The organism is Roseobacter sp. HKCCA0434, from assembly GCF_032464675.1.
Taxonomy (GTDB): Bacteria; Pseudomonadota; Alphaproteobacteria; order Rhodobacterales; family Rhodobacteraceae; genus Pontivivens.
Genome location: NZ_JAWDKL010000012.1, coordinates 1 through 56,651, shown reverse-complemented (window position 1 = coordinate 56,651; position 56,651 = coordinate 1). Strand labels below are relative to the sequence as shown.

The window sequence follows — 56,651 nt, the reverse complement described above, 5'->3', positions numbered from 1 at the left end:
GAAGGATCAGCCAGAGTGCAAGGCGCGCAGTGTTCATCGGCCGATCCCCAGAATCTCGTTGATGGTCCGGCGGCCGCCATGCACGTCCTCGACCGTATCCATGTCGCGGCGAACCTGCTGTCGGAAGTTCTCTTCGGCGGCGGCAGTCGCGTCCATCTCCGCGATCATGCGCCCCCAGCCGATCGAGGTCTGTTCCGCTTGTGCTGCGGAGATCGAGCGCAGGTCGAGCATCTGGCGGCTCAGCGAAGACGACAGCTCGGCCGAGACCTGCAACAGCTCGTTGCGCCCCTCCGCCGAGCGCATCCGGTCCTGTATCGTGTCGAGCAGATCGGCCTCGGTCGCGACATCCTCGCGCGTGAGCGCCGCGGTGCTCAGCGCCACGTCCATCGCGCCCGACCAGGCATTCTGCCATTCGCCGAGCCGCGCCCCGTATTCCTCGGGCGTGTAGAGCTCGGCCTGGAAGCCCATGTCGCGCACCGCATCGCTCGACAGGAAGCTGTCGAGGGAGGAGAGGTCGAAACTCACGCTTTCGGCCCGCGCGTAAAGCTCGCCCAGCTCGCCGATCCGGTCCGCGACCATGTTGATCGTCATGTCGGGCAGGATCTCGGTATTGGCGATGAGGTTGCGATAGGCTTTGAGCGCCGTGTCGAGTTCGCGGATCTGCGTCATCAGGATCTCGGCCTGTGTCGCCAGCTCCTCGGCATTTATGCCGGTCAGCGCGACCAGCTCGGCATTGTTCATCAGCTGCGTCCACTCGGTCGCACCGCCGGTCAGACCGCCGCCGCCGGCGGCGGCCGGACCTGACAGGATGGCGAGGCAGAGCAGAAGGGCCCTAGATCGCGAGTACATTGCGCACGTCCTCCTCCCAGAAGTTCGGGTTGTCGCCATAGGCTTCGTCCGCGGCGCGGCTGTCCTCGGTCGAGGTCCGCCCGATCAGCGAGAGCGTCGCGCGCCCCAGCACTAGATCGACCACGCGGCTGCCTTCGGGCTTGGTGATGTAGTAATCGCGGTGGCGCTGCATCCCGGTGATGATGTCGATCTGCGCGTCCGTGAGCCCCAGCGCGAGATACTGCGCCGTCCCTTGCGGGGTCTTCGCCGCCGGGTTTGGCAGGAAGATCTTGGTGAAGCAGCTTTCCAGCAGCGCCGAGGTGATGCCGGTGTCGAGCGTGTCGGAGACGGCCTGCGTCGCCATGACCACGCTCGCATTGGCCTTCCGCAGTTCCTTCAGCCACATCTTGATGCGGTCGGCGAAGAGTGGATGCGAGATGAAGGCCCAGGCTTCGTCGATGACGATGAGCGTGGGTTGCCCGTCGAGCTGCGCCTCGATCTTGCGGAACAGGTAGTCGATGACGAGGATCGCGGTGGTGCGGTCGAACTCGAAGAGGTCGTTCAGCTCGAACACCGTCCAGCGGCCGAGCGAATATTGATCGGTCGGGGAGGAGAAGATGTGCTTCTTCTCCGGCGTGAGATAGGCCGCGAAGGCCGCGCGTGCGGCGTCGTGCTGGATCAGGTTCGCGATCTCTTCGAGCGTGGTCTTCTCGTTGGCGAGGTTGAGGGCCTGACGGATCTCCTGCCGGATCGCGCGCCGGTCGGTGATCTCGGGATCGGTCAGCACGATCATCTGTTCGAGCCATTCGGCCGCGGCGTCCTTCGAGATCGCCATGAGACCGCCGACCGGGTTCAGCCCGCGCGCTTCCGCGCCGAGATCGACGAAGGTGCCATCGACCGCGCGGGTCAGTCGCATCATCGAGCGGCGCTTGTCGAAGACGATGACCCGCCCATTGGGGTAGCGCATCCAGTTGGCCGCGAGGAAGCCGAGCAGCACGGATTTACCGGCATCCGTCGGGCCGAAGATCAGGCTGTGGCCGACATTGCCGGAATGGAGGTTGAAGTAGTAGGGCTCGCCCGAGCGGGCGCGGGCGGTGAAGAGCGCCGAGGAGTTGGACGGGAAGAGCGAACAGGGGTTGGTCTCCTCGCCGCGCCAGGTCGTCGAGAGCGGTACCATGTCCCCGAAATTGGCCGTGGAGAGCATCGGGCGACGCAGGTTCTTGTGCGCGTGGCCGGGCAGCGAGCCGAGCCAGGCATCGAGCGCGTTGAAGGTCTCGATCCGCGCCTCGAACCCGCAGGAGAGCAGCGTCTCGCGGACCGTCTCGATGGCCTGGTTCAGCGTTTCGGCGTCATCGCTGTCCTGACGCGAGCCGAAAATGGTGAGGGTGCCCGAGTAGATACCGTATTGCAGATCGCCTTGCGCGATCGCGGCCAGCACCTCGTCGGTCTCGTCCTCCATGCGGATCGCGAAGCGATCAGCGTTGCTGTCCTGCGCGCCGGTCGCCTGAGAGGCGAGCGAAGTCTTCTCCTGCGCCCAGAAGCGGCGGCGTTTGGTGATCTCCTTGCGGCCCGCATTGGCCCCGAGGCAGATGAAGCGCGAGCACCACCGGTAGTCGAAGGGCAGATGCGCCAGCCGTTCCATCACGCCCGCGGAGGTGTAGGGCGGGTATCCGTCGATCGCGATGACGGCCATCGGCGCGCCATCAACATGGACGTGGGAGGAGAGATGTTCGCGGCGGACCTCGGGCGACATGAGAGCGTTGAGCTTGAAGGGCACGGTTCCGGGCGGCAGGCGCAGGCGGCGACGCTCGCCCTTGAGCGCGGTCCCGAGGCCCGAGATCAGCTCGTCCGTGCCGTACCCCTCCCCGGCCGTGTCGGTCAGCGTCTCCGCGCGCAGGCGCATCAAGCGGAACACGTTGGAGAAGCGGCTCTCGACCTGAAGGCAGAATTGCTCGAACTGCGCGATCCGCGCCTTCAGCTCCTTCGTCTCGTTGAAGGCGGAGAACTGGACGTAGAGGCGGGTCTCCACGGCGAAGAGATCGCCCCCGTCCTCGAACTGGACGCTGCGCTCCATCTGCATGAGCTTGAGCGCGGGCATGTCGAACTCTTCGGCGGAGCCGACATAGGTGCGCTCGCGGCGGCGGGTGAACTCGACCCAGAAGCTTGCGCCCTGCTTGAAGCCCGAGAGAGCGGCGGCCATGCGCCAGCTATTGTCGGCGCGGTCGTGGATCGAGGCGCTTTCATGATCGTAGCCTTGGATCGTCCAGCCCGCGACCATGCTGCCATCCTTGCACAGGACGACGCCCGGCGCGGGAGCGATGGACCAGGCAAGCTGATCGGAGAAATCCACCGTCTTCATCGCCGTTTCCCTTCGGAGATGTCGGGGTCGTAGGGCGCGAAGGCATCGGCCCCCTTCAGCCGCTCGACGAGGAGTTGGAAGAACATCGGATCGTGGTCGGCAAGGCGGCGCAGCGCGCCCATGCCGGTCACGAGCAGGGCGGCGAAGCCGAGGATCGGCAGGTAGCCGAACCAGGCCCGCACGAAGGTCAGGTAGATCCCGAGCCCGCAGACCATGAGCAGGATGATGAAGGGCAGCGGCTCCATGCCTTGCATGGTCCGCGCCTTGGTCAGCGAATGGGCGAGGTGGTTGCGGGGGATCTCTGCCATCAGTCGAACTGCCCCGGCAGGCTGCGCCAGACCGCCTCGTCGCCGAGATGGACGACGGTGATGGGCGAGAGGGCGACGACGCCCGGTCCCTGCGGCTGGTACATGCGCGCGATCTGGAGCGTGTCGCCGATCGTCGCCGTCGCCATGAACTGGAACTCCGCGATCCGGTCGAGGGTCACGGTGAAGGAGGGTGCGCGCCCGGTGCGATCGACGGCGAAGCCCGCGCGCTGGAGATAGGCGAGCGCGTATTCCTCGCAGCGATTGGGGCGGCCGGGGGCGACGAGCACGGTGCGGCGCAGCTCGACATTCTCGCCGACGGCGCGGCTCAGATCGTACCCGACCGCGCAATTCTGCGGGTCGGTCAGCGGCACGTCGGACGTGCCGCCCGACGTGATGTCGGCGCAGCCCGCGAGTGTGAGGGCCAGAGCGACGATGAGACAGCGGAGCATCATGACGGTTTACCTCCTGCGAATGCGGATCTGTTCGCGCCCGTTGACCAGCAGCCCTTGCTCGAAGATGCCCTCGATCACGAAGAGCGTGCCATCTATGCGGTAGTTCACGGCTTCGTCCGTTCCCTGCGAGGAGGCCATGAAGATCGGCATGTCGCGGCGGTAATTCTCGGGCAACTGAATGAAGGTCTGGACGCCGTTGTCGTAGATGCGCGTCGGGGTGAAGGGCGCGCGGCCTGCGATCTGGTAGTCGAAATTGAGCTGACCGGCGGGCACGATCGCGGCCCCGGCCTGGATGCCGGTGCTTTCGATCAGGGCGCGTTCGGCGGCTGCGGCCTCGGCCTGGCGCAGCTCCTCGGCGGCGCGCGCCTCGGCGATGCGGCGGTCGGTCTCCGCCCGCTCCTCGTCGGGATACCGGAACGCGAGACGCGGCGTGTAGCGCGTCGGGTCCGCCACCAGACGGATCGAGTAGGACCGCTTGTTGGTGAAGAGCGCGAGCACGGTGGTCTCGGCGAGATCGCTCGGCTTCACGATGATGATGTGCCGCTCGCGCCCGTTGAAGATCGCCTCGCGCAGCTCGATGTTCCAGCGTACCGGGTCGGCGATGGCGGGCGTGTCGTGGACCAGCTCGCCATCGCCGAGCTCGATCTGGCAGATGGCGTTCGGCGCGCAGATGAGCGAGGCCGGACCCGCGCCATAGGTCAGGATCACCCGACCGTCCTCGCCCAAAGGGGCGGGACCGGTCATGCTGTTCCACTGGTCGATCGCCTCGACCTGCTCGAAGGCGCTGGGGGGAAGCGGCGGGCCGTCGGCCATGGCTGCGGATGCACTCAGCATCGCGGCCACGACCCCGGCCTTACTCCACGGGAACGACGATCTCATAGGACGCTCCATCGGCACCGGGCAGCAGGATGTTGAGAAGTCCGACGCCGCCTCCCATGAGGCCCACGGCGATGACGACGTTGACGAAGAGACGGCCGGCCTGGCTGAACTGGTCGCCATAGAGGAGCTTGAAGCCGATCCCGAAGAGCCCGAGCACGCCCGCCGCGATCGCGACGGGACCGGTGAGGTTGCTGACAATGGCGTCGAGGCCGTCATCCCAGGGCATCGCCTGTCCGGAGGCTTGTGCCGCGGTGCCCGCGAGGAGCAAAAGCCCCGCAAGCCCGAGAGAAGATGAGAAGCGTGTCATATGCTGTCCCTTTCGAGTGGTGCGTGAAGTTCGACGATCGCCGGTGCCGAGCTGTGCCGCTCGATCTGGACGATGAGACCGACGGTCTGACGGATCATCGGTGTCTGATCCGTGAGCGAGACCTCCGAGCAGAGCGCGGCAAGGCGGGAGACGGCCTCGCGCGCGCTGTTGGCATGGACGGTCGTGATCCCGCCGGGATGCCCGGTGTTCCAGGTCTTGAGGAGCGTCAGGGCCGCGGCACCGTCCCGGCACTCGCCGAGCATGATGCGATCGGGCGCGAGGCGCAGGGTGGAGACGAGAAGGCGGCGCTGGTCCACCTGGTCGGAAGTCAGCAGCGCCGTCGTGTTCTCGTGCGGTGCCCGCAGCTCGGCCGTGTCCTCGATGAGGATGATGCGACTGTCGGGTTCGATCTCGCCCAACTCCTTGAGGAGCGCATTCGCGAAGCTGGTCTTGCCCGAGCCGGTGCCACCCGAGATCACGATGTTCTCCCGGTCGCGCAGGGCGGCGCGCAGCCGCGCGCGCTGGTCTTCGGTTCCGGTGAAGTCCTCGATCGACTTCACGCTTTCGGTCGCACGGCGGATCGACATCGAGGGGGCGGCGACGACCGGGCGCAGCAGACCCTCGATCCGGCAGCGGGTGCCGGGGATTGTGCCCGAGAAGATCGGGGAGCCTTGCGTGACGGTGGTGCCCGCGGCGGTTGCGCAGAACTGGATGATGGCCTGCACGACATTGCCCGCGAGCGCGAACTCGCGCGCCTTGCCCGAGCCGAACCGTTCCACGAAGCCCGCCCCGTCGGGATTGACCGAGATCTCGATCACATCCTTTTGCGACAGCAGCGGCAGGACCGGGCCGAGCAGTCCGTCGAGTTGCTGGAAGCCGGTGGACATCAGGCGACACCCCCGGAGACGAGCAGCGTCAGGGCCGCACCGGAGGCCGGGATCGCGGCAGGATAGGCCGAGCGCCACCAGCGGCGCTTGCCGCGCAGATAGCCATAGGCGAAGCCGGTCAGGACGCCGAAGAAGGTGAAGAGCAGCGCCGCCTCGAAGAGGTGGTAGCAGCCCGTCACCCAGCCCACGAGCGCGAAGAGGGTGACATCCCCCTGCCCCATATAGCGCCGCCAGTAGAAGATCCCGGCGACGACGAGGCCGACCAGTGCGCCGAGCGCGGCTTCGGTGACGGACCCGTCCGTCGCGAGCAGGGTCACGAGCCAGGTCAGCGCGATCGCGCCGGCGATCGCCGGTTCGATCTCGAAGCGCAGTGCGTCGCGGATCGCGAGCGCGATCCAGAGCTGCACGGTCAGGCCGACGAGGAAGAGGTCGAGACCCATCAGCGTTCGCTCCCCTGACCGAAGGTCCACGGGAAGAGCAGGCAGAGACGGCCATCGGGGCAGAGATCGGTGGGCGGCGCGCGGTCCTCGATGAAGCCCGGATCGGTCTCCAGCGTTTCCAGCAGCTCCTCCTGGTAGGCTATGACGGCCTCGATGCGGCGATTGCCTTCCTCGACGGCCTCAACGCCGCGCAGGAGCGCCTGCCGCCGTTCGTCATAGGCGGGGCGTTCGCCGAAGCCCTGGGCGACGGCCGGAGCCGCGACGTGGACCGCGAGGGAGGCGAGAAGGACGGTGCGCGTCAGCATCCGGTGCAGACCCCCGTGATGATGTTGCGGAATGTCCCGAAGGTGGAATAGAGGCTGTTCGTGAAGACGCCTTCATCGGCCGAAACCGACCGGAGAACCCCCCGACGGCTTTCGAGATCCTGCGCGACCACCGTATCCGCGATCACATCGTCGAATGTGCCGGTGCCGCCGGTCAGGGCGTCGGTGACATCGAGTGTGGTGGCCGTCACCTCCCCGGAGATCGTGGCCGAGCCTGCCTCGATCGCGCTCGCGACCATCTCGCCGTCGATGTCCAGCTCCTCGAAGGTGGCGCTGGTCGCGGTGATGTCTCCGCCCACGTCGAGATCGCCGGTGACGGCCATCAGGTCCGAGGTCAGCGTGCCTGCGACGCTCATCGAGTCGGCAAAGAGCGTGGTCACTTCCAGCCGGTCGGTGCGGAAGGTGGAGACACCGGTGATCTCGTAGCCGTTCATGTCGAGCGTCGTCTCCATCCGGTTCAGCTCCTCGAAGCCGGGACCGAGCGAGCGGCGGTAGACGTAAGGGCGCAGATCGGCGCGCAGGTTGAGATAGCGGATCGCGACGGTATCGCCGGCGACCGGCAGACCTTCGGCCCCTTGCAGATAGGCGATGTCCATCTCGACGCCGGGGCCGCTCAACGCGTCATCGTCGAGCGGGGAGACCCAGCCGATCGCGCCGAGCCCGTCCGCGCCCGCGGGGATGTTCTCGACATCGAGATTCCCGGTGGCGCGCGCGAGCAGGATCACCTCGTCGGCGCTCGGGGAATAGGCCCAGAGGTCGATGGGGCGGCCAGTCGGCGAGAACATGGTGACGCCGGGATCGAGGACCCCTGCCCCCTCCAGCTCGACTTCAGTGATCTGGCGCACCGAGGTCGCGGTGGCGCGGACCTCGGCGATGCGGTCCACGAGGTCCGCCTCGAAGTAGGATTGTGCCGCATCCGCGAGGCGCGAGAGCGTCCACAGCTCCGAGCGGTTCTGCTGGCGCGCGATCTCGGCCTGCCAGAGATTGATGCCCTGCTGCACGGCGAGCAGGATGATCCCCATGACGAGGGTGGCCTCGACCATCGAGAGACCCCGGCGCGCGCGGCGCGCGATCCGACCCTTCAGCATCCCTGGCATAGACCCGGTCCTACCTTCATGATTCCGTTGCTGTTGAACACGCCGTCCGAAAACAGCTGATCGGTGCTGAGCATCAGGGCCTCGACACTGACGAAAGAGCTTTCGGGGGCGATCGCCCAGGCGCTTTCGACGGTCGTGATGTCCGCGCGATCGCTCAGGAGGAGCGTCACGCTGTCGACGGCCCCCGAGATCGTCACGTCGCCTGCGCGCAGACCGCTCGCGAGCGGATTGACGGGGCTCGCCGGTCCGCCGCCCGCCGTCGTGACGCTGGCCCCGGTGACATCGAGACTGTCGGCGTTCAGCACCCCCGCCCCGAACCAGTCGAGGACCATCGGCCCGTCGAGGCGCGTGACCGATCCGGGCGCGGTCGCCTCGATGGTCTCGGCCGTCACGGCATTGGTGGTCGCGGTGCCCGCGACGGAGGTGAGCGTCAGCTCGGCCGTCTCGATGGCGGTGCCGCCCGATCCGGCCTGTTCGACCATGCTGGCCGAGAGACCGCCGACATCGGTGAGCACGTTGCCGTGGAGATCGAGATCGGCTTCCAGTCCGCGTTGCGGCACGCCGATCCAGGTGTCGCGCAGCACGAACTCCTCGCCGAGATCGAGATAGCGGAAGGCGTAGACCGCGATCTCGCGGTCTGTGAGCGTCCGGCCGAGCACCAGCTCGGCCACGGCTTCGGCAGGTTCGGTGATGCCGCTGCTGTCGGTGTCGCCGGTGGCGAGCCGTTCGGCCATACGGCGCAGGGTGACGGTCGGCATGTCGTCCGGTGCCCGGACGATCATGATGCCGGTGGCGCGCTCCCAGCCGGTCGCGCGGCCGATCAGGAACTCCAGCTCGACATCCTCGCCCAGATGGGCGGGGTTGCCGTCGAACCAGGCGGCGGGTTCGATGCCGCTCGCGAGCTCGATCGGCGGGCCGCCGAGGAGGATGCCGGTCTCGGGTGCGACCGCACTCCAGAGATCGGCGGGATTGTCGGCGCGGGCCGCGACGAGATATTCGAATTGGCGCCCGAGCCGCCCGATGGTCTCGACACGGGCATCGAGCCGCGCGCGGGCGTCGAGCTCGGCACGGTTTTGCAGGAAGGCGGCATAGGACAGGGCGACGAGGGCGGCTGCCAGCGTCGGCCAGATGAGAAGCGCGCCCCTGCGGGACCGGGCGGCGGGGATCCGCCGCCCGGAGAGCTTCGGCTGCCGCATGTGATATGTCGGCAGGATCCGCATCAGAAGGTGAACACCACGTCGTTCTGCGCCTGATCGCAGGCGCCGTTGATGTTCGCCACCGACAGAGCCGTCGCAGCCCCGTTGATGGTCACGGCGTCGGGCTCGCGCACGCCCTCGATGAAGGCACCCGCGACCGCCTGGCAGGCGCTCGGCTCGACATCGTTGACGGTGACGGTGAAGTCGCGGCCCCCGGCCCCGGCGACATCCATCTCGGTGTCCCAGCTGTTGACCATCACGGCGTCGCCGTTGTCGAGGAAGATCTCGCGCTCGGAGAACTGGCCGGTCGTCATCAGCACTGGCAGGAGGTCGCCATTGTCCACCGCGGCGGAGGAGGCGTAGAGCGTTTCCACCTGGTTGACGATGCGCATGACCTGCGAGGAGAGCGCCGCGTTGCGCTGGCTCTCGCGCAAGGCCTGATAGCCGAAGTAGAGCACGATCAGCAGGGCGAGCACGATGCCCATGACGAGGCTGGTCTCGACGACGGTGAGGCCGCGCCGCTTGCGCCGGCCCTTGAGCTTGAGCCCGCCGGTCATCGGCAGGGTGTACTTCATCAGGTCGGGGGTCGTATCGGTCATGTCTGTCTCCTTCATGGTTTACTGGACCGCTTGAACCGAGGTGAGCATGGCGATCATCGCGGCCGCGAGAGAGACCGCGAAGAACGCCAGGAACATGAGATTGAGGATCGCGACATTGCGCTTCATCGTGCGCTCGACCTTGCCGATCCAGCGGTCGAGATAGGTGCCGAAGCTGACGATCCCGCCGACGCGCGGGGCGAGGGCTTCGAGGACCGGCGAGAGGTCGCGATCGGGAAAGTCGGGGCCCGCCTTCATGCAGGCCGTGCCGATGTCCACGGTCTCCAGCTCGACCGCGACCCGCTCCATGCGGTCGCGGGCATAGGGAGAGGCATGTTCGGCCATGCGCCGGATGGCGCGGGAGTTCACGTCGCCGCCCGCGCGCGCCAGTTCCACCACGGCCATCGCGAAGCCGACGCCGTAGCGGAAGCGATAGACGTTCCAGGGCGGCACCCGGTCGGCGAAGCGGCGCAGGCGGCCGGTCCAGATCGGGCGGGACAGGAACGCGGCGACGGCCATCAGCACCACGATGCTCGCGATGAGCTGCCCGTTCGCGGCACCGCCTTCGGCGATGGTCGCCACCAGCGAGGTGATCGGGTTCCACAGAAGCGGGTTGGAGATCTCGCGCAGAACCGGGAAGAGCTGGGTGCCGAGCACGTAGTAGAGGATGCCGATCGCCACGAAGAGCAGGGCCGGCATGGCAAGTGCGGCGGAGGTCGCGCGCTTGATCTCGGTATCGGTGCGCGCGATGCGGCCCGCGCCAGTCAGCAGCACGCCGAGATCGGCATGGGCGGCATTGGCGAAGAGCGGAGCCTCGCCGCCCGAGCCGTAGAATTGCAGGGCTTGGGTCAGACGGCCGGTCGCGAGGCTTTCGCGGATGTCCCACAGGATGTCGGCGGCGGTGCCGCTGCCGCGCCCCTTCATGGTCTTCGCGGCCAGCTCAAGGGCTTGGCCAGTGTCCATATCGCTGTCGATCAGCTGCGCGATCAGCTCCCAGCTGTCGGCGCGCAGCGACGAGGTGAAGAGCGCGCGGCGGATGCGACGCGGCCAGGTCGGCTCGAAGCTCATGCCGCCACCCTCGGACCCTTGCGGGTCTCCATGCCTTCATGTGCGCGCTTGGTCTCCGCATCGAACGGATCGGCGCTGCCATCGAGGACGCGGGCGAGGACCTTGGTGCCGAGGGGCACGCCGCCCAAACCACCCTTGTCTTGCGGGGTGAGCCAATGCGCCTTCGCGCCGAGCGCGTCGTTCTCGGCCACGGCGGCGAGATAGGAGCTGTCGGGCTCGATGAACTCGCAGACCGCGCTCATCCGCGCGTAACCCGCCCAGGCATCGGCGCCGCTGCCCGAGCCTCTGCGGCAGGATTTGCAGCCCGCCGGATTGCGCAGGCGCAGCTTCGCGCGCTCGGGTGCTGCGAGGCCGTCGAGATAAGCGGGCAGCGCGTCTTCCTTGCCGACCGGCTGCGCACAGTCGGGGCAGAGAGTCGGCAGCAGCTTTTGCATCATCAGGAGACGCAGCACACCGGGGCGGGCCAGCTCCTGCGGAGCCACGCCCATCGAGATGAGGCGGAACGGGATGTTGTTGACCTCGCCGACATGGAGCGTGGTCAGGCACAGATGGCCGGACGAGACGAACTGGAGGACTTGTGCCGCGCCATAGACATCGCGGATTTCCGAGATCACCCCGACATCGGGGTTGATTCGGGAGAAGTGCATCAGCGCCTTGCGGTAGACTTCGGTGCGGGCTTCGCCGTCCCCGGCGGAGGCCACGGGGATCTGGATGATACCCTCTTCGCGCAGGCGGACCTCGACCGGATCCTCGACGGTGACGATCGAGACGCGGCCATCGGTCTCCTGATGGAGGCGCTGGACCATGCGGATAAGTGTGGTGGACTTCCCGTCGCCGGTGGAGCCGCCCATGACCATGGCGCCGTCGCCAGCGCGGCGGATACGCGCGAGCGCCGCCATGGCCTCCGCGTCGAGGCCCAGGTCTTCGAGGGTCTTCGTGGCCGCGTCGGCCTCGGAATAGAAGAGACGCAGGACGGTATGTTCCTGCTGGCCGTTATCGCCTTCATGCGAGCCTGCCTGACCGCGCAGCTTCACGAGGCCCTGCGGGAGCGGGAAGAGGGGCGCAGAGCTGACCGAGAAGGACTGGAACGTGCCTTCGGTGCGCGAGGTCTGGCCGCTGCCACCATCGCGGGCGTCGAAGATCGCGGCGGAGGCGGCGATGCCTTCCTCGCGGGTCCATTGCGGACCGAAGGCGATCTCGGCCCCGGCGATCTTGGCGCGGATCTCGGTCGCCCCGTCTCGCACGAGAATCTTGAGATCGCTCGCGCGGGCGCGGGTGGCATCGGCGAGAAGCTGATGGATGCGCTGGTTCAACTCGGACGAGCTGCGGCGCAGGGTTTGGCGGCGATCTATGTCGCCGCTCTCGTAGAGCGCCTTGATGTCGGCCAGCTTGACGACGTTGCGGGTGGTCAACTGGGGGAACGTGCCCCAATCGACGATCTGTTGCAGCTCTTCGAGCACGCTTTCATCGGTGGTGTAGCCATCGGCGATGAACCATTCGCCGGTATCCCGCACGGCGCAGACTTCCTGCCAGCTCGGGCTTCCGGCCAGGATGATGCCGTTCTCCAGCACCGTCGGACGACGGCGCTTGGGCAAGGACCAGCCGGAGAAGAGCGTGCCGAACTTCATGGCCGCACCGCCTCGCTGCGCGTGCCTTCGAGCAGCGGCTGATCCGAGCCGGACATGCGCGGCAGCACCAGTTCGCCCAGCTCGTCGCGCACGAGGACGCGCGCGCGGTCGATCGAGACGACCTCGACGCCGCCGGGCAGGACGGAGCCTTGCCGGACGCGCAGTTCCTGGCCCACGGCGGCTCCGGCGATCTCCTCGACCACTTGCAGCAGGGCGATGAAGCGGTCCCCGCTTCCGCCGATCACATAGGTCCGGAAATGCTCGGCCGAGCGGGTCTGGACCACGGGGACGATGACGGGTTCGGGGCGCGGCTCGGAGCGCGCTGCAGCAGGCTCCACGGGAACGACGGTCTCGGGCGCAGTGACGGTGCCCGCCCCGCGCCATTCTTCCCAGGCTTCCCGCACGGCGAGGTCGTTCTCGATGGCCTGTTCCACGAGATCGGTGCGCCACTGGCAGGCTTCGAGCACTTCGCGCTCGATCATCATCAGGTCCGCCGCCTCGAACCCGTCGGTGGCTTCGTCATAGGCTTCGCGGATCGCATCGGCCGGACAGGGCGGCCAGTCCCAGACATCACCGATCAGCAGCCCGATCCCGTCGGGATCGGGCGCGGCCGCGGGCGTATCAGTCTCGGGTGGTGAGACGGTCGCGGTGTCCATATCTTCCGAGCCGACCGAGATCTGCGCGGAAAGCGGCGTGGCGACGAGCGCGAGGATGGAGACGAGGCGGATCATTGCAGGACCTCGCGCACCATGTCGGCATCGAAGGTCTGGGCGACGCCATCGACTTCGATCTCCACCCTGTCGCCATAGACGAACCAGCGGCCGGTCCCGGCCTCCGATCCTTCGGGGAAGGCCAGCGAGAAGAAGCCCGCGAAGGCGGTCCCGGTCGGGGCCGGGCCGACGGGGGCGGCGAGGACGGCGCCATCGAGGGCGCGAACGGGATCGACCAAGGCTGCCGGGACGTCCCGTCCCGTCGCGGTCAACGGCGGGGGAGCGTCGAAGGCGAAGGCGCGCGGGTCGCCGTTCAGCCATTCGATCACCCAATTACCGTCGCGGCGATCGCGGATCACACCGTAGTCGATGGCTTCATTGCCATCGAGCTTCCAGACCAGATCGAGCGGAGGGTAGAAGGCCAGCTCGTCGCCGAACCGCGTCTCGAAGGTCTGATCGGCATGGGCCTGCACGTATCGCAGCGCCTCCGAGAAGGTCGCGAAGGTCTCGGCCCCGGCCGGGATCGGCGCGACGGCGAGAGCGGTCAGGAGGGCGAGCGGCTTCATCATCGGTCCAACCCTCAGCGATCCGCGTCCCAGGGCCGGAACGTCACCGGCGTCACCAGATCGGGACGCAGGATGCGCTGGCCGGGATCCTGGGCGATCAGGGCGTCGTAATTGGTCGCGGTCTGCGCGGTGTTGACCTCGAAGCCGAGCGACTGCGCGGACGGGAAGTCGGGGCACTCGGTATAGACCATCGCCGGGATGCGGGTCTGGAGATGGCCGACATTGTGCTCCCAGAAATATGGACGCTGATAGTAGAAGCCGACGAGTTGACCAGTGCGGCCGTTGTACTGATAGGTTCGACCGCCACGAACTTCACCATTCTCGATGTACTGCACACCCGGCCAGCTCGCGCGCTGCCGCTCACTTTCGACCCAATAATGCCTGACCGCGTCCGTACTGATAGAACGAGTATCTTGCTCGATGTCGCACGATACGCTTTGCCCATTGCGAGTGAAGACCTGAACCATGACCGCTGCTTCATCCGGATCACGCTGACCGGCCTCGAACCGATTGACGAATACGGACCCGGCGAACAGCTCCTGCGCATCCTCCGGAAGGAGGTTCTGTCGGTAGACCCGCGAGCGGGACCGCTGGGGGTTGTCCCACTGGTCGAAGGTCTCGTAGGGGCGGCTCGTCTGCGCCGAGCCGCACCCGCTCATCGTGGACGCCACCAGGGCGCAAGCCATCAGTTTGAAGATCGTCTTCATCTCACACCTCGTATTCGTCTTTGGGAAGCACCAGGCCGATCGCGATGAGCTGCACGGTGCGGAAGAGGAAGGTCCGGGCGGTGCCCCAGGTGCGCTTGCGCCCGGTCGCGAAGCCCACGAAGTCGCGGAACTCGCCGTAATACTGATCGGCCTGCCCGGCGGCGATCTTGCGGTTGCCGACCCAGCGATAGCCACGCCGCAGGGCTTCGCCCCACCATTTGCCGTGGAGATTGGCGACGCACCAATCGACGGCCTCGGCCTTCATCTCGCTGGTGAAGGCTCCGGTGGCGACGGCGTGAGTGGCGATCACGCAGCCACCGCCTCCACCGCCGCCATTGCTGTCGCTTCCGCCGCCGTTACCTCCACCGCCCGGACCATTGCAGCCGCCGCAGCCACCGGACACCTGACCACCACCGGGATTGTGACTGCCAGTACCCGCAACCGCGCTGCCGAGATCGTTGTAATCGCCTTTGCCATCGCCATCGACGTCCCAGCTGGTTTCGTCATCGTCGTTGCCGCCGAACCCGCCGCCATTGCAGATGTTGGCGATCGCCGTCCAGCTACCATAGGTCCGCTCGGTCTCGTCCGCCTGGACCGCGTAATCCGTCACCGTCTCGGTATAGCTGCGCCGCTGACGCGCGCAGCCGCTGTCGCGGGTCTCGACCCCGTCGCGCGTGCTGGTCGTGTGGCAGGTATTCGTCGTCTCGACCCAATCGCCGATGCTCTGCATCTCGCGGCTCTCGTTGCCGATCGTGTGCTCGAACTCGACCGTCACCGTCATGATCTCACGTTCCCGCTCCAGCTCCCCGTCGGGGAAACCGGGATAGGCTTCGGAACAGACCTGCTGCTCCGTCTCGATCGTCGTCTCTTCGGTCCAGTCGTAGTCGGGCCGGTCCCCGGCATCATCGCAGGGGTCCATCGTCAGCACCCAACTGTCGGGGTCCTCCCGATAGGCCAGCTCCTCGCCTTCGATGTAGTAGCCCCGCGCGGGTACGATCTCTTCGAGCCGCACGTTCCATTGGCGCAGCGACGTGATCGTCAGGCCCGCGACCTCCATCTCGCATTCTTCGAGCACGACCGTCTCGCGCTCGAAGGGCACACGGCAGCCATGCACGTATTCCCAATCGCCGGGGAAATCCGGGATCAGGTCGCCATCGGCATCGCGCGGTTCGTCACCCATGGTCCGCGACACCTCGACGATGCTGCGGCGGCGCACCTGAAGGCCGACCGTCAGCGTCGGATCGGACGCGGGCGGACAGGCCATCGTCTGATCGCGCTCGCGCCGGTTGAAGTGGACGAAGGCCGGGCCCATCCGCCGTCGACCATAGATCGCGAGGACATCGTGATCGGGCAGCGCCCCCCAGGTCGCCACATCCGTCAGGCAGGTGGGTAGCACCACTTCCTCGCCGTCGATCGCGCGCATCACATGCCCGCCATTCTCGGGCGAAATGATCGCGAGCGGCTGGATGCCGTGATTGGTCCAGCGCGAGCCGCGAACCGCGTGCCACGCCTTGTTCGCCCAGGCCGTGTCGCGCGGAGTGCCTACGCCAATGAACTCGTCCCAATCGAGGAAGGTCAGCACCTCCATCTGGGTATTGGGGCCGTAGAGACCCGTGACCGGGTGAGGAGTGCGCTCGGTACAGATCCGGTGCCGGACCTGGAACTCGCGGCCGAACGCCTCGTCGTAGATCGGACGCCCATCGGTCTGGACGAAACCCTCGACATCCTGGTTGGCCTCGACGAAGCCCACGAGCGCGGGATCGGTATAGGCCCCTGCCCCGTCCTTGACCGGCAAATGCTCGCCGCGGATCGAGTCCATCAGCGCCTCGTGCATCCGGCGCAGTTCGACGACCACGCGCGCGCCCGCGCGGCGTCGATCCATCGAGTCCGCATCGGCGCGGGTCTCGTAGAAGTCCTGTGCCAGGACCGGCATCGCCATAGGCGAGGTCAACAAGGCGATGATCGAGACGGTCCCGATCAGATTGTTGGCGGCGCGATCAGTCATTGGCGGCAACCTCCATGGGCTCGACGAAACTCCGGGTGACGGTGCGGGGAACGATGGTCAGCGTGACGACCTCGCCCGCGACCTCGAACTCGGTCAGATCGGCATCGGGCACGACGAGGAAGCGGCGCAGCGCATCGCTCATCGAGGTGCGCGCGCGCACCGTGACGCGCGGCCGTCCGCGGTGCACATCCGTCTCGATGCGCTGGCGCACCCCGGCAAAGGCGTTCTCGACGGAGGTGCCGAGGGTGCCGAGACCCAGATCGGGCGCGGTTGCAGCGTCCCCGCTCACCTCGACCGGATCGGCCTCGAAGGGCAGCGCGGTGATGAGGCGATCGTTCTCGAAACGCAGCTCGTGCGGCCAGTCGCGGAAGGCGCGTTCGGCCATGCGCTGCGCGATGATCGTGTCGAAGCGACTGACGAGCTTCAGCTCGCGCCAGGCGACGCCGCCCGCGTCGCTGTTGACGGGCGCGTCGAAGCCGGGACCGGCGCAGCCTTCGGCGGCGACTTCCCAGCCCAGCACGCGGGGCCATTCGGCTTCGGCGGCGAAGCGGCATTCATTGGAGAAGGCGACCCAATCGGTCTCGTGGAATTGCTCGATCCGCTCGACCGTGACGGGTGCTTCGGGTTCGAAATTGATCGCGACCCCCGCAAACGTGCCCCCCAGCACGAGTGCGAGGGCCGCTCCCGCCGCGAGGACCCCCTTGCGGCCCCCATTACGCCGAAACGTCACAAGGGGATCCTCCCCCTCCAGTCGGCGGCGGTAGTCGATGGCGACCAGCTCGGCATCGGCCTGCCGGTCTGCAATGAAATTCTCCACATCGGCCCGGATCTCGGGCGAGCAGGCGATCTGGTCGATGCTCTCCGATTGCAGGCGGCGCTCGACGGCGGCGAGCGCCTTGCCGATCTCCTCGAAGACCTGTTCGGACAGCATCTCGATCCGGCCACGCACATAGCCCGCGACCCAATAGGCGTTCCCGGCCTCCACGATGGCGATGACGTGACCGGCGGCGGCGTCGATCCGACGCCCGACCAGCTCGGCCATTGTCGGCAGACCGATCGCGCTCGCGTTGGACATGCCGGCAATGCGCTCGTCGAGCTTGGCGACGGCGGTGGCCCGTCGACCGGCGACGGTGGGCACGCCCTTGCGCGCGAGCCGCCAGGACAGGCCGCCCACGGCGTCCCGGCCGGGGGCGAAGCTGAGGATCTGGGCTCCCCCGCTCATCGGCCCGAGTCCCCGATGATGGCGAGCCGGACCAGCACGACCATGCGGACCCGCTCGGTCGCGGAGTTGTTGCGACCGCCGAGCCCGACGAAGTTCGGCGCGCCGGTGCCGAGCTGGTCGCGGCGGGCGAAGTCCTGTTCGTAGCCCGAGAGGATCAGCGTCTCGCCCGGCGACAGAATCGCGTCGGATTGCAGCGCGCGCTCATCGACATTCGGCAGCTGCACCTGGAGATCGTTGGACGAGAAGGTGTCGAGCGCATTGAGCGCCCGCTGGACCAGCGTGAGGTTGAGCTGGATGTCGCCATTGCTGACGATGCGCGGCAGCGCGTGGATCGAGATGCCGGTGTCGATGGTCGAGGTCTCGATCTCCTGCGAGACGGTCTCGCCGGTCGAGACCACCGATTGCGAGGAGACGAAGTTCTGCTGGTTGCGCAGGACGATGGGGGACCAGACGCCCGATTGGGCGATGCTCGACCCTTGCCGGAAGTCCACCACGGCCCGGTTGCGCGACAGACCGCGCAGGCTGATGCCGATCCCGTCGAGGGTGACGGTGCCGACCCCTGCCCCGAGCAACGTACCGGTGACACCGGTGGCGGTGAAGTCGCCGCGGGCGACGTTGAGCGCAGCCTCGAACTCGTCGGCCCGGTCCACATCGACGAGGTAGACCCCGACTTCGAGCCCGATCCGGGTCGAGTAGATCGCATCGAAATCCTCCACGACGCGCTCCGCCTCGCGCTGGACCGACGGCGGGCCGAAGACGCTCACCGTCCCGGCATTGCGGGCATAGACCACGTTGGAGGGTGCTGCGGCGACCTGCGCGAGGCGGGCTTCCAACTCGCCCCACGGATCCTGATCGCTGGAGCGGGTCAGCTCCACCGAGGTTCCGCTATCCGACAATCCGTTCACCGAGGACGAGAAGGCCATCGAGCCGGTCGGGAGCGGCACCTGGAAGGTGCGTGTCACCATCCGGTCGAAGATGATCGCGGCCCCGTCATAGAACCATTCGGTGTCGGTCCGCGCGGCAACGCGATCGAGATAGCGGCTGAGCGTCCCTTCATGCGACAGCGTGATCGGCGTGCCGATCGGGATCTCGATGAGCGAGCCGCCGGGGACGGCGTAGACGGTGCGCACATTGACCGGGATGCCGGTCTGCGCGGTCACGACCGCTGCGACCTCGGCGATGTCGGCGCGCTGATGATCGACGATGAAGCCGCGGGCCGTCTCGTACTCGTTCGGCAGCGGTTCTCCGCTCTGCACACCGCGCAGCGTCGGGGCCTGACCGCCATAGTAGGGCTCGGCCACCTGGACCAGCTCGCCACGCTGCGCCTGTTCCATCTGGCGCAGGAACTCCTCGGTGAGGCGCGACTGGTCCTCGACCTGCGTGGTCGCGTCCTGTTCGATCTCACAGCCCGCGAGGGCCAGCACCGTTGCGCAGAGGATTGCAAACCGCTTCATCTGTCTCAGTCCACCTTGATGACGTTGTTCTCGAAGATCCGCACGAGCGGGCGGCGGCCGGTGCCGCTGCCGCCGAGACCGCGCACGATGCGGCCCACCGCTTCCTGGAAGGTGCCGACCTCCGAGACCGGGACCTGGATGATCCAATCCTCGGTCGTGTCCACGAGGACGACCCATCCGGCCTCCTCGCCCCAGCGGCGCAGGACATCGGTGAAGAACTCGCCCGCCTCCGCGCGCCAGGTCGGCATGGGGATCGGGGTCGGCGCAGGCTCGATGATCGGGGCGGGGTCGGCGACGACCTCGACCGGCTCGGCGACGGGGGCGGCAACGATGACCGGCGCGGCGGCGGGGACCGCTGCTGGAGCTGGCTCGCCAGGCGGGCCCGATACGGACCGCACCGCGTCATAGCAGGGAAGAAGAAGCACCTCGCCCGCGGGCGGCACCTGGCCGGGCGTCAACTCGTTGAGGATGGCGATGGTCCCGACCTGCGAGGCATCGCCGTACCAGGCCGTCGATATGCCCGGGATGGTGTCGCCTGCCCGTGCGATATGCGTGGGGCAGTTGGGTTGTGAATTGAACGCGGGGTTCCGGGTGATGGAAACCGCAGGCACACCCGGTGCGGGCCCAGTTGTCGTCGGTTGTCCGCCGCGCGCGAAAACTGCGCGGAGGACGTCTGCGGAAATCGCAGCTCCCGATCCCTGCGCTGTTGTTACACGATCGCCAATTGCCAAGGCCGATTGCGCACTCTGCACATTGGCTGAACTTGAGACCTCATCATGGTGATCAGCGATCGGCATCAGGATTGTCGGGTCCGGGCAAACGATCAGGTTGCCGTTGTCTTGAGCCGACAGTTCACCGGTTACGACGAGACAAAGCATACCCGTCGCGCCGGCCAACAGGCCTTGCACGTTGTGATTGTACACAACTGTATTTCCTTGGAATTACGCGGTTCAGCGCATCTTGGATGCGCTCTCGATGGGAAGCGCTTCTATGAAGTGACGCAACGTCATTCAACAGAAAAGTTTGGTAGAGCTTGAAATTCTAGAACGGCGTAAACTCAAGCTTGAGTGCGCAGCCTGTAGTCGCTAGTCGGAAGTGCTGATTGAACTGAGAGCGCCAAGATCCAGCTTGCTGGCAGCGAGCTTAAAGCGCAGAGATCACGCAATGGGGCATCCTCGATGCCGTCGCCGATGTCCAAGTTGGGCGGAGAGCAGACTTTCGCCGCAGGTGCGAGGGGATCCCAAGTCTACTGCGGAAGCGGACATTTAGTTGCAAGCCCAGCCCGCATCTGGCCGATCGAAATGAAGGGCGGGAAGCGTATCTCCCCCGCTGGTCTGCTGCTACGGTCATGTGGCGCGAAAATGTAGCATTATCCAAACGATTCTTATTGCGGCGTTGAAAACGCCGGAAATCTCAAACAAGCGCTTCATTGGAGAAATCTCAATTTGACTACTATCCTTAACAAAGTCAGATCGCTTGGAGATGGATCGGCATTTGATGCATTCGCGCAAGCATTGTGGACGAATGAGGCAGCCGTCATGGTCGGTGCCGGTTTCAGCCGCACCTGTCGTCGTGAACATGATGCGCCTGTTCCACCGCTCTGGGGAAATTTCGCCGCCCGAATGGAAGGCTCGCTTGGCTATGTCGCGGGGAAGGGTCCTGACGCATTGCGCCTTGCGCAGGAGTATCAGGCGCAACACGGCGAAGATGGGTTGGACCGATTGATCCGGGAGTTGGTGACGGATGACCGGTGGGAACCATCGAATCTTCATCTTCAGCTGATGGAGTTTCCTTGGGTCGATGTGTTGACGACGAACTGGGACACCCTGTTGGAGCGCACGTCCCCGAAGACACCAGATCGCGTCTATAGCTGCGTCCGGACGATCAGTGACCTCGCGCGTGCGCGCGCACCGCGCATCGTCAAGCTGCATGGCTCTTTGCCGTCTTCCAAGCCATTCATTTTTACCGAAGATGAATTTCGGACCTATCCCGCAAGATTTGCCCCCTTCGTTAACCTGGCCCAACAGGTGATGTTGGAGAACGAGCTTTGTCTTATCGGCTTCTCGGGGATCGACCCGAACTTTCTGGCTTGGAGCGGCTGGGTGCGTGACACATTGCACGTGTCTGCCCGTCGAATCCGGCTAGTCGGTGTACTGAACCTGACCCCGGCAGCGCGATCCCTGCTTGAGCATCGCAATGTCACTCCAATTGACCTGGCGCCTCTCGTTGAGAACGAGCTGCCCAGTGAACGACACGAGAAGGCGCTTGAGCTGTTTTTTGCCGCCTTGCTTGAGGCAAAGCCGCCGTCCCCCTTCGAGTGGGCGTTGTCACCAGATCGCTTCAATGCTTCCCCAAGTGGGCCAGATGAGGACAAGGCAAGCCGCAAGGACGTGGCAACTACGTGGACTGCAGATCGGCGTATTTATCCCGGCTGGATTGTCGCGCCAGAAAGGGTGTCTCATTCCTTGCGGTACTCCTCTCCGATGGTGCGACGGGTAGAAGAAACGCCAGAAGACCACTTGAGGTTTGCGGCTGAACGGATCTGGAGGCGGACCATTGCGGGTGTTACATTGTTCCCCAGTGACATTGATGAGGCGGATCGACATTTCAACGCGGTCTCATGCCTTTCGCTACAACAGCGCACGGACCTCTGCGTTAGTGCTATAAAACACTGGCGAAAGTTTCGTGACTGGGACCGCTGGTCTACATGGATGAGGCGACTGGCGGCAACCTCAGGTGAAGACGCCAACCTGTGGCACGCCTACGAGACGGGCTGGAAGGCTGTACTCGATTGGGACGATGACGGCGTACAAAAAGCAACCGACACGATGTCTTCGGACGCACCTATCTGGGTGATGCGGCGTGCAGCGCTTCGTTCGACCCTCTTTGCATATCGGGATGCAGCCTTGGATTACGAGGCTGCGCTCTTGTCAGTCCGGCAGAAATTACGATCAGCTCCGCGGTCGGCATGGCTGATCTCAATAGAGGGGTGGGCGGCGTTGTTTCACAAGGTGACGTTCAATGCACTGACGGATGACCTGACCTCCTTTGCCGAACATGACACGGATGAGACGCAACTGCGCTATGCCGGTGCAAAAGCCGATCCATGGGACGAAATCTCACGCCGAGACAGGCTTGCAACGGAGCGGACCGAACGGAACAGAACCGACGGTGAAGAGTGGGCCCTGTCGTTCAAGCCCGGGCGCTATAGGCCGGGCGGTGTCAGACGGCTTGGCGGTGATGATGAATGCCCGTTCTACGGTCTGCTGGATCTTATGGAACGGACCGGCGCGCCAGAGAGGAGCATACATGCCAACCTTTTCTCCGACAGGCTTGTCGCAGGGTATCTCGCGCTCAAAAGCCCCGATGACGATGATCTGATGACTTTTCTCGCGCGCTATCGCGGGACCGATGTCAAGGTCCTCGATCGCATCCTTACGCGAATGCGTCTTGCACGGTTGAGTGACGTCGCAGTCAAAGTGTTGCTGGATAATATTGGCAAACGAATAGATCGAATACTGAAGAACCATGGCGGTCGTCGCCATGATGACCATGTGCGCTTCTTGTTGGCCTTGCTGGCACGCGTGGTAGTCCGCGCTGATAACGCAAAGGCACTCGAGATGTATCAATGGTGTCTTGGCCTGTTGAACGCCCCTGAGCTTTGGTGGAACTGTCTCAGCGAGTGCGGTGGCGTGCTCGCGGCGGCCATTGAAGTGATGGGTGATGACAATCGTCAGACTGCATTGCACCTCGCGCTTGAACTCAAACTTCCATCGGAAGGTACGGCCATGGGAATCGAGCGAGACTGGCCGGAGCTTATCGACGATTTCACATCGGATGATCTTCGCAAATTGACGGTCTCCCCCTCGCTTTCAAATCGCATTGACGCCCTGATTGCCTTGGCGCGGACAGGTCAGAGCCTTGATCGGACGCGCGCGCTAACGAGACTCAGGAGGCTGCATCGCGCCGGAAAGCTGACGGATGTCCAGAATTCGGCACTGGAGGATGCGATCTGGAGCCGGTGTGCCGATGCGGGGTGGCCTAAAGATCATGATCTGTACCCATGGGTGTTTTTGGACCTTCCGGGACGGGAAAGGGCTGGTGCGTTGTTCGTATCCTCGTTCGTAGAACCGGTGGCGGCGGGACAGGTCAGCGAAGACCTGTTGCTAAATTTGCGCATGGGGCTGTCGAAGCTGGAAAACCGGCCGAAAGCTGATACGTTGACGTCTTGTGTTGCGACCTGCGTGAATTGGCGCCCTCAACCTTGCGAAGCCTCAGACAGGCCTCTTGGGCTGTTCGAAGAGGTTGATCCTGACCGAGGCACCGCAAGAGAGGTCGGATATGTGCTGGCAAGCGCGTTGTTGCCTGCTTGCGCGGTTCCGGCACAGGATGCCGACTTGTCCAGTTTGATTTCCAACATACCCAGTCTCGATCATATTCCCACTTTGTCTGCGACGGCCTGTCAGATTTCCCGTCTTTGTCCGCAAAAAGGAGATGAGGCCATTGCGCTTGTCAGATCGGCGATTGCCAGCCGTGATCCGGGTCGGGTATATCCCTCATTCGCAGCCATCAGGCAGTTCCTTGGTAAGGCGGACAACGACAAGTCGATCCCGGATGAAATCGTCGAGATTCTACTGCAGATAGCTGAGCAGAGGTTGCAGCCAGGTTTGGCAAATGCGTTGGAATTTCTCGGGACCGCGATGGAACACATGGCCGAGCCGGCAAAAATAGCACTACGGCTCTCCAAAGCCTTGCCGCCGATTGTCGAAGAGTATCGGTATGATCAAGATCGGTTAGATGTGCCGTCAATGGCCGAGCTCCCGCTCGTACGGCGTCAAGCGCGACGTCTAACGCTGCTATTGGCGAACGATTATGAAGAGTTGCACACTGTTTTGACTCAGCTGAATGCGGACCCTATGCCGGAAGTTCACAAAGCTTAATGGAATATTTTCTCTTTTCTTGGCTTTGTTGCGAGAACGGATAGAGGAAAGGGTTACGTCCCGTGCGACAAGGCGTGTCCTTGGTCGGTTCCGGTGAACCTGCTGTAGCATCGCCGTCTCGCGTTCGCAGCGAAGGTCCGGTCTGACGGGCTGCGTTGCAGCATCTTGAATGCCGGTTGTAGGGCCGAAAAGGGCCGCCGCTACATCTCAACACTCTCTGAAATCGCTAGCGCATCCTCGAGTTCAACGCCGAGATAACGCACGGTACTGTCCATCTTGGTGTGTCCTAGCAGGAGCTGCACAGCTCGTAGATTGCCTGTCTTCCGGTAAATCTCTGCGACCTTGGTCCTGCGCATGGAGTGAGTACCATAGGCACTTGGTTCTAGCCCGATAGAGCTTATCCAGTTGCGCACGAGCCGCGCGTATTGCCGTGTCGAGATGTGGAGCCGGTCGTGGAAGCGGCCCGGCCACAGGTACTCCGATCCGATCATCAGCGGATCGTCGAGCCAGTCGGCAAGCGTCCCTCGAGTCCCTTCCGTGATCTCGAAGCGAACTGGCTTCTGCGTCTTGCTCTGCAAGATCGACGTGCGCTCCTTCACATGACCCGCGGCGTAGACATCGGTCACTTTGAGGCGGACGAGATCGCAGCCGCGAAGCTTGCTGTCGATAGCGAGATTGAAGAGCGCGAGGTCGCGCACTGCCTTCGCGATTTCGAGCCGCACCCGAATGGCCCAGACATGCTTGGGATGAAGCGGGCGCTTCTGGCCAATCAAGCGCCCCTTGTTCCAAGCAGGGCGGTTCTGGCGGACGGCTGGCAGGTTCGGAACAGACATGGCGGATCCTTCGCGATCCACCCTCCTGCCCTCCCGGCGACCCAGTGTCGGGGCAAGATGATACCACAGAATACGCACTCGAGCTTCACCAAGAAGCTGTCGCCCTAGACTCTATGTGCACCCTCATCTCTTTGCGGCACGAGAGCTCCGAAGCCATAGTAGGTTGGGCGGCGACCAATGGTAGTTCAACTTGGCCGTCCGAATGCCATCCAGCGGTGAACGGCTGAATGGAGCCCGCTTTACCGGATGCTGCACACTGCGCCAGTGTCTGCTCTTTCTGGCCCCGGTCAAAAACGTGACAAAATCAAAGGCAGTTTTGCCAAGGGTTTGTGGCATAAGAATTTCCAAGGATTTCGGTCTCAGCAGCGCCTGCGACAAAAACGGCCGTTTTTGACTTTTAGCACACGTCAAGGTGATCTGCTGAAGCCCGCGCTCAGCTTGGCGAGTTCAGCCTCGACGTGGCGTCGCCTTGCAGGCGTGCTATCGGGATGGTTTTTGGCTATCTGAAGCCAGTCTCGGGCCTTAGCCACTTCGTCGTGCTCGATGTACAGAATGCCAAGAGCGCGAGACGCAAGATGAGCCTCGCTGCCTGCCTCATATCGAATACGAAGAAATTTCTCTGCCTCGATTGGGTGATCCTGCAGCACCCGCCGTGAGGCTTCAAAGTGCGGCCAGCCTAGGACCAAGCGCAGCGCATCTTCTAGCTGTCCATCCCGTCGATACCCGGCGATTGGAGTCTCTATCGCATCGAACGGAAACCCCTTTCCCCCGGAGAATGCCCAATCAAGCAGGGCTTGTGCGGACAGACTGCGGCGCAGCGCCGAAAGAATGGCTCTATGAAATTCGGTGCCCGCAAGCTGCAGCTCCCGCATCCGGTCGCGTATCTCCGTCGCTTGATCGGGTGTTTCTACTTTAGAGGCGAGCGTGCCGGCCGTGAAGGCGTTCGGCTCGACGCCGTGCTGGCGCATCTCGTCGAGGATGGCGCGGGCCTCCGACCATGTCGGCGCACGGGCGGCAAGGGTACTCCAAGTGACGACGTCTGGCTCGACGCCGTGCTGGCGCATCTCGTCGAGGATGGCGCGGGCCTCCGACCATGTCGGCGCACGGGCGGCAAGGGTACTCCAGGTGACGACGTCCGGCGTATGCCTCCGGCAAGGGCCGCCTGAGCACGGGTTTGGATTTCAGCTAAGGGTCTGAACCTATGACAGACCATAGCTTCATGCCCCAAGTGGAAGTTCTTTCGGTCACGGATACTGGTCGGCGCCGTCGATGGACGGATGCGGAGAAGCTCCGGATCGTAGAGGAGAGTTATTCGGCACCGCGGATGGCCGCGGCGACGGCGCGGCGACACGCCATCTCTCGTTCGCTGCTGACGCGATGGCGGCGGGAAGCACGCCAGGGGCGGCTGTCGGCGCCGGAATCCGGGATGCATTTCGCGCCAGTGACGATCACAGCGAACGCGGGTCAGCGAGCTGAGACCGAGCGCGGCGATGCGCGCTCTGGCCGCTTCGAGATCATCTTGCAGAACGGACGACGACTGCTTGCTGACGCCTCGCTCGACGCGTCGGCTCTTACACGACTTGTGCAGATCCTGGAGCGGGCATGATCGCGTTTCCGGCCGGGGTGCGGGTCTGGATCGCGGGCGGGGTCACCGACATGCGCCGCGGTATGAACACTCTCGCGCTTCAGGTTCAGCAGGGACTCGGACGCGATCCCCACGCCGGCGAGATCTTCTGTTTCCGTGGGCGCAAGGGCGACCTGGTCAAGCTGCTCTGGCACGATGGTGTGGGCATGTCGCTCTATACCAAGCGGTTGGAAGCGGGCAAATTCATCTGGCCCGTCAGTCGTAGCGGAGAAGCCGTGCAGGTCTCCGCGGCCCAGCTCGGCTATCTTCTGGAAGGGATCGACTGGCGCAACCTGCGCTGGACGCAACGCCCTGCAAAGGCCGGATAAATCAGCCTCACAGACCTTATTTTCATGGGCTTTCCGGGCGCTGCGTGGTAGGTTTCGGCCATGCCGGATGCCGCTTCCGAGATCGCCAGATTGCGTGCCGCGCTCGCGGCATCGGAGGCCCGTGCCGAGTCCGCCGAGAGCGAGCTGGCGCAGGCCCGCGCGGTGGTCTCGACCTCCGAGGCGATGATCAAGCATCTCAGGCTCGAGATCGCCAAGCTGCGGCGGGAGCAATACGGCCATAGCTCGGAGCGCCGGGCTCGCCTGATTGATCAGATGGAGTTGCAGCTCGAGGAACTCGAGGCGGCCGCCACCGAGGATGAACTCGCCGCGGAGACTGCGGCACAGTCCACGCCTGTTGCCGGCTTCCAGCGCCGCCGCCCGGTCCGCAAGCCCTTTCCGGAGCATCTTCCGCGGGAGCGGGTCGTGATCGAGGCGCCCTCGTCCTGCGCATGCTGCGGCTCCGACCGCATCGTGAAGATGGGCGAGGATGTCACCGAGACGCTGGAAGTCATTCCGCGCCGCTGGAAGGTTATCCAGACCGTCCGCGAGAAGTTTACCTGCCGCCACTGCGAGACGATCAGCCAGCCCCCGGCGCCGTTCCACGCCACACCCCGCGGATGGGCCGGGCCGAACCTTCTGGCGACCATCCTGTTCGAGAAGTTCGGGCAGCATCAGCCATTGAACCGGCAGGCCGAGCGCTATGCCCGGGAAGGTGTTGATCTCAGCCTGTCGACCCTGGCCGACCAGGTGGGCGCCTGTGCCGCCGCGCTCGAGCCCATCCATGCGCTGATCCGCGACCATGTCCTGCAAGCCGAGCGGTTGCACGGCGATGACACGACGGTGCCGCTTCTGGTGAAGGGCGGGGCGCGCACAGCGCGGCTCTGGACCTATGTCCGCGACGACCGCCCGTTTGCGGGCGGTGCGCCGCCGGCGGCGTTGTTCTACTTCTCCAGGGACAGGGAGATGACCCACCCGAACCGGCATCTCGCGGGATGGCAGGGTATCCTGCAAGCCGATGCCTATGGCGGATACAACGATCTCTATCGCAGCGACCGTGACCCCGGCACGGTGAACAGCGCGCTGTGCTGGAGCCACGCCCGCCGGAAGTTCTTCGAACTCGCCGATATCAAGGAGAAGGCCCGCAAGAGGAAGCCAGACCATGACATCTCGCCCGTCGCGCTGGAAGCGGTCAAGCGGATCGATGCCATCTTCGACATCGAACGGGAGATCAATGGCCTGGATGCCGGATCGCGGCTCGAAGTCCGACAACGGTCACGCCCGCTGGTCGAAGACCTTCACGAATGGATGCGGAGCGAGCGCGACACGATGTCGAAGCACAATCCAGTGGCCAAGGCGATCACCTACATGTTCAAGAAGGACCGCTGGGAGGCCTTCACCCGCTTCCTCGACGATGGCCGGATCTGCCTGACGAACAATGCGGCCGAGCGGGCGCTGCGCGGCGTGGCTCTCGGCCGAAAGTCATGGCTCTTCGCCGGCTCTGAGCGCGGCGGAGACCGCGCGGCCTTCATGTATTCCCTGATCGTCACGGCAAAGATGAACGACGTCGATCCCCAGGCATGGCTTGCCGATGTGCTCGCTCGCTTGCCGGAGATGACAGCCTCTCGTGTGCCGGGTTTGCTTCCTTGGAACTGGCAACCCTCGGAGCGCAGCAAAGCCGCCTGACCGCGGCCCACGCCGGATGCTTACCGTCCGGCTCGACGCCGTGCTGGCGCATCTCGTCGAGGATGGCGCGGGCCTCCGACCATGTCGGCGCACGGGCGGCAAGGGTACTCCAGGTGACGACGTTCGGCTCGACGCCGTGCTGGCGCATCTCGTCCAGGATGGCGCGGGCCTCCGACCATGTCGGCGCACGGGCGGCAAGGGTATTCCAGGTGACGACGTCCGGCTCGACGCCGTGCTGGCGCATCTCGTCCAGGATGGCGCGGGCCTCCGACCATGTCGGCGCACAGGCGGCAAGGGTACTCCAGGTGACGACGTTCGGCTCGACGCCGTGCTGGCGCATCTCGTCCAGGATGGCGCGGGCCTCCGGCCATGTCGGCGCACGGGCAATTAAGATGGAATACGTGTACACGTCCGGAGGTGCAGCGCTCGTCGAGCCGAAGGCAATGACTCGAAGCGCGCGAGGATCGTCTTCGGCATTGAGCCAAAGGTTGAGCACCACGCGTTGACGCCGGGCGTAGGCTGCAGCGCGATCCGCTTCTTCGGATGGCAGCGAGGTGATTGCATCCGTATAAAGCGCGGCGCTGTCCTTGTAACAGCCCATTTCAAGAAGGATGGCTGCTTGTGCGGCTAGTGCCCTCGCATGAGATAGTTTGTGAGCGCCAGCGATCTCGCGGGCGTCAGCTGCCTCGATAACAAGACGATCTGCGCGGCGGGTCGCAGCAACTGATGCCTGAGCCTCCAACTCGGTTGCGCGCTGAAGGTGGGAGAGGGCCTCGCCAAGCTTATTCGCAGCCATAGCCGCCTGGGCCGCTGCGCGGCACGCCTCCGCCTCGGCCGAAAGGTTTGAAAGGCCGGCGAGATCCGCAAGTTCCGACCTCGCGTTCGGTGCGTCCGTGGAGCGACGAAGCAACTCGTCGAGCTGCGCGCGCATTGCAGCTATCTGACTGTCGTCGGCAACCGCGTTCGCCACGAGCGCGGTGACCTCTTCTTCGTCAAGGCCGTATTTATTGATGTCACGTCCCGCAGCGTAGCTGCCGCGGTCGGCAGAGACCCGTATCGGCCGGTCAGCCATCTTTAGGCGGACTCGAAATGCTTACGTCTCTCCCGGCGGCGACACTGTGGCGGTCGGCAATCACAGTGATCCTATTGTCGATGCCTGCAGCCTGACCGTCGGCAGCGAGCGCGCTGCGGAGCGACTCATCGAGTGCCTTGATCTCGACTTGTGTGTCGGTATCGAGATCGTCCACGTCCTCAGCAACTGAGACGGCACGGTGCTCGGCTTCCGGATCGGATTCAAGCTTCTCAACGTTCGTCGGTGAGGCGGGCAAGAGTCGCTGCCTTAAGCGCCCCGTAGGCATCCTTGGCGGCGGCGCCAAGGGTTTCCTTCCCGAGCGCCGCCGCACCTGAGGCAAGAGCAGCGGCAGCGAGCGTTCCAATAGTTACAGGTTCGGCCATTATTTCAATCCAGAGCCTACAGCCTAAACAAGATCGCAGACATAGACTGATCAGGTCAACCGGGACGCATCCCAATGATCGTTGAACAGCCGACCGTCGCAGCCGCGTCGGCCTAGTCAAGGGAGAGTGACACTGAAGTCCTACCGGGTCGACAGTGTTGTTTTGACCCGGTTATAGGCCCACGTCAAAAACGACCGTTTTTGGCGTGCAGGTTCTGTCACTGGGTTTGTGTCCGGTGTGCGGGACGAAGTTGCCGCTCGCGCCACAGCAAGCAATGACGGCAGGTAGCCCTATGCTGACCTTGACGCCCGGCTCGGCGAGGGCTCAAGAGCAGCCGAAACGCCGGTCGATCAATGGGGATGCTGTCATGCGGCGCTATAGAAAGCCATTCCGCAGCCTAAGTTAGTTCAGTAGTTTAGCTTCAACATTTAACATTTACGGAGATAGGTTCTGCAATGGCGCTTTCAGAACTATACGCAAACACGGGCGCAACCGGTTTCACCATCAATTTCTTTATGAATGCAGGACCGAACCCCAGATCAGGGCTACTGGCTGCGCCGTTCTTCACGTCAAATGACCCCATCAAGGCTCTGACGGACAAAGGGTGTGATGTCCGGTTGATCGTTCGGTTTTCGCCTATCACAACACCTGAGGCTCTTCGGCAAGCCTTTGAAAATCCCCGTGTCAAAGTCCGCTACTTCACCGATGCAAAATTCCATACGAAGCTCTACATTATCGACGATGTTGCGCTCGTCGGGTCCGCCAATCTCACAGATAGTGGTCTGAAAGCAAATCGTGAACTGTCTGTTCTTTTGCGACAAGATTGCGATGAAGCCTTCTACGCGCTCCCTGGCCTCTTTGATGAGCTCTGGAACGACGCAGACGTTCTAAGCGAAGAGGTGCTTCGCGAATATGAAAAGGCGTTCAAATCCAAAGAGAAGCCGCAGAACGAGGACGCCTTCGAGAAATTCATCCACAAATTCGTGAAACCTGCCGCCCCCAAAAGCATCGTCGTTGGCAGCGCTAAGAAGTCGAAGGAGCGCGCCTTCATCCAAGGGTTTCGCCGAAAATATGATGAAATTCTGGTGCCTGCGCACCATGAAATCCTTGAGGTCGCCCAACGACACGGCTTTGGGCGGCCAGAATATGCAGGTCAGGATCCCCAAATCGAGATGGGAAGATTCCTTGGTTGGCTGCGTCTGACACAAGGCAGCGGCGACGGTTGGCGTGAGACTTCGTTGCTCAGCGACCCAAATGACCGCGCCGCGCGGATCACCAAATATGTGCAGATCTGGCAGTCAACGGACGACACCGTGAAAGGCGATGTGTATCATGCCTCGGCAGAGATCGAAAACATCGCGAACATCCGGACCTACCTCTGTGACCCCAATGAGTTGGCCGAGCTGAGTTTTGACGATTTATTCCGGCACCTTACAGGTTGCCACGCTTTTCTTGAACGTCTGCGCTTTGTTTCTAAGGATATCGGAGAGGACCTGTCCGGCCTCGAGCGTTTGCGCATTGATTTCCAGAAGAAGAACTCGCGCGAAGCAGTCGTGCGAACGGTTCGCTATCTTCTGTCTGGTCCCGGTGATGCGATCGAACGCGCCTATGACTGCGTATACGGTAGCTACAAGCTCAACGGCTTCGGCGAGGCATGTGTTATGGAGCTTCTAGGCTGGGGGGATCCCACACGCCCTCCGTTCAATAACCGATCCATTCGTGGCATCCGCTTGCTGGGGTTCGATGTGGAGCATTTGGTCGCCGGTGAGTAGCAAAAATCTATGTGGCTGCTTCTTGCGCATTACTGCCACTCGTGCTTTGCGCAACATCGGCCAATATGGGCTCACTCCAGACCTTCTCCGCAGCGCAGGATGCGCCAAAACTCAACCCTTTCTGTCATCGGCAACAACGACCGTTTTGGGGCCATAGGTTATGGCAAGGGGTTTGTGTCCGCATTCCTATGATTCAGCCAAGTCGCTCCGCGCATCCCGAATAATCATCCACGACGAATGCAGAAACAGTCCTGCGATGGCGAACGCGACGATCAGGTCGGGCCATGCACTCCCAAGCCACGCGACCAATCCGGCGGCGATGACTACGGCAAGGTTGCCGATGGCGTCATTGCGGGAGAACAGCCAGACGGCCCGCATGTTGGCATCGCCCTTGCGGTGCTTCAGCAGCGGCAGGACCGCGAGGATGTTCACAATCAGCGCGCCCACCGCGAAGGCCCCCATCAACTCGGCCTCGGGGGTGGTCTGGTTGAGAACGCGCCAGATCGTGCTGCCGACGACTCCAAGGCCCAGAAGCCCCAGAAACACGCCCTGGATCATCGCCGACCGCGCCCGCCATGTCAGGCTCCAGCCGATGGCGAGCAGGCCCAGAAAGGTGATCGCGCCGTCGCCCAGAAAATCGAGCGCGTCTGCCTTCAGCGCCTGCGAACCAGACAGGAACCCGCCGAACATCTCGACCACGCCGTATCCAAGGTTGAGGGCCACCACGATCCAGAGCGCGCGGCGATAGCTCGGGTCCTTGTAGGCTGGATCGGACGATGTATCGCCGTCCTCGATCTTCTCGAAGCCGTAGCCGGTCGCGTCGAGCGCGGGCCGCACTTTCGGCAGGTCGTCCTCCGCGATCCGCAGCGTCATGACATGGGTTGCGGCAGACACCTTCACATCGCCTTCGGCCACGCCCGCAGACCGGGCCGCGCGCTCGATCTCGGCGGCGTCCTTGGCGCAATCCATTCCCTGCACCCGCATTCGGATCGGCGTGGACGCCGTCGGCAACGTGCTGTTCTCGGCTTTGCTCATGTGCGATCCTCTTCAAGTTGACGGACGAAAGGGGCCGCCGCTAACGTATCAGTGGATAATGATATGACGACGCAAGACGTTCAAGACGATCTTTCGGCACCCGACGCCCTGGAGCTGCGGGCAAAGCTCTTCCGGGGCCTCGGCGATCCCAGCCGTCTGGCAATCCTCGATGCGCTGGTGTCGGGCGAACGCAGCGTGCAGGAAATTGTCGGCGATACGGGGTTGAGTCAGCCCAATGTCTCGAACCATCTGCGCTGCCTGCTCGATTGCGGATTGGTCAGCCGCCGCAGCGAGGGCCGGTTCGTCCGGTATCGTCTGGCGGACAGGCAGGTCGCCGGGCTGATCCATGATGCGGATCGGCTTCTTGCCACGACCGCAACCGGTATCAACAACTGCGAGCGCTATACGGGGTAGAAAGTCTCTTAGCCGTGTGGAAAACCGAAAAACCTCGGTGCCCGTTTCCGATACGTTCGGTAGGGCGCGCCATAGACCTCTTCCAGCCACGGCTCTTCGGCGAACGGAGCAAGCGCAAAAGCAATCACACCGCCCGTCGCGATGATCCATACTGCGGGAGAGGCCGACATGATCACCCATCCGATCAGGATGCCCATGTCGGCCACGTATTGCGGATTACGGGACCAGCGGTAGAAGCCATCGGTCTTCAGCTCTGCTTCCGCACCGCTGGTTGCATTGAGGCCGATGCCCAGGGCCGCAGGCCAGACCACGGCGTTACCTGCAAGGATCAGCGGCAGGCCCACGCCCCAGCGAAGCCAGAGCGGCCAGTCCAGCATGTTCCAGTCGGCGAGGCCTACGAGGATCGCACCTCCAAAAACCGCCAGGGTCGGGGTCCAGACCATGATCTGGCTGAACCAGCTCACCCGTTGCGGAGGCCAGAGGCGGCGGGATGGGACGAAGATCGACCAAAGCAGCATCGCAATGAGAGCTGCTTCACAGACAAGCGCGACGGCCAGCGCGAAGGGAACAAGATCGTTCATCCGTGCCGCTACTCGCCATGCCCCCGCCCGCCGAACTCGGACGGGTCGTCGCAGGCATGACGCGCGCATTCCAGCTCCAGCGTCGTGTGCTCGATGTCGAACCGGTCGGCGAGTGTCGTCTTGATCCGATCTTTCACTGCGTCGGCGTCGTTCCAGCGGCCCTCGGCGATGACAACATGCGCGTCCAAGGCCGCACGGTGTTCGTCCATCTGCCAGAAATGCGCGTGATGGATGCCCGTCACGCCGTCCATCCCGCGCACGGCATCGAGAACGGCCTCCGTCTCGATCTCCGGCGGCGATCCGAGCATCAGGATACGGATCACCGGACCGATCTCGCGGAACGATTGCCACAGGATGTAGCCCGCGATCAGCACCGTCACGAGCGGGTCGATCAGTCGCCAGTCATAGAGCAGGATCAGCGTGCCCGCGACGATCACGGCGACGGAGCCGAGTGCGTCTGCCACGTTGTGCAGAAACGCCGCACGGATGTTTACGCTGGATTTCGACATTGCGTAGGTCAGCGCGGCCGTCACCGCGTCCACGACCAGCGCGATGCCCGCGATGATGACGATCAGCCAGCCTTCGACAGGCTGCGGATCGGCAAAACGCATCGCGGCTTCGTAAAGCAAGTAGAGACCGATCACGATCAGCGTGGTGTAGTTGATGAGCGCGGCGACGACCTCGACCCGGCCATAGCCGAACGTCATATCCGCGTCCCGTGGCCGTCGCGCGATCTTGCGAGCGCCGAAAGCGATGATGAGCGAGATCGCGTCGGAAAAGTTGTGCAGCGCGTCGGCGATCAGGGCGAGCGAGCCGGAAACGATGCCACCGACGATCTGCGCGACCGTCAGGCCCATATTGACCGCGATGGCGGCGAAGACGCGGCGGTCGCCTGCCTCGGGATCGACGTGATGATGATGGCCGTGACCCATGGTGGCGGCTCCTTTCGATTCGTATCGTTTCAGGGTAGATACGATCTACAGCGACTGTAGGTTCAAGGGGCAGCATGAAAGAATATTCCATCGGGCAGATATCGCGCCGGACGGGCGTGAAGGTGACGACGATCCGCTATTACGAAAGCCGGGGTCTGATCCCGTCGCCCGCGCGCACGACAGGCGGGCAGCGGCGATACGACGAAGCGGCATTGGAACGGCTGGCCTTCCTGCGTCACGCGCGGGAGCTGGGCTTCGGTCTCGATGACATCGCCGATCTGATGGCGCTGGCCGAAGCTCCGTCAGAGGATTGCGCACCGGCTCATGAGATCGCACGCAAGCAGCTCGCGGCGGTGGACCGGCGCATGACCATTCTCGCGCAGCTTCGGGAAGAGCTGATGCGGATGGCTGACGCGGATGATCCCGGCCATGCCGGGAAGTGTCGCGTCATCGAGGTTCTGGGGGATCACAAGCTCTGTGTCGGCACGCATGATCTGCCGGACGGTAGAGCAGACTTATCCGGAAGCTAGGCAAGGACCAGCGGTGGCAATTTTCCAAAACTCAACCGTTTCTGTCACCGGCGGAATCGACCGTTTCTGTCATCAGCGGCATCAACCGTTTTGGCATGTCCCAAACCTCCAAAACTGACCTTGGCGCAACCGCAGCGAATTCACGCTTCGTCCCGCAGAACGGAAATCCCCGTTCGTCGGAGCTTCGCGTTCACCGTGAACGGCGGCTTTGAAGAAACGTGCTGCAGCATCCCTAACCGCTGCTGAACGTCCGGTAAGGGCCGGGCCTGGCGATGGACCGGCTTGGGAAGTGGATGCTCTGTCGCGCGACCGCAGGTCGGCTACGAGCTCGAAACTCCCTCTCTTAGCCCAGCATCTCTCGTACCTCATCGCCGCCTGAACATAACCACATTCCCGAGCCCAGCGAGGATGACGCCGAGAATGGATAGGGTGGTCCATTCGTAGCCCTCGAATAGTGTCGAGAGGGTGAGTGCCACGATGGGGAAGAGGACCGTCGCGTAGCCCGCTTTGGCCGATCCGATGCGGCCGACCAGCATCAAGTAGGTTGTGAACCCGATGATGGATCCGATGACCGACAGGTAGACGAGCGCCGTCCAGTAGATGCTGCCCCGCGGGAGGACCAGCGGTTGGCCTGTCGCGAAAAGGATGGCGAGGAGGCAGAGCGCCCCGATCCCCATGCCCCAGGCATTTGCCGTCGTCGGCGTGATGCCGAGGTGCGTGTTCTGCCGTGAGGCCATATTCCCCCAGGAAAAGATCAGGGTGCCCAGCACCGCCCAGCCGATCCCGCGCAGCGTCGATGCGCCCGCCGTGATGTCGATGTCGGGCCAGAAGAGGCAAGCGAGCCCCGCCACCCCCAGCGCGCCGGCGAGTACCGTCTGCCGGCTGATCCGGTCGCCGAAGAAGATCCGCGCGTTCACCGCATTGAAGATCGATGCGAGCGAGAAGATTACCGAGACGAGGCCCGACGGCACGAGGGAGGTCGCGGTGTAGAGCGCCAGAAAGTTCAGGCAAAAGAGACAAAGCGCCTGCACGACCACGAACCGCCAGACCGCGGGGCTTCGCAATCGGCCGAGTGCGGCGAGCACAGCCAGCATCAGCACCCCTGCCAGCGCGAAGCGGTAGAATACCGATACGGCGACGGGTACTGCGACGACTTGCGCAGCAATTGCAATCCAAGTTGTTCCCCAGATGAGGATCGTAGCGGCGAAAAGGACGGGTGTGGTCATTGGGCGGCTCCTTTGTCGCGCCATGTACGCTTTGCCCGCACGGTATATTTGCACGATCTTGCGGTTGAGTGCCGACCCGCCATTCCCAGCCGATCACGATAGGCTTAAAAGACCTCATGGCCTCGGTGCGCGATTTCCTCGAAAGTTCCCCGGTCGCGAAAGCGGCCGCCACGCTCGATCTGGGCGGGGGGCGAGGCATTATGGTCTGGGAAAACCGGAACGACCGCGTTTCATACAAGACGCCGCAAGGCCATGCCTTCAGCCTATACCTCGCCGGGGGTACCGGCACCCGGCGGTTGGACGGTGCCGGTGCCAGAGGCTGGCCCGGTGCAGTCTGCGTCTTCCCGGACGGACAGCCCTCGGAGTGGGAGATCACGACGCCCCACCGCTTCGCCCATCTCTATCTTCCCGACGAGCGGCTCCGCGCTGACTTCGCCCGAACGCACGATTGCGACGCGCGCCGGCTCGACGTGCCGGAGATCACCTTCGCCGACATGCCGCACCTTGCCGCACCACTTGCCACGCTTGCCCGGGCAGCGTCCGCGGGTGACGTCCTGTTGGCCGACACGGGGCTGTCCGAGATCATCGCGCGGCTCGGAGCGCGCAAGGTGTCGCTGCGCGGCGGGCTGTCCCCGCATATACTTCGCCGCATCGATGACTGGATCGAAGCGCATCTCGATGAGGCGATCCGCTTGTCCGATGTCGCTGCTCTGGCAGCCCTCTCGCCATTCCACCTTCATCGCATGTTTCGGGCATCTCGCGGGATACCCCTCCACGCATGGATCACCGAACGGCGCATCGATCGCGCTAAGTCGCTGCTACGCGGCACGGACCCGGTTCTCGAGATCGCCCTCGCCTGCGGCTTCTCCAGCCAAAGCCATTTTACCCGCACCTTCAAGTCCGGCACCGGGTCAACCCCCGCAGCGTGGCGTGTGGCGATCAAAGGCTGATCGGTATGGGAACTGATCGTGGAGATGGGGATCGCGCACATTAGTAAGCGACTGAGATGCCAGCTCTGTTCTGCTCTTCCGACCTTGGTCCGCCAGATCATGCTTCACGATGTCTCCGATGGTTGCTTTGGGGAGGCTGCGCACCGGCTAGGCCCAGCCTGGAGAAGGTCCGCTTTGGGCCGGTCCATCAACCACGGATCCTCGCCCGCAGAACTCGCCCGATGATCCTGTTTCCGTGGGAGAAGGGATAGATTGTCTATCAAGATCAAGCGTCCGAAAGGCAGACAGCTTCTGGCATGTCTTTCCGAGCCGAGTATAACGCTTCGAAGTCTTTCGAAGACTGTCATGAGGCCTGTAAGATCGGCGCTATTTCACGGTCGATTGACCGGCACGTTGTCGAATTCCGGCACATCGAGACCCAGCCCGAGGTTTTCCGACAGGTGATGCACCTGCTGCCCGATCACGTCGTACAGCGGCTTGGCGTCCGGGCTTGGCAGATCCGCCGCTGCGCCCAGCAGTTGCGCGCCGATCTCTGCCACACGGCGCAACAGCTGTTTAGTAAGCCCCCTGCCGCCGAGATTCCGCAGTAGGTCGCCTAGATCCTCCTCCGTGACATCGTCCGCAATCCGCGCCGACCCGACGCAAAACGCCATTTCGTGTGTGACGTCATCCAGCAGGACCGGGTCGATATCGTAGGCCGGGGCGAGCTCCGGCGCGGCGCCGGTATAGAGAAGCGCGTGGTTCTTCGCATGATTGTCGGAATTGCCCAGCATCATGTTAGCGACGGTGATCTCGAACAACGCCTGCCGCGTGCGGCCAGGCAGACGGGTTCGGTCCACGAGCGCGCCCATCGCAGCGGCGGTGAAGGCGCGACCCGGCAGCCCATGCCGCTCGTATTTCAACCGCTCGCCCAGACCCAGCGCCTGACAGAAATCTTCCTGGTGGATGCGGTGCACCGCTCCGTCCGCGACCCGTCGGTCGAACCGCTCTATCAGCAGGCCCTGCAACGCCCCCTGCCCCACCACGCAGGTTCGCGCGACCGGATGGTCCTGCACACGACCCATGAGGCCCGTCGCCAGATGCTCCCGCAGAACGGTGTGCATCTGGCCCGTGCGCGGCACCTTCAGAATATGCGTAGTCGGCGCGCCGCTTCCTGGCTGCGGCAACGCCAGCCGCCCGTCCTCAAGGCGCGTCAGCGCGATCTTGCCCTGCACGCCGGCCAGCGGCGACGGATCGTCGAGGTCGCGCGGCACCCGACGGTGATCCCGCAACGCCACCATGATCCGCTCCAACGCGTCGTCGACCGGCAGCAGAATGTCCTGTGCCAGCGTATCGGGCACCCGCAGACCCCCCCCGAGAGCCTCGTAGTCCGTGTCGAGCACGCCGGGCTGCTTGGCCGGCCCCTGCCCCTCCGGCACACAGGAGATCGCGCCGGGACAATCCGCCCCCAGATGGTAGAGCAGCCCGACCACGTCCCGCTCCGCGATCCCGTGACGCTGCATGACCTGATCGCGCATCTCGTTCTCGAACAGCAGGTTCGAAAAGAAGCCGCGCGCCGCCACATCGTCATAGGGCTCCTCGCGCACCGGCAAGGCAAGCGACAGCGGATGCGGCAGCGCGTCGGTGACATAGGCGAAGGACACCGCGCCATCCGCGTCCGAGGACAGCCGCCCCACCGGCCCGGCCATCGCTTCGAGATAGACGTCGAGAACCGTCATTCACCGCCCTCCGGCGGCATCGCCCTCAGCGCGATGCCCAAGTCGCGGCAAATCTGCAGCACTAGCCCCAGATGCGCCGTCGGCTTGCCCCGCTCGATCGCCCGAATCGTCGGGCGTGAGATCCCGGTCTGCATCGACAGCGCCTCCTGCGTCATACCGAGCGCGCGGCGCGTGTCGCGAATCAAGGCCCCCAGCCTGGCGGCATCATCGACCCGGTGGCCATCACTTTTGGTAAAGGTCGTTTCCATCATCGCGGTCTATCGCCGAAACTGGATGAAAAGGCAATGAGTGTTTCCCTTGCCTGCGCTCACAGACATAACGGCGCATCATGGAATCGATCGTTTCCACCAATACTCCAGCCTTCGCAAATCCCACACGTAACAGCTCCGCAGGGATAATTACGCGGGCCTCTCTGGCAAAAAACCGTTGCGCGATGCGGCTGTCTCGCCAATAGTCACGGAAAGATGCGTTAGAACGCCAATTTCCGTGAACACGGACCCGAGCAGATGGACGATCAGACCAAACCGGACGCCCTCAACGCGGTGATCCGCAGCCATTCCGAACAGCTCGCCGCGCAACTCCATGCGCAGCGCGAGAGCCTGTTTCCGCCCGACGCGGCCAAGCAGATGCGCCGTTTCACCTCCGGCGAGGCGGCGACCCTGCTCGGCGTCAACGATTCCTATCTTCGCAAGCTGCACCTCGATGGCAAGGGCCCTGCCCCGCAGATGACTCCGGGCAACCGGCGGCTCTACTCAGCACAGGACCTCCACGATCTGCGCGTCCTCTTGGAAAAGACCGCGCGCAAATCCGGCGACTACCTGCCCGGACGGCGCGAGAGCGATCACCTCCAGGTCATCGGCGTGATGAACTTCAAGGGCGGTTCGGGCAAGACCACGACTTCCGCCCATCTCGCCCAGCACCTCGCGCTCCACGGCTACCGCGTGCTCGCCATCGACCTCGACCCGCAGGCCTCGATGACCGCGCTGCACGGCGTCCAGCCCGAGATCGACTTGGCCGAGGGTGGCACGCTCTTCGACGCCATCCGCTATGACGACCCTGCCCCGATCCGCGAGGTCATCCGCCCCACCTATATCCCCGGCCTCGACCTCATCCCCGGCAATCTGGAGCTGATGGAGTTCGAGCACGACACCCCCCGCGCGCTGGCGCAGGGCAATGCGGGCCTGTTCTTCTTCCGCGTGCGCGACGCGCTGGCGCAGGTCGATGCCGATTACGACGTGGTGGTCATCGACTGCCCTCCGCAACTCGGCTTCTTGACCATGTCCGCCCTGTCGGCGGCTACCGGCGTGCTCGTTACCATCCATCCCGAGATGCTCGACGTCATGTCCATGAGCCAGTTCCTGCGCATGACAGCCGACCTGATGGACGTCATCGCCGAAAGCGGCGCGGATATGAGCCATGATTGGATGCGCTACCTGCTGACCCGTTACGAGGCGACGGACGCCCCGCAGAACCGCATCGTCGCCTTCCTGCGCACCATGTACGGGGAGACGGTGCTGAACGCGCCGATGCTGAAATCCACCGCGATCTCGGATGCCGGGCTGACCAAGCAGACGCTCTATGAGGTCGAACGCTCCGCCTTCACCCGCTCCACCTACGACCGTGCACGCGAGTCGCTCGACGCCGTGAACGACGAGATCGCGGAACTGATCCAGAAGACGTGGGGCCGCCGATGACCGACAGCAAGAAACGCCGCATGTCCATGCTCGACAGCATTTCGGCAGCCGGCACCCCTGCCCCGCGCGCCTCGATGATGTCCTCGAACCGCGCCCTGCGCGCCGCGCGCAACGCGGTGGACAGTCACCATGTCTGGGAACTCGACCCCTGGACCATCGAGGATGATCGCCTGGCAGACCGGCTCGATCCCAGCGACGTGGCCGATCTGCGTGACGCGATCGAGACCAATGGCCAGACCGTGCCAATCCTCGTGCGCCGTCATCCCGAAGAGGACGACCGCTACCTCCTCGTTTATGGTCGCCGTCGGCTGGAGGCGATCCGCCAGTCGCAGCATGTGACCAAGGTCCGCGCGCTGGTCGCGAGCATGGACGCGGACGAGGCGATCCGCTCGCAGATCTCCGAAAACATGGCACGCCGCGACCTCTCCTTCATCGAAAAAGCCATATTCTGCAAGGAGTTGATCGAGAACGGCTTCGGCACCCAGGCCCGCGTGGCCGAGGTAATGACAGTGTCGAAATCCGCCGTCTCGATGGCGCTGTCCATTGTTGAGCGGATCGGCGCGGAGCTTGCCACCACCATCGGCGCGGCCCACGGCGTCGGGCGTCCGAGGTGGGAGGCACTGGCGCAGGACATCGACGCGGGCGCCGACCGCGACCTGCTGATCCATGTCGCCAACGAGGTGCACCGCAAGGCCGAGATCGCCCGCATGACCGACGGCCCGGCTGAGGACGGCGCAGCCTCCCTTGCGGCCTTCGAGGCGGTCGCGAAGGCCTCGAAAGCCGCCCGCCCGACAGGGCCGCAGAGCCGGTCCGTCCCGCCTGCCCGCTCCCGCAGCATCAAGATCGGCGGTCGGCGCACGGCAACGGTCAAACGAACGAAATCAGGGCTCGCCATCGACCTCCAGCCCGGCGCCTTCGCCGACTGGGTCGAGACCGAGGCACAGACCCTGATCGAAGAGCTTCACGCCCGCTTCAGAACGCGCGCGGAAGACTGAGGTAGAGCAGAAACAAACAGGAGGCACGAGCCAGACAGAAAAGAAAAGGTCCCGCGAAGGCGACGCTCCACGAGACCCCGTCTTGATACTAGCACTCTCAAGCTAAGGGTCGGCATCCAGAACCGCAAGTCCGGAGTGATTCGCGGACCGCAGATTTTTTGTCTCCGTGATAGAACAAATGGGATACATGCCTGTAACGCCGTTCCGGCGACCGATGACGGCTGCGCTGATCAAGGCGCAACGCTGCGTGCCTGACCGGACACCCGTAAGCAAATGGGACGCTCTGCGCGAACTGGCCACTGCGCGCAAAGCTTATGGCCTGACCGACCGCACTTTGTCCGTCCTGCAGGCACTGCTGAGCTTCCACAAGAGTGATACCATCGACCGAACCGAACGCCCGCCAATCGTCTTTGCCTCCAACCGGGCCATCTGCGAACGCCTCAACGGAATGCCCTGTTCAACCATGCGGCGGCACCTCGCGCGCCTCGTCGAAGAGGGCCTTCTGATCCGGCGCGACAGTCCAAACGGCAAACGATACTGCCGCCGCTATGGCTCAGAGGCGGAGGCCTTTGGGTTCGATCTCACCCCTCTTGCAGCGCGCCTCGACGAGTTCAGAACAAAGGCGGAAGATGCGAGGGCGGAACGCGACCGTGTTCACCAGCTTCGGCAGACCCTCTCCCTGATGTTGCGCGATCTGGCCGAGTTGGCGGCATTTTCCGACTTTTCGCGAACTAATATCGCAATCCCGACCTCCGTCCACGACCTATCCCAGGAAATCAGGTCTAGCCTTCGACGCAAGCTCACATCCGACACTCTCGAAACGCATGCCGAGGCACTCGGCGCTGTCCTGGCCGACTTACGAAGCCAGCTGGAACTGCCCGATACCGAAAATTCGAGCACCAGCGACGCCAAGAATGAGCAGCACCTACAGAGTTCAGATAAAGACTCTTTAGATATGAAAGGGGCGGTGAATACCTTAGTACCACAACCATCACGCCTCTCGCTCGATCTCGTACTGTCGACCTGCAAGGAAATAGGATCCTACTCCGTCGATCCGATCCAGAATTGGCATCAGCTGGAGTCTTCAGCCGACATGTTGGCACCAATGATCGGGGTATCGCGGCAACAGTGGTCTGAAACAGTCAGCGTCATGGGTAGGTCCGTCGCAGCAGTCGTGCTCGCCGCAATGCTGGAACAACTCGAAGTGATCCGGTCGCCCGCAGCTTATCTACGGACGCTCACAAGGAAGGCCGCTGACGGTAAATTCTCGCCGCTTCCTATGTTAAATGCCCTTACCAATCGGAAATCCACCAGAGTTCACAGCTGTGAACCTCGGAGGCTTGTCGGATGAGATCCGGGAAGGCCGAATGCTCGCTCGGCACCTCGCCAACAGCATCAACGCGCCAACCGCGATTTGATAAAAGGTCAAATATCCGAGCTGATTTTGTTGGCAACGGGTGCTGGAGAAGATTGCAACCGCCGACCCGGCCATTTGATCCACAAGATCGCACAACCATTGATGCTCGCGTCGGCCAAGACACATGGCAATTTCACCAAAGTAGTCTCAATCAGCCGCTCACCGGGCTTGGAGACCTCTGCCGCAATTGTCACTGGTGCGCTCTCTGGCAGGCCCCGATCCCTCAGGCAATCCACGATCTGCGCAGCCTGTCGAACGGCCATGTAAAGGATGGTCGTTGTCCCCGGACCACTGTGGCTCAACCCTCCATCCGACAGCCTGCCGTCACAGCCGGTGCCCGTGGTCAGGATCAGCGTGTCGGAAGATCCGCGCTTCGTCAGGGGCCGCCCCGCCGCCGCTGCCGCCGCGCAGGCTGCGGTGACGCCCGGAACGATTTCGACCTCTATCCCGGCTGCGCGGGCAGCGTCGAGTTCCTCGGCCGCGCGTCCGAAGATTCCAGGATCACCGGATTTCAGGCGGACTACTCGGCGCCCCTTGGCAGCCTCGGCAACGATCACGGCATTGATGCGGTCCTGGGGCCAGGCGTGGGCTCCGACAACCTTGCCGACGAAGACACGTTCGGCGTCGCGTCGGGCCACCTCCAGAACATCCTCGCAGACGAGACGGTCGTAGAAGATCACGTCCGCCTCCTGCAGCCGGGCCACGGCGCGGAGAGTCATGAGGTCGCGTGCGCCCGGTCCCGCCCCGACCAGCGCGATCGAGCCGGTGCGCGGCGCGGCGTGAGCACCGCCTGCATCGAGCGCGCTTTTGACGGCGCGCATGGCGTGGCTTTCCTGCCCACGCGCCCACATCTGGCGTGGCGTCTCGGCGAAGACCCAGCGCCAGAAGGCGCGACGGTTGTCGCGGGGCACGCGCCGGGCGACCTCGCTGCGCAGCCGTCCGGCGAAGTCCGCGAGCCCGCCGAGCGACGGGGGCAAGGTTTCCTCGATCGAGGTCTTGATCTGACGGGCGAGCACGGGTGCGGTTCCCTCGGTGCCGATGGCGACGACGACCGGATCGCGGTCCACGAGCGAGGGCGTGGTGATATCGCAGAGATCCGGCCGATCCACGACATTGACTGGACAGCGCGCGGCGCGGGCAAGCGCGTGAGCAGCTGCGTCATGGGCGGGGCAGCCCGTCGCGACGAAGGCCATGACGGCATCTTCGAAGAGGGCAGGGGTCAGGCGATCCCGATGCCAGGTCGCACGGCCGGAGCCGACGATCGCCGTCAGTTCCGCATCGAACTCGATCCCCGCGAGGACGATCCGCGCATCGGTCTTGAGAATGAGGCGCGCCTTCTGCGCCGCCTGTTCTCCTCCTCCGACGATGACGATGCGCCGGTCGGTGGTACGGATGAACATAGGGAAACTTTTCATCGTCGTCTCCTCGAGGGGGGAGGTTACTGCGCCGCCACCGGGCGGCAGGTACGGGCCAGAAGATCGGCGATCTCGGCGCGGCAGGATCCGCAACTGGTGCCCGCGCCGAGAGCGTTCCCGATCGCCTCGACCGTCAGGGCAGAGCCGGATTCGACCGCCTCCACGATGGTGTTGATGCCCACGGACAAGCATGCGCACAGGATTGGGCCGGGATCTGGCTGATCCGAGGCGCGCCGGGTCGACAGCGCCGCCTGAACAGGCGTCCCCGGCAACGTGGCGAGGTAGTCACGCATTGCCGCCAAGGGTTTTGGAGACAGGAACAAGGCCGCGACCAGGATGCCGTCACGGTGGAACGCCATCCGCTCTGCCCCGGTGGCGGGATCGCTCATGCGCTGCGTCACGAGGTCGCCGCCGCCGAACATCTCTCGGGCGAAGCTTTCAACATTCGCGGGCAGGGCAGTGCCCGCCAGTTCCGCGCGCCAGCCCGTGGCGGTGCGGCTTGAGGCCCAGTAAGCGCAGTCCGGCTTGATCGGGTGGGCGGAGACGGCGAAGCCGTACCAGGCGGCGGTAAAACTCTCCACCGCAACGACAGCGGCCTTACTCTCGGGCTGGCCGGAGAGCGGGTCGCATGCAGCTGGGATTAGGGCGTCAATGCGCGCGGAGGGCGCCGTCTCCGCCGTCCAGTGCATCGGAGCAAAGACGCAGCCGGGCTGGACTGAGTCGGTGATGCGGGCGCGAAGAATGGCCTCCGCATCGCGCGACCGGGCGCGCAGGAGGGCCGCAGGGTGTATCCCGAGGGCGAGCGCGTCTTCAGGATGAATATCGAGATACGGTTCTGCCAGATGGGATGAAAGCCGTGGCGATAACGCAGTACGGGTCATCGTGTGCCACTGGTCGCGGTTGCGTCCGGTGTTGAGACGGAACGGAAATCGCGGGCCGGTTCGAGCCGCGGGCGGGCGCTGGCGGACCGCGATGGCACGGGCACGCCCGTCGAGGTGGAAGTAGTGCCCGTCGCCGAAGAAACGGCCCCCGGCTCCGTCGGCCGTGACGGGCCAGCGGGTCGGCTTCATGCGTGCGTAATCGTCCGCGCTCATGCCCACGAGGCCCGAGATGTCGAAGTCCCGCCCGAAATGTGCCGCCCGTGCCGAGAGACGGGCATATTCGTCGAAGACCTCCGCCGGGTCCCGCCAGCCGAAGGCGTCTGCCCAGCCCATGCGGCTGGCGACATCCGCGAGGATCTTCCAGTCGGGCCGTGCCTCGCCGGGCGGGGGCAGGGCGGCGCGCTGGCGGCTGATCGTGCGGTCGGAATTCGTGACCGTGCCCGATTTCTCGGCCCAGGCCGCGGCAGGCAGCAGCACATCGGCCAGCCGCGCGGTGTCGGTCCGGTCGGTGATGTCGCTGACGACCGTGAAGTCGCAGGCGGCGATGGCGGCGCGGACGGCGTCCGCATCGGGCATGGTCACGGCGGGGTTGGTGTGGATGATCCACAGCGCCTTCAGCCGACCGTCGTCGGCGGCGCGGAACAGATCGACCGCTTTCAGGCCCGGTCGCGAGGGCAGGGGGGCGGGAGCTCGCCAGAACTCCGACACGCAGGCGCGGTGATCCGGGTCCTCCAGGTCGAGATGGCAGGCGAGGATGTTGGCGAGCCCCCCGACCTCGCGCCCCCCCATCGCGTTCGGCTGGCCGGTGACGGAAAAGGGGCCCATGCCCGGTCGCCCGATCCGGCCGGTCGCGAGATGGCAGTTGAGGATCGCGTTGACCTTGTCGGTGCCGCTGGTGGACTGGTTCACACCCTGACTGAAGACGGTGACGACCCGCTCGGTCCCTGCCCACATATCGACGAACCGCGCGATTTCGGAGAGAGGCAGATCCGTGAGGGTGACATCGTCCAGTCGGGCGGCCTGCAACGCATCCGCAAGGCCGGTCACATCGTCCGCGCACGTCAAGCCCCGTGCGTCGAGCTGTGCCAGCAGATGATTGAACAAGGCGACATCCGTGCCCGGTTTTAGCGGCAGGTGCAGGTCCGCCGCGTCGCAGGTCGCCGTACGGCGCGGATCGATGACGACGATGCGGGTTCCGCGCCTGTCGCGCGCGGCCAGAAGCCGCTGGTGCAGCACGGGATGGCACCAAGCGAGGTTGGAGCCGACCAGAACCACCAGGTCGGCCTCGTCGAGATCCTCGTAGATGCCAGGCACCGTATCCGTGCCGAAGGCCCGCTTGTGTCCCGCCACGGTCGAGGCCATGCAGAGCCGGGAGTTGGTGTCGATATTGGCCGAGCCGATGAAGCCCTTCATCAGCTTGTTTGCGACGTAGTAATCCTCGGTCAAAAGCTGACCCGAGACGTAGAAGCCGACGCTATCGGGTCCGTGTTCGCGGATCGCGTCGGAAAACCGGCCCGCGACCAGATCGAGGGCGGTATCCCAGTCGGCGGTCGTGCCGCCGATCCGAGGGGCCAGGAGCCGACCGTCGAGGCCCAGCGTCTCGCCCAGGGCCAGGCCCTTGGAGCACAGACGCCCACGATTGGCCGGGTGATCGGGGTCGCCTGCGACGGACAGGCCCCCACGCCCGTCCGGTCGCAGGCGCACTCCGCATCCCACCCCGCAATAGGGGCAGGTCGAGCGGATTTCCCCATCAGCGCTCATGCCGCGCTGCGTGTCCGCAGCGTGCGCGCATCCAGGAGGATGCGACCGTTCTCGATGCGCACGGGATAAACGTCGATGCGACCTTCGTCGGCGCCCTGCGCAGCGCCGGTGTTGAGGTCGAAGACCCAGTTATGCAGAGGGCAGGTCACCTTCTGGCCGTGCACGATCCCTTCGGCCAGAGGACCACCCTTGTGTGGACAGGTGTTTGATGTAGCGTGAAATTCCGTATCTCCCGTGCGGAAGATGGCCACGCAACCCGCTCTCGTGCGAACCATGCGCGCGCCGCGGACGGGGACGTCCTCGACCGCTCCAATATCCAGCCAACTCATTGCGCGGCCTCCAGCGTGAGATCGGCGAGGGGGGCGTATTTGCGACCGGCCTTGCGCGCCTCCTCCGCCCAGGGATCGCGGCGGTAGATGGATTGCGACAGCTCGAACCGGGCAACGAGTGCAGCCCGCTCCACACGGTCGTCGACCACCCGCTCGCGCGCCCAGTCGAGGCCGACCTTGGCAATCCACTTGTAGATCCGGTCGAGATACCTGGCGTTCTCGCGGTAGAGCTGGACGAAGGCGACGACGACATCCATCGCTTCCTCCTCCGTCGCGACCTCGCACAGGCGTTCGATTTCCTTCAGATCCATGCCCGCGGCCCCGCCGACGCCGATCTGGTAGCCCGAGTCGACACAGACGATGCCGATATCCTTGCAGGTCGCCTCGGCACAGTTTCGCGGGCAGCCAGACACCCCGAGCTTGACCTTGTGCGGGGTCCAGGAGCCCCACAGCGCCTTTTCCAGCCGGATGCCGAGCCCGGTCGAGTCTTGGGTGCCGAAGCGGCAATGATCCGTGCCGACACAAGTCTTCACCGTGCGCAAACCCTTGGAGTAGGCATGGCCCGAAACCAGTCCGGCGGAATTGAGATCGGCCCAGATGGCGGGCAGATCCTCGCCTCTTACTCCAAGAAGGTCGATACGCTGGCCGCCCGTCACCTTGACCGTGGGCACGCCGTACTTGTCCGCCGCATCGGCGATGGCGCGCAATTCGCGGGCATTGGTGATGCCGCCCCACATGCGCGGCACGACGCTGAACGTGCCGTCCTTCTGGATGTTGGCATGCTTGCGCTCGTTCACGAAACGGCTCTGCGGATCGTCGCGATACTCGACCGGCCAGTCCGCCAGCAGGTAGAAGTTCACGGCCGGGCGGCAGACATGGCAGCCGTTCGGCGTGGTCCAGCCGAGTTCCTGCCAGACGGCAGGCTGGGATTTCAGCTCCTTCGCCTTTATGAGCCTGCGCACGTCCTCGTGGCCGAGATCGGTGCAGCCGCAGATCGGCGCGGCTTCGGGCGCGGCATAGGCATCGCCCAGCGTGACCTCCAGGAGCTGTTCCACCAGCCCGGTACAGGTGCCGCAGGACGCGCTGGCCTTGGTCACGGCGCGCACGGCGCCGAGATCGGTCGCGCCGCCGCCGATCGCCTCGACGATCCGGCCCTTGCAGATGCCGTTGCAGCCGCAGATCTCCGCGTCAGGAGGCAAGGCTGCAACGGCTGAGAGAGGGTCCGCCTGGGCCCCCCCCTGAAACGCGGGTCCGAAGATCAAGTTGTCGCGCATGTCGGAGATGTCGGTGCGATCGCGAATGAGACCGAAGAACCAGTTGCCGTCCGCCGTGTCGCCATACATCACCGCGCCGACCAGACGGTCGTCCTCGATGACGAGGCGCTTGTAGATGCCGCGTGCGGGGTCGCGGAAGACGATGTCCTCGCGCCCTTCGCCTTCGGCGAAATCGCCCGCGGAGAAGAGGTCGCAGCCGGTTACCTTTAGCTTGGTCGACAAGGAGCGTTGGACGAAGGCGGCGTCTTCACGCAGCAGAGTCGCCGCCGCGACTCTGGCCTGATCGTAGAGCGGCGCGACGAGCCCGAAGACCGCGCCGTCATGTTCGACGCATTCGCCGACGGCGAGGATGTCGGCGTCGGAGGTGACGAGCTGGTCGTCGACATGGATGCCACGGCCGACGGCAAGACCCGCGGCCTGGGCGAGCTTCACGCTCGGGCGGATGCCCACGGCCATGACCAGAAGGTCGCAGGGCAACTCCTCCCCGTCCTCAAGTTGCAGTGCGCGGACCTTGCCGTCCTCGCCGAGAATGGCCTTGGAGTTCGCCATCAGGCGGATGGTGATCCCCTTCGCCTCCAGCGACGTCTTGAGCAGGTAGCCGGCCGCCGGGTCGAGCTGACGTTCCATCAGGTGGCCCATGAGGTGGACGACGGTGACGTCGGCCCCGCGCGCGGCCATGCCGGCCGCCGCTTCAAGACCCAGCAGGCCGCCGCCGATGACCACGACGCGGTTGCCCGTGCCCATCGCCATCATCCGTTCGGTATCCTCCAGGTCGCGATAGGCGATCACCCCGTCGAGATCGTGACCGGGCAGAGGGATGATGAATGGGTCGGAGCCCGTACCGAAGACCAGCTTGTCGTAGGGCACGTCGCCGTCGGGGGCGCGCACGATCCGGTTGACCCGATCGATGCCCTCGACCCGCTCGCCGAAGCGGCAGGCGATCCCGCGCTCGGCGTACCAAGCCTCGTCATGGGTGACGATCTCGGCATAGGTCTTCTCGCCCGACAGGACGGGGCTGAGCATGATGCGGTTGTAGTTGCCGCGCGGCTCCGCGTTGAAGAGGGTGATGTCGAACGCATCGGGGGCGGCGTCGGTCAGATGCTCCAGCATCCGGCCCGAGGCCATGCCGGCCCCGATGACGACGAGTTTCGTCCGGGTCATGAAGGTACTCCACTGTACTGTTCCGGCCGATCGGCCCGGCGGTGGCGCGGGGATGCGGCCTTGCGATTGTCGGTGAGCCACATCCCCCTCACTCCGCCGCGATGACCGGTGCGGGTTTCGGCCTCGGCTTCGCGCCGTGCTCGAACTCCTCCAGGAAATCGAGCACCTCCTGGCGGTAGGCGTAGTAGTCGGGATGCTCCAGCAACGCCTTGCGGCTGCGGGGGCGGGGCAGGTCGATCTCGGTGATCTTGCCGATGGTGGCCCGCGGGCCGTTGGTCATCATCACCACGCGGTCGGCGAGCAGGATCGCCTCGTCCACGTCATGCGTGACGCAGATCGCCGTGACGCGCGTGCGCGACCAGACCTCCATCAGCACTTCCTGCAATTCCCATCGGGTGAGGCTGTCGAGCATCCCGAAGGGCTCGTCGAGCAGCAGCAGCTTGGGGCTGAGCGCGAAAGCCCGTGCGATGCCCACCCGCTGCTTCATGCCGTTCGAAAGGGATGCGGCCTTCTTGTCCATCGCGTCTGCGAGGCCGACCCGTTCGAGATAGTAATCCACGACATCCTGTCGCTCGGCACGCGAGGCGCGGGGATAGACCTTGTCGACGCCGATGGCGACATTCTCCCGCGCGGTCAGCCAGGGGAAGAGGTTTGGCGACTGGAACACCACGGCGCGTTCGGGATCGGCCCCCAGCACCCCGCGCCCGTCGAGCGCGATCACGCCTTCCGAAATCGAATTCAACCCTGCGGCCATCGTCAGGACTGTGGACTTGCCGCAGCCCGAATGCCCGATCAGCGAGATGAACTCGCCCTTCCTGAGCTTGAGGTTGAAGTCCTCCACCACCGTTAGCGGCCCCTTGGGCGTGGGATAGACCTTGTGCACTTGGGAAAAGTCGACGTAGCGCTCGGTGATGGGAGAGGCGCCCGCGGTAGCGACTGCCTCGGGGACGCCGTGGATAGGCGTGACCTGGGGCAGGCTGCGCGATCCCTCGACCTTCGACTCGACGCCGACATCCATGAGATAGGTCGTGACCTGCGTGCGCAGCGCCTTGAACGTCTCGTCATGGTTCATCGCGGATCGATCGCGGGGCCGGGGGATGGCGACCTTCACGGGCGTGCCCAGCGTGCCGTCGGGATTGAGCGGCACGATCCTGTCGGCGAGCAGGATCGCCTCGTCCACGTCGTTGGTGATGAGCAGGCAGGTCTTTCGGTCCCGCTCCCATATTTCGAGAATCTCGTCCGCGAGGTTGGCGCGGGTCAGGGCATCGAGCGCCGAGAGCGGCTCGTCGAGCAGCAGCATCTCGGGATCCATGGCGAGCGCGCGGGCGACAGAGACGCGCTGGCGCATCCCGCCCGACAGCTCCGCCGGGCGACGGGCGGCGGCGTGGCTGAGACCCACCATCGCGATGTAGTGGTCGGCCTTCGCCTCCCGCTCCGCCTTGCTCAGCGAACCGTGCACCGCATCGACCGCAAGCATGACGTTGCCGCGAACCGTGAGCCAGGGCATCAGCGAGTAGGACTGGAACACCAGGCCCCGCTCGGGCCCCGGTTCGGTGATGGGCGCCCCCCTGAAGGTGACGATGCCGCGATCGGGCTTCTCCAGCCCCGCGACGAGGTTCATCAGCGTCGACTTGCCGGTGCCCGAAAAGCCCAAGATCGCGACGAACTCGCCTTCTGCGACGTCGAGATCGATGTCGTGCAGCACCTCGACCCGGTTCGTGCCCTCGCCGAACCCCTTGGAGACGTTCTTGAAACTCAGGATGCTCATGACGCTCACCGGTTGTTCGAGAAGGTGAAGAGCGACTGGAGCGCGTACATCACCCGGTCGAGCAGGAAGCCGATGATGCCGATGGTCAGCACCGCGACCATGATCTTGGCCAGCGACGAGGAGGAGCCGTTCTGGAATTCATCCCAGACGAATTTGCCCAGGCCGGGGTTCTGGGCCAGCATCTCGGCCGCGATCAGAACCATCCAGCCCACGCCGAGGCTCAACCGCAGCCCGGTGAAGATCAGGGGCAGGGCGGAGGGCAGCACCAGCTTGGCGATCTTGGTGCGGGTATTCATCTTCAGCACCTTCGAGACGCTGACGAGGTCGCGGTCGATGGAGGCGACGCCGAGCGCGGTGTTGATCAGCGTCGGCCACAGCGAGCACAGCGTCACGGTGATCGCCGAGACCAGGAAGGACTTCGCGAACAGCCCGTCATTGGTGGTGTAGACGGCGGAGACCACCATCGTGACGATGGGCAGCCAGGCCAGCGGGCTGACCGGCTTGAAGATCTGGATCAGCGGGTTCAGCGCCGCATTCGCGGTGGCCGAGAGGCCCGCCATGATCCCCAGCGGCACCGCCACCACCGTGGCGATCAGGAAGCCGAAGAACACCGTCTGGATCGAGGTCCAGATCTGGTCGTAGTAGCTGGGCGCGCCGGTATAGGGCACCTCGCGGATCTGGTCGGCGCGGCCCTGTTCGCGCAGGCGCTCGTTGCGGGCCTCGACCTGCGCCTCGAACTGCGCGGCGCGGGCTGCCTTGGCGGCCGCGTCCTCGTGCAGGTTCACAGCTTCTTCCCAGACCGCGCCGGGCCCCGGTATCGCGCCGAGCGAGGTCTGCACCTGCGGCGCGAGTGCCGCCCACATCGCGAGAAAACCGACGATGGCCAGCAAAGGCACGCCCAGCAGGCGCCAGATCTCGCCCATCTGGGCGCGAGGATTGTCACCGGCGGCGGCGCGCGCGATCGGGGTCAGCCAGGCGAGTCCGAGGACCTGGAACCATTTGTCGGCGGCGCCGATCCGGGTGAACAGGCGCGCCCTGCGGGCCTCGCGGGCGGCGTCGATCTCGAACTGGGGATCCGCGGTGCTCATCGCCGATACTCCTTGCATGTCGGGGGAAAACGCAGACGGCGCCGTGGCCGCCGCCTGCCTGATCAGCGGGCCGTCAGCCCTGAACCTCTTCGCCCACAACGCGCTGGTCGCCGTGCAGGCCGATCGGGAGGCTGTCGATATAGGCGTTGGGCTGGCGTCCATCGAAGGGGATGCCGTCGATGATGTCCGCCGCGGGCGTCGGTGCGCGGTAGCCGTCGGTGTCCCACGGGAAGTCCGCCTCGTCGGCCAGCCCGTCCTCGACCAGCGAGCGGGCGGCATCGAGGTAGATGTCAGGTCGATAGACCGAGCGCGCGATCTCGTCGTACCAGCTGTCGGGCTGCGCCTCGGCGATCTGTCCCCAGCGGCGCATCTGCGTCAGATACCAGACCGCATCGGAATAGTACGGATAAGTCGCGTAGTAGCGGAAGAACACGTTGAAGTCGGGAATTTCGCGCACATCGCCCTGCTCGAACTCGAACGTGCCGGTCATGGAGGCGGCGATCACCTCGGCATCCGCGCCGACATATTCGGGACGGCTGAGCATCTCGACCGCCGCTTCGCGGTTCGCGTTGTCGTTCTCGTCGAGCCACATGGCCGCGCGGATCAGCGCGCGGGTGATGGCGAGCGTGGTATTCGGGTTTTCCTCGACGAACTCGGCGGTCAGGCCAAAGACCTTTTCGGGATTGTTCCGCCAGAGCTGGTAGTCGGTGATGACCGGCACGCCGATGCCCATGCGCACGGCCTGTTGGTTCCACGGCTCACCCACCGCGTAGCCCGAGATCGTGCCGGCCTCGAGCGTCGCGGGCATCTGCGGCGGCGGGGTGACGGAGAGGAAGGCGTCCGCGCCGATCTGCCCGGTGATATTCTCGGGGCTGTAGTAGCCGGGGTTCACGCCACCCGCCGCCAGCCAGTAGCGCAACTCGTAATTGTGGGTCGAGACCGGGAAAACCATCCCCATGTTGAACGGCTCGCCGCGCGCGTTGAACTCCTCGATCACCGGGATCAGGGCCTCGGCGCTGATCGGATGCTCGGGCAGGCCGTCTGCGCGGGAGGGGACATGCGGGCGCATCATTTCCCACACTTCGTTGGAAACGGTGATGCCGTTGCCGTTGAGATCCATCGAGAAGGGCGTGACGATATGGGCCTCGGTGCCGTAGCCAATGGTCGCCGCCAGGGGCTGGCCCGCCAGCATATGGGCGCCTTGCAGCTGGCCGTCGATCACACCGTCGAGCAGGACTTTCCAGTTCGCCTGCGCCTCCAGCGTCACGAACAGGCCCTCGTCGAAGAAGTAGCCCTGCTCATAAGCGACGGCGAGCGGCGCCATGTCGGTCAACTTGATGAAACCGAAGGTCAGGATGTCCTGCTCGAGATCGAGCGCCTGCGCCATGATCGGGCCCGACAGGGACGTGGCCGCGGTGAGAGAGAGGAGAAATCGCTTCATGGGTCTGGGTTCCGTCCGTTCACGCCCGCCTAGCAGGCAAAACAAAAAAGCCGCCGACATGCGCCACCGGGTGTGCGGTGACGTGTCGAGCGGCTTCGCTCAGATCTGCCCTGTCTTAGGGCGTGTCTCGGGGAAACGGACGTCCTTGCCCGCTTGCATCCTCAATTAGCCACCGGATCTTCGCAGACGCAACATAAAATGCTCGAAATAGGGCAGATGAAATCGTTTGCCTTCTAAATACGCTGCAAGGCGCCAGTGCTGCCTAATCGTTGAGCAGAGGTTCGAAGGTGGATCCATCGAAAAAGGCATCGCGCGGCAGAATCAGGCTGCCGAACCGGGATGCGACTGCGGTGTCCTGCGCAACTGCGCCCTCGATCTTGACCGAGGCGCCGGGCAGATCCGCAGCGGTGTCCGCCATCGCGTCCCGATAGATGTCGCTGCGAAACCGCGCACGGCCTCGGCGGGCCGCATCGGTTGCATTGAGCCCGACGCGTCCCGCCAGGCGCCGCGCGATCCATTCGCCCTGGCTGCGCCACGGAAAGGTGGCCGCGCCGCGCTGGAACTCGATCAGGGCCGGGACGCTGCGCGTGTCGCCCTCGGGGCGGATCGTCATGCGGCCGCTCATGGCGCGGTCGAGGATTTCTCCGGGTAGGTCAAGCCACTCTCGTCGGGCAAGCAGATCAGCCGCCATGAGCCGTGAGACGGGATCGCCGAGCCACTCATTGGCGCGGACCACCGAACGGACGAGGCGCAGGATGGTGTCGCGATCGCGCTCGATCCGGTCATCGCGCACAGCCAGGATCTTTTCGGGCGCGAAGGCCCAGATCGCGGCACCGGGCAGCAGCAGCTCCCCCACGCCGTTCTCCACGGCCTTGCTGCCCCAGGGCTCGCCGACGCAGAACGCGTCGATCTCGTCGGCCTCGATGGCCTCGGCCATTAACGGCGGGGGGATGGTGCGAAGGGCGAGGTTCTGAGGCGCTGGCAGGCCGAGCGCCGTCAGCCAGTAGAACACCAGTTCCGAATGCATGGAGAAGGGGAAGGGTACACCGATACGCAGCGGCGGCCTCGACGCGGCGATCAGCGCCCGACCAGCGGCCGAGGCATCCGAGAAGTCGAACCCGTGCCCGTCTTCGCGCATGCGATGGGCTATCGACCGGCTGACACCGATCACGGTGCCGTTGATGCTGAGGACGGATACCGCCGAGAGCGCGGCGCCGCTCCCGCCCAGTCCCAGCGCACCTGCCACCGGTACGGGGGCGAGCATGTGGGCGGCATCGACCGTTCCCAGTTCGAGCCAGTCGCGCAGCGCCGACCAGGACGGTGCGGGGACGAGGTCGAACGCGAGTCCTTCCTCGGCGGCGAAGCCCAGCTCCTTCGCCACGATCAGCGGTGCCGCATCGAGAAGGGGCATGTACCCGATGGAGAGAGGCCGAAGGTTCACGACAGCAGCCCCGCCGCCGTCACGATGGCAGCGGCCACATCGGCCATGCGCTTGCCTTGGTCCATCGCCGTCTTGCGCAGGAGGGTATAGGCCTCGTCCTCGTTGATGCCGCGGGCCTGCATGACGAGACCCTTTGCGCGGTCGATGACCTTGCGCTCCTCATAGGCTTTCTTCGTCTCGGCCAGCTCGGTGCGCATCCGCTGGAACACCCGGAACCGGGCGACGGCGGCATCGAGGATCGGCTTGAGCCGCGCGGGCTGCAGGCCATCGACGACATAGGCAGACACGCCCGCCTCGATCGCCGCGCGGGACAGGCCCTCATCCGAGCGATCCACGAACATCGCGACCGGCCTCTCGAGTGGACCGGAGGCGAGGGCCAACTCCTCCAGCGTATCGCGGGAAGGGTCGGAAATGTCGATCAGGACGACATCGGGTGCGATCATGCCGATCTGCCGCGCGAGGCTGGTGCGGTTGGAGATGACGCTGATCTCGAAATCACCCGCTTCGCGCAGCGCGTCGACGATCGTGAGCGCGCGGTCGCGATCTTCCTCGACGACGATGATGGATAGGGGCGGAGTCATGCGAAATGCTAGGCATGTTGCGCCCGCGAGGTAAAGACCGCAATGCAACAGGCCGGTTGTTGTATGCTTCGGGCCCAGCACCTCGCCTCTACCTTCGTTCCTTCATGAAAGAGCTGGTTTGGTGGAGGCAGGCCATCTCAACAGGTCAATTGTAATAATAGTTCAAAGTAATATTTCAAATTATCTACCGCACCAGATGATTCTTGCAATAATCTGTGGGCTGGTATCAAAGCATATGAATTAAATAAATTAAGCATTATTTTTAAAAAATTTTTTGCTATGTCAAGATCGAATTATCGGGCTTCCCCCTGTCGGAATCCGTCATGGGCCAGGCTCTAGGGCGGCACGCCG

Annotated in this window: 51 protein-coding genes and 2 pseudogenes (1 of these 53 running past the window's edge); 11 read left to right on the top strand and 42 right to left on the bottom strand. The window is 64.5% G+C overall.

Features of this window, described 5'->3' with window-relative positions:
* The 22 genes in view from RX333_RS09255 to RX333_RS09150 are tightly spaced (at most 23 nt apart) and all read right to left on the bottom strand, a layout consistent with a single transcriptional unit that may run on beyond the window.
* A protein-coding gene (locus RX333_RS09255; protein WP_316014650.1) for a type IV secretion system protein crosses the window boundary here: on the bottom strand, positions 1-37 show its 5' portion. It extends 1,076 nt beyond the left edge of the window; only the first 37 of its 1,113 coding nucleotides appear in the window; the start codon lies at positions 35-37; the stop codon falls past the left edge of the window.
* Positions 34-849 (bottom strand): hypothetical protein, encoded by an 816-nt coding sequence (locus tag RX333_RS09250; protein WP_316014649.1) that lies wholly within the window; start codon positions 847-849, stop codon positions 34-36. The genes RX333_RS09255 and RX333_RS09250 overlap by 4 nt, the downstream gene beginning before the upstream one ends.
* Entirely contained in the window at positions 833-3,187 is a 2,355-nt protein-coding gene (locus RX333_RS09245; RefSeq protein ID WP_316014648.1) for a hypothetical protein, read from the bottom strand. The genes RX333_RS09250 and RX333_RS09245 overlap by 17 nt, the downstream gene beginning before the upstream one ends.
* Positions 3,184-3,495 (bottom strand): VirB3 family type IV secretion system protein, encoded by a 312-nt coding sequence (locus RX333_RS09240; protein WP_316014647.1) that lies wholly within the window; start codon positions 3,493-3,495, stop codon positions 3,184-3,186. Before RX333_RS09240 ends, RX333_RS09245 begins: the two co-directional genes overlap by 4 nt.
* The gene (locus RX333_RS09235; RefSeq protein WP_316014646.1) at positions 3,495-3,947 is read right to left on the bottom strand and encodes a hypothetical protein; all 453 of its coding nucleotides are present in this window, start codon (positions 3,945-3,947) and stop codon (positions 3,495-3,497) included. The genes RX333_RS09240 and RX333_RS09235 overlap by 1 nt, the downstream gene beginning before the upstream one ends.
* A 6-nt stretch (positions 3,948-3,953) precedes the next feature.
* Complete coding sequence (locus RX333_RS09230) at positions 3,954-4,826, bottom strand: TrbG/VirB9 family P-type conjugative transfer protein (protein WP_316014645.1); 873 nt, start codon at positions 4,824-4,826, stop codon at positions 3,954-3,956.
* Positions 4,801-5,133 carry a TrbC/VirB2 family protein gene (locus RX333_RS09225; protein WP_316014644.1) on the bottom strand — a complete coding sequence of 111 codons (333 nt, stop codon included), beginning with the start codon at positions 5,131-5,133 and terminating at the stop codon, positions 4,801-4,803. Before RX333_RS09225 ends, RX333_RS09230 begins: the two co-directional genes overlap by 26 nt.
* Complete coding sequence (locus RX333_RS09220; RefSeq protein ID WP_316014643.1) at positions 5,130-6,020, bottom strand: ATPase, T2SS/T4P/T4SS family; 891 nt, start codon at positions 6,018-6,020, stop codon at positions 5,130-5,132. Before RX333_RS09220 ends, RX333_RS09225 begins: the two co-directional genes overlap by 4 nt.
* The gene (locus RX333_RS09215) at positions 6,020-6,460 is read right to left on the bottom strand and encodes a prepilin peptidase (protein WP_316014642.1); all 441 of its coding nucleotides are present in this window, start codon (positions 6,458-6,460) and stop codon (positions 6,020-6,022) included. The genes RX333_RS09220 and RX333_RS09215 overlap by 1 nt, the downstream gene beginning before the upstream one ends.
* Positions 6,460-6,765, bottom strand: a complete 306-nt coding sequence (locus RX333_RS09210) for a hypothetical protein (protein ID WP_316014641.1) — start codon at positions 6,763-6,765, stop codon at positions 6,460-6,462. Before RX333_RS09210 ends, RX333_RS09215 begins: the two co-directional genes overlap by 1 nt.
* Complete coding sequence (locus tag RX333_RS09205) at positions 6,759-7,880, bottom strand: hypothetical protein (protein ID WP_316014640.1); 1,122 nt, start codon at positions 7,878-7,880, stop codon at positions 6,759-6,761. The genes RX333_RS09210 and RX333_RS09205 overlap by 7 nt, the downstream gene beginning before the upstream one ends.
* A complete protein-coding gene (locus RX333_RS09200) occupies positions 7,865-9,076 on the bottom strand; it encodes a hypothetical protein (protein ID WP_316014639.1) in 1,212 nt (403 codons plus the stop codon). Before RX333_RS09200 ends, RX333_RS09205 begins: the two co-directional genes overlap by 16 nt.
* 23 nt (positions 9,077-9,099) lie before the next feature.
* Positions 9,100-9,675: a type 4 pilus major pilin gene (locus RX333_RS09195; protein WP_316014638.1), complete on the bottom strand. Its 576-nt coding sequence runs from the start codon at positions 9,673-9,675 to the stop codon at positions 9,100-9,102.
* An 18-nt stretch (positions 9,676-9,693) separates the two neighbouring features.
* The gene (locus tag RX333_RS09190) at positions 9,694-10,740 is read right to left on the bottom strand and encodes a hypothetical protein (protein WP_316014637.1); all 1,047 of its coding nucleotides are present in this window, start codon (positions 10,738-10,740) and stop codon (positions 9,694-9,696) included.
* Positions 10,737-12,368, bottom strand: a complete 1,632-nt coding sequence (locus RX333_RS09185; protein WP_316014636.1) for an ATPase, T2SS/T4P/T4SS family — start codon at positions 12,366-12,368, stop codon at positions 10,737-10,739. The genes RX333_RS09190 and RX333_RS09185 overlap by 4 nt, the downstream gene beginning before the upstream one ends.
* Complete coding sequence (locus tag RX333_RS09180; RefSeq protein ID WP_316014635.1) at positions 12,365-13,099, bottom strand: hypothetical protein; 735 nt, start codon at positions 13,097-13,099, stop codon at positions 12,365-12,367. Before RX333_RS09180 ends, RX333_RS09185 begins: the two co-directional genes overlap by 4 nt.
* Positions 13,096-13,647, bottom strand: coding sequence for a hypothetical protein (locus tag RX333_RS09175; protein WP_316014634.1), 552 nt, complete (start codon positions 13,645-13,647; stop codon positions 13,096-13,098). The genes RX333_RS09180 and RX333_RS09175 overlap by 4 nt, the downstream gene beginning before the upstream one ends.
* A gap of 11 nt (positions 13,648-13,658) precedes the next feature.
* A complete protein-coding gene (locus tag RX333_RS09170; RefSeq protein ID WP_316014633.1) occupies positions 13,659-14,351 on the bottom strand; it encodes a hypothetical protein in 693 nt (230 codons plus the stop codon).
* A gap of 1 nt (position 14,352) precedes the next feature.
* Positions 14,353-16,356: a hypothetical protein gene (locus tag RX333_RS09165; protein ID WP_316014632.1), complete on the bottom strand. Its 2,004-nt coding sequence runs from the start codon at positions 16,354-16,356 to the stop codon at positions 14,353-14,355.
* Positions 16,349-17,578, bottom strand: a complete 1,230-nt coding sequence (locus RX333_RS09160; RefSeq protein ID WP_316014631.1) for a hypothetical protein — start codon at positions 17,576-17,578, stop codon at positions 16,349-16,351. The genes RX333_RS09165 and RX333_RS09160 overlap by 8 nt, the downstream gene beginning before the upstream one ends.
* Positions 17,575-19,032: a secretion protein gene (locus RX333_RS09155; RefSeq protein ID WP_316014630.1), complete on the bottom strand. Its 1,458-nt coding sequence runs from the start codon at positions 19,030-19,032 to the stop codon at positions 17,575-17,577. Before RX333_RS09155 ends, RX333_RS09160 begins: the two co-directional genes overlap by 4 nt.
* A gap of 5 nt (positions 19,033-19,037) precedes the next feature.
* A complete protein-coding gene (locus RX333_RS09150) occupies positions 19,038-19,955 on the bottom strand; it encodes a TcpQ domain-containing protein (protein WP_316014629.1) in 918 nt (305 codons plus the stop codon).
* A gap of 615 nt (positions 19,956-20,570) precedes the next feature.
* Between RX333_RS09150 and RX333_RS09145 the strand changes: the two genes are divergently transcribed.
* On the top strand, positions 20,571-23,972 hold the full coding sequence (locus RX333_RS09145) for an SIR2 family protein (protein ID WP_316014628.1): 3,402 nt from the start codon (positions 20,571-20,573) through the stop codon (positions 23,970-23,972).
* Positions 23,973-24,172: 200 nt separating this feature from the next.
* Here the strand turns inward: RX333_RS09145 and RX333_RS09140 are convergent, their stop codons facing one another.
* Together RX333_RS09140 and RX333_RS09135 are read right to left on the bottom strand one after the other, a co-directional pair.
* Positions 24,173-24,805 carry a tyrosine-type recombinase/integrase gene (locus RX333_RS09140; RefSeq protein ID WP_316014627.1) on the bottom strand — a complete coding sequence of 211 codons (633 nt, stop codon included), beginning with the start codon at positions 24,803-24,805 and terminating at the stop codon, positions 24,173-24,175.
* A 407-nt stretch (positions 24,806-25,212) separates the two neighbouring features.
* Positions 25,213-25,869: a hypothetical protein gene (locus RX333_RS09135; RefSeq protein ID WP_316014626.1), complete on the bottom strand. Its 657-nt coding sequence runs from the start codon at positions 25,867-25,869 to the stop codon at positions 25,213-25,215.
* 137 nt (positions 25,870-26,006) lie between these two features.
* Here RX333_RS09135 and tnpA point away from each other — a divergent pair, with 137 nt between their 5' ends.
* The 3 genes from tnpA to tnpC are packed head-to-tail and all read left to right on the top strand — an operon-like array spanning position 26,007 to position 28,441.
* Positions 26,007-26,411, top strand: a complete 405-nt coding sequence (tnpA, locus tag RX333_RS09130; RefSeq protein ID WP_316014625.1) for an IS66-like element accessory protein TnpA — start codon at positions 26,007-26,009, stop codon at positions 26,409-26,411.
* Entirely contained in the window at positions 26,408-26,758 is a 351-nt protein-coding gene (tnpB, locus tag RX333_RS09125) for an IS66 family insertion sequence element accessory protein TnpB (protein WP_316014624.1), read from the top strand. The genes tnpA and tnpB overlap by 4 nt, the downstream gene beginning before the upstream one ends.
* A gap of 60 nt (positions 26,759-26,818) precedes the next feature.
* Positions 26,819-28,441 (top strand): IS66 family transposase, encoded by a 1,623-nt coding sequence (tnpC, locus tag RX333_RS09120; RefSeq protein WP_316014623.1) that lies wholly within the window; start codon positions 26,819-26,821, stop codon positions 28,439-28,441.
* Positions 28,442-28,481: 40 nt separating this feature from the next.
* Here the strand turns inward: tnpC and RX333_RS09115 are convergent.
* Both RX333_RS09115 and RX333_RS09110 read right to left on the bottom strand, forming a co-directional pair.
* A pseudogene (locus tag RX333_RS09115) lies at positions 28,482-29,042 on the bottom strand (hypothetical protein); the annotation flags it as partial.
* A 463-nt stretch (positions 29,043-29,505) separates the two neighbouring features.
* Complete coding sequence (locus RX333_RS09110) at positions 29,506-29,688, bottom strand: hypothetical protein (RefSeq protein ID WP_316014622.1); 183 nt, start codon at positions 29,686-29,688, stop codon at positions 29,506-29,508.
* A 663-nt stretch (positions 29,689-30,351) separates the two neighbouring features.
* On the opposite strand from RX333_RS09110, the gene RX333_RS09105 reads away from it, so the two are divergent.
* The gene (locus RX333_RS09105) at positions 30,352-31,668 is read left to right on the top strand and encodes a phospholipase D-like domain-containing protein (RefSeq protein WP_316014621.1); all 1,317 of its coding nucleotides are present in this window, start codon (positions 30,352-30,354) and stop codon (positions 31,666-31,668) included.
* Positions 31,669-31,854: 186 nt separating this feature from the next.
* Here RX333_RS09105 and RX333_RS09100 read toward each other — a convergent pair whose 3' ends face one another.
* Complete coding sequence (locus RX333_RS09100) at positions 31,855-32,703, bottom strand: cation diffusion facilitator family transporter (RefSeq protein WP_316014620.1); 849 nt, start codon at positions 32,701-32,703, stop codon at positions 31,855-31,857.
* A gap of 63 nt (positions 32,704-32,766) precedes the next feature.
* Here RX333_RS09100 and RX333_RS09095 point away from each other — a divergent pair, with 63 nt between their 5' ends.
* Complete coding sequence (locus RX333_RS09095) at positions 32,767-33,117, top strand: metalloregulator ArsR/SmtB family transcription factor (protein ID WP_316014619.1); 351 nt, start codon at positions 32,767-32,769, stop codon at positions 33,115-33,117.
* Between the two features lie 8 nt (positions 33,118-33,125).
* Here RX333_RS09095 and RX333_RS09090 read toward each other — a convergent pair whose 3' ends face one another.
* On the bottom strand, positions 33,126-33,698 hold the full coding sequence (locus RX333_RS09090) for a methyltransferase family protein (protein ID WP_316014618.1): 573 nt from the start codon (positions 33,696-33,698) through the stop codon (positions 33,126-33,128).
* 8 nt (positions 33,699-33,706) lie between these two features.
* Entirely contained in the window at positions 33,707-34,630 is a 924-nt protein-coding gene (locus tag RX333_RS09085; RefSeq protein ID WP_316014617.1) for a cation diffusion facilitator family transporter, read from the bottom strand.
* Positions 34,631-34,704: 74 nt separating this feature from the next.
* On the opposite strand from RX333_RS09085, the gene RX333_RS09080 reads away from it, so the two are divergent.
* Positions 34,705-35,160 (top strand): helix-turn-helix domain-containing protein, encoded by a 456-nt coding sequence (locus RX333_RS09080; protein ID WP_316014616.1) that lies wholly within the window; start codon positions 34,705-34,707, stop codon positions 35,158-35,160.
* A gap of 140 nt (positions 35,161-35,300) precedes the next feature.
* Here the strand turns inward: RX333_RS09080 and RX333_RS17240 are convergent.
* Together RX333_RS17240 and RX333_RS09075 are read right to left on the bottom strand one after the other, a co-directional pair.
* Positions 35,301-35,441, bottom strand: a pseudogene (locus RX333_RS17240) (hypothetical protein); the annotation flags it as partial.
* 84 nt (positions 35,442-35,525) lie between these two features.
* Entirely contained in the window at positions 35,526-36,386 is an 861-nt protein-coding gene (locus RX333_RS09075) for a DMT family transporter (protein ID WP_316014615.1), read from the bottom strand.
* Positions 36,387-36,454: 68 nt separating this feature from the next.
* On the opposite strand from RX333_RS09075, the gene RX333_RS09070 reads away from it, so the two are divergent.
* Complete coding sequence (locus RX333_RS09070) at positions 36,455-37,336, top strand: AraC family transcriptional regulator (protein WP_316014614.1); 882 nt, start codon at positions 36,455-36,457, stop codon at positions 37,334-37,336.
* A gap of 371 nt (positions 37,337-37,707) precedes the next feature.
* Here RX333_RS09070 and RX333_RS09065 read toward each other — a convergent pair whose 3' ends face one another.
* Both RX333_RS09065 and RX333_RS09060 read right to left on the bottom strand, forming a co-directional pair.
* Complete coding sequence (locus RX333_RS09065; protein WP_316014613.1) at positions 37,708-39,054, bottom strand: HipA domain-containing protein; 1,347 nt, start codon at positions 39,052-39,054, stop codon at positions 37,708-37,710.
* Positions 39,051-39,305 carry a helix-turn-helix domain-containing protein gene (locus RX333_RS09060; protein ID WP_316014612.1) on the bottom strand — a complete coding sequence of 85 codons (255 nt, stop codon included), beginning with the start codon at positions 39,303-39,305 and terminating at the stop codon, positions 39,051-39,053. Before RX333_RS09060 ends, RX333_RS09065 begins: the two co-directional genes overlap by 4 nt.
* A gap of 255 nt (positions 39,306-39,560) precedes the next feature.
* On the opposite strand from RX333_RS09060, the gene repA reads away from it, so the two are divergent.
* From repA to repC, 3 genes are all read left to right on the top strand, one after another.
* Complete coding sequence (repA, locus tag RX333_RS09055; RefSeq protein ID WP_316014611.1) at positions 39,561-40,748, top strand: plasmid partitioning protein RepA; 1,188 nt, start codon at positions 39,561-39,563, stop codon at positions 40,746-40,748.
* Positions 40,745-41,743, top strand: coding sequence for a plasmid partitioning protein RepB (gene repB / locus RX333_RS09050; RefSeq protein ID WP_316014610.1), 999 nt, complete (start codon positions 40,745-40,747; stop codon positions 41,741-41,743). Before repA ends, repB begins: the two co-directional genes overlap by 4 nt.
* Positions 41,744-41,921: 178 nt before the next feature.
* Positions 41,922-43,094, top strand: a complete 1,173-nt coding sequence (gene repC, locus RX333_RS09045) for a plasmid replication protein RepC (RefSeq protein ID WP_316014609.1) — start codon at positions 41,922-41,924, stop codon at positions 43,092-43,094.
* A gap of 74 nt (positions 43,095-43,168) precedes the next feature.
* Here the strand turns inward: repC and cysG are convergent, their stop codons facing one another.
* From cysG to RX333_RS09000, 9 genes are all read right to left on the bottom strand, one after another.
* Complete coding sequence (gene cysG / locus RX333_RS09040; protein ID WP_316014608.1) at positions 43,169-44,668, bottom strand: siroheme synthase CysG; 1,500 nt, start codon at positions 44,666-44,668, stop codon at positions 43,169-43,171.
* Positions 44,599-47,217, bottom strand: coding sequence for a molybdopterin-dependent oxidoreductase (locus RX333_RS09035; protein WP_316014607.1), 2,619 nt, complete (start codon positions 47,215-47,217; stop codon positions 44,599-44,601). Before RX333_RS09035 ends, cysG begins: the two co-directional genes overlap by 70 nt.
* Positions 47,214-47,546 carry a nitrite reductase small subunit NirD gene (gene nirD, locus RX333_RS09030; RefSeq protein WP_316014606.1) on the bottom strand — a complete coding sequence of 111 codons (333 nt, stop codon included), beginning with the start codon at positions 47,544-47,546 and terminating at the stop codon, positions 47,214-47,216. Before nirD ends, RX333_RS09035 begins: the two co-directional genes overlap by 4 nt.
* Complete coding sequence (gene nirB, locus RX333_RS09025) at positions 47,543-49,981, bottom strand: nitrite reductase large subunit NirB (protein WP_316014605.1); 2,439 nt, start codon at positions 49,979-49,981, stop codon at positions 47,543-47,545. Before nirB ends, nirD begins: the two co-directional genes overlap by 4 nt.
* Positions 49,982-50,069: 88 nt before the next feature.
* Positions 50,070-51,749 (bottom strand): ABC transporter ATP-binding protein, encoded by a 1,680-nt coding sequence (locus tag RX333_RS09020; RefSeq protein WP_316014604.1) that lies wholly within the window; start codon positions 51,747-51,749, stop codon positions 50,070-50,072.
* Positions 51,750-51,754: 5 nt separating this feature from the next.
* Entirely contained in the window at positions 51,755-52,837 is a 1,083-nt protein-coding gene (locus tag RX333_RS09015; RefSeq protein WP_316014603.1) for an ABC transporter permease, read from the bottom strand.
* 73 nt (positions 52,838-52,910) lie between these two features.
* Positions 52,911-54,278: a CmpA/NrtA family ABC transporter substrate-binding protein gene (locus tag RX333_RS09010; RefSeq protein WP_316014602.1), complete on the bottom strand. Its 1,368-nt coding sequence runs from the start codon at positions 54,276-54,278 to the stop codon at positions 52,911-52,913.
* A gap of 262 nt (positions 54,279-54,540) precedes the next feature.
* Complete coding sequence (locus RX333_RS09005) at positions 54,541-55,719, bottom strand: CmpA/NrtA family ABC transporter substrate-binding protein (protein ID WP_316014601.1); 1,179 nt, start codon at positions 55,717-55,719, stop codon at positions 54,541-54,543.
* Positions 55,716-56,300 (bottom strand): ANTAR domain-containing response regulator, encoded by a 585-nt coding sequence (locus RX333_RS09000; protein WP_316014600.1) that lies wholly within the window; start codon positions 56,298-56,300, stop codon positions 55,716-55,718. Before RX333_RS09000 ends, RX333_RS09005 begins: the two co-directional genes overlap by 4 nt.
* Positions 56,301-56,651 lie beyond the last annotated feature (351 nt).

What these genes read in the sequence shown, in the direction of transcription:
- RX333_RS09090 (WP_316014618.1), bottom strand. Translation starts at nt 33,698, where the DNA reads ATGAACGATCTTGTTCCCTTCGCGCTGGCCGTCGCGCTTGTCTGTGAA.
- RX333_RS09240 (WP_316014647.1), bottom strand. Translation starts at nt 3,495, where the DNA reads ATGGCAGAGATCCCCCGCAACCACCTCGCCCATTCGCTGACCAAGGCG.
- RX333_RS09155 (WP_316014630.1), bottom strand. Translation starts at nt 19,032, where the DNA reads ATGAAGCGGTTTGCAATCCTCTGCGCAACGGTGCTGGCCCTCGCGGGC.
- RX333_RS09220 (WP_316014643.1), bottom strand. Translation starts at nt 6,020, where the DNA reads ATGTCCACCGGCTTCCAGCAACTCGACGGACTGCTCGGCCCGGTCCTG.
- RX333_RS09015 (WP_316014603.1), bottom strand. Translation starts at nt 52,837, where the DNA reads ATGAGCACCGCGGATCCCCAGTTCGAGATCGACGCCGCCCGCGAGGCC.
- RX333_RS09210 (WP_316014641.1), bottom strand. Translation starts at nt 6,765, where the DNA reads ATGCTGACGCGCACCGTCCTTCTCGCCTCCCTCGCGGTCCACGTCGCG.
- RX333_RS09230 (WP_316014645.1), bottom strand. Translation starts at nt 4,826, where the DNA reads ATGAGATCGTCGTTCCCGTGGAGTAAGGCCGGGGTCGTGGCCGCGATG.
- RX333_RS09225 (WP_316014644.1), bottom strand. Translation starts at nt 5,133, where the DNA reads ATGACACGCTTCTCATCTTCTCTCGGGCTTGCGGGGCTTTTGCTCCTC.
- RX333_RS09175 (WP_316014634.1), bottom strand. Translation starts at nt 13,647, where the DNA reads ATGATGAAGCCGCTCGCCCTCCTGACCGCTCTCGCCGTCGCGCCGATC.
- nirB (WP_316014605.1), bottom strand. Translation starts at nt 49,981, where the DNA reads ATGACCCGGACGAAACTCGTCGTCATCGGGGCCGGCATGGCCTCGGGC.
- RX333_RS09000 (WP_316014600.1), bottom strand. Translation starts at nt 56,300, where the DNA reads ATGACTCCGCCCCTATCCATCATCGTCGTCGAGGAAGATCGCGACCGC.
- repB (WP_316014610.1), top strand. Translation starts at nt 40,745, where the DNA reads ATGACCGACAGCAAGAAACGCCGCATGTCCATGCTCGACAGCATTTCG.
- RX333_RS09065 (WP_316014613.1), bottom strand. Translation starts at nt 39,054, where the DNA reads ATGACGGTTCTCGACGTCTATCTCGAAGCGATGGCCGGGCCGGTGGGG.
- RX333_RS09100 (WP_316014620.1), bottom strand. Translation starts at nt 32,703, where the DNA reads ATGAGCAAAGCCGAGAACAGCACGTTGCCGACGGCGTCCACGCCGATC.
- RX333_RS09245 (WP_316014648.1), bottom strand. Translation starts at nt 3,187, where the DNA reads ATGAAGACGGTGGATTTCTCCGATCAGCTTGCCTGGTCCATCGCTCCC.
- RX333_RS09085 (WP_316014617.1), bottom strand. Translation starts at nt 34,630, where the DNA reads ATGGGTCACGGCCATCATCATCACGTCGATCCCGAGGCAGGCGACCGC.
- RX333_RS09215 (WP_316014642.1), bottom strand. Translation starts at nt 6,460, where the DNA reads ATGGGTCTCGACCTCTTCCTCGTCGGCCTGACCGTGCAGCTCTGGATC.
- RX333_RS09180 (WP_316014635.1), bottom strand. Translation starts at nt 13,099, where the DNA reads ATGATCCGCCTCGTCTCCATCCTCGCGCTCGTCGCCACGCCGCTTTCC.
- RX333_RS09080 (WP_316014616.1), top strand. Translation starts at nt 34,705, where the DNA reads ATGAAAGAATATTCCATCGGGCAGATATCGCGCCGGACGGGCGTGAAG.
- RX333_RS09140 (WP_316014627.1), bottom strand. Translation starts at nt 24,805, where the DNA reads ATGTCTGTTCCGAACCTGCCAGCCGTCCGCCAGAACCGCCCTGCTTGG.
- RX333_RS09145 (WP_316014628.1), top strand. Translation starts at nt 20,571, where the DNA reads ATGGTCGGTGCCGGTTTCAGCCGCACCTGTCGTCGTGAACATGATGCG.
- tnpB (WP_316014624.1), top strand. Translation starts at nt 26,408, where the DNA reads ATGATCGCGTTTCCGGCCGGGGTGCGGGTCTGGATCGCGGGCGGGGTC.
- RX333_RS09010 (WP_316014602.1), bottom strand. Translation starts at nt 54,278, where the DNA reads ATGAAGCGATTTCTCCTCTCTCTCACCGCGGCCACGTCCCTGTCGGGC.
- repC (WP_316014609.1), top strand. Translation starts at nt 41,922, where the DNA reads ATGGGATACATGCCTGTAACGCCGTTCCGGCGACCGATGACGGCTGCG.
- RX333_RS09200 (WP_316014639.1), bottom strand. Translation starts at nt 9,076, where the DNA reads ATGCGGCAGCCGAAGCTCTCCGGGCGGCGGATCCCCGCCGCCCGGTCC.
- RX333_RS09075 (WP_316014615.1), bottom strand. Translation starts at nt 36,386, where the DNA reads ATGACCACACCCGTCCTTTTCGCCGCTACGATCCTCATCTGGGGAACA.
- RX333_RS09105 (WP_316014621.1), top strand. Translation starts at nt 30,352, where the DNA reads ATGGCGCTTTCAGAACTATACGCAAACACGGGCGCAACCGGTTTCACC.
- RX333_RS09170 (WP_316014633.1), bottom strand. Translation starts at nt 14,351, where the DNA reads ATGAAGACGATCTTCAAACTGATGGCTTGCGCCCTGGTGGCGTCCACG.
- RX333_RS09250 (WP_316014649.1), bottom strand. Translation starts at nt 849, where the DNA reads ATGTACTCGCGATCTAGGGCCCTTCTGCTCTGCCTCGCCATCCTGTCA.
- RX333_RS09235 (WP_316014646.1), bottom strand. Translation starts at nt 3,947, where the DNA reads ATGATGCTCCGCTGTCTCATCGTCGCTCTGGCCCTCACACTCGCGGGC.
- RX333_RS09095 (WP_316014619.1), top strand. Translation starts at nt 32,767, where the DNA reads ATGACGACGCAAGACGTTCAAGACGATCTTTCGGCACCCGACGCCCTG.
- RX333_RS09190 (WP_316014637.1), bottom strand. Translation starts at nt 10,740, where the DNA reads ATGAGCTTCGAGCCGACCTGGCCGCGTCGCATCCGCCGCGCGCTCTTC.
- RX333_RS09135 (WP_316014626.1), bottom strand. Translation starts at nt 25,869, where the DNA reads ATGCGCCAGCACGGCGTCGAGCCAGACGTCGTCACTTGGAGTACCCTT.
- nirD (WP_316014606.1), bottom strand. Translation starts at nt 47,546, where the DNA reads ATGAGTTGGCTGGATATTGGAGCGGTCGAGGACGTCCCCGTCCGCGGC.
- RX333_RS09205 (WP_316014640.1), bottom strand. Translation starts at nt 7,880, where the DNA reads ATGCCAGGGATGCTGAAGGGTCGGATCGCGCGCCGCGCGCGCCGGGGT.
- RX333_RS09185 (WP_316014636.1), bottom strand. Translation starts at nt 12,368, where the DNA reads ATGAAGTTCGGCACGCTCTTCTCCGGCTGGTCCTTGCCCAAGCGCCGT.
- tnpA (WP_316014625.1), top strand. Translation starts at nt 26,007, where the DNA reads ATGACAGACCATAGCTTCATGCCCCAAGTGGAAGTTCTTTCGGTCACG.
- RX333_RS09195 (WP_316014638.1), bottom strand. Translation starts at nt 9,675, where the DNA reads ATGACCGATACGACCCCCGACCTGATGAAGTACACCCTGCCGATGACC.
- RX333_RS09020 (WP_316014604.1), bottom strand. Translation starts at nt 51,749, where the DNA reads ATGAGCATCCTGAGTTTCAAGAACGTCTCCAAGGGGTTCGGCGAGGGC.
- RX333_RS09060 (WP_316014612.1), bottom strand. Translation starts at nt 39,305, where the DNA reads ATGATGGAAACGACCTTTACCAAAAGTGATGGCCACCGGGTCGATGAT.
- RX333_RS09160 (WP_316014631.1), bottom strand. Translation starts at nt 17,578, where the DNA reads ATGAGCGGGGGAGCCCAGATCCTCAGCTTCGCCCCCGGCCGGGACGCC.
- repA (WP_316014611.1), top strand. Translation starts at nt 39,561, where the DNA reads ATGGACGATCAGACCAAACCGGACGCCCTCAACGCGGTGATCCGCAGC.
- RX333_RS09035 (WP_316014607.1), bottom strand. Translation starts at nt 47,217, where the DNA reads ATGAGCGCTGATGGGGAAATCCGCTCGACCTGCCCCTATTGCGGGGTG.
- RX333_RS09165 (WP_316014632.1), bottom strand. Translation starts at nt 16,356, where the DNA reads ATGACTGATCGCGCCGCCAACAATCTGATCGGGACCGTCTCGATCATC.
- tnpC (WP_316014623.1), top strand. Translation starts at nt 26,819, where the DNA reads ATGCCGGATGCCGCTTCCGAGATCGCCAGATTGCGTGCCGCGCTCGCG.